This is a genomic window from Burkholderia sp. BCC0322, from assembly GCF_902833045.1.
Lineage (GTDB): Bacteria > Pseudomonadota > Gammaproteobacteria > Burkholderiales > Burkholderiaceae > Burkholderia.
Genome location: NZ_CADFDU010000018.1, coordinates 57,672 through 113,506 on the forward strand (window position 1 = coordinate 57,672; position 55,835 = coordinate 113,506).

The following is a 55,835-nucleotide window of genomic DNA, read 5'->3' on the forward strand; positions in this document are numbered from 1 at the left end:
CCGCGGCGCACCGCGAGCGGCCCGAGCGTCGTGCCGACGAACTTCGCGATCGAGCCATCCGGACCGAACACCTGCGCGATTTCACCGGCGCCGGCCTCGACCTTCGCGCTCGCCGCGAACGGGTACTTCGTCGCGAGCGAGTTCTGGAACGGCTGGTAGACCTGCGCGTTCCACACCTTGTTGACTTCGGCGCTGGCCGGCTGGATCACGACCGCGAACGCCTGCATCAGCGGCCGCACGAGCAGCGGACGCAGCGACTTGCGTTGCGAATCGGTGAGGCCCGTCAGCATCTGCTCGTCGACGAGCTTCAGCGAATCGGCAAGTTCCGAACCGTTGCCGTCGAGCGTCTGCTGCATCAGCTGGCGCGCGCCCGGGCCCGGGTCGCCCTGGTTCTTGATCACGTTGAAGCGCGTGCGGACCTTCGACAGCGAATCCATGTAGCTCTTGAGCATCGACGTGCCGTCGTGCGTCGCGACGATCCGCGCGAGCCCGATGAACTCCTGGCCGATCGGACCCATCGGCACCTCGGCCGGATTGCCGTTGATGTCGATGTTGGCGGCCGCCACCTGGCCGGCCTGCGAGCGCGAGAACAGTTGCTTGACCCAGTTCACGACGCCCGTCTGCGCCTTCTTGATCGTCACGTTCGCGAGCGACGGGTTGTCCCACGACGTCTGGTCGTACGCGGTCTCGAGGATCTTGCGGATCGGCGAATCCTGCGGGTCGCCGAGGCGGTTCATCCCGTCGACGGCCTGGCCGAAGCTGCTGAAGCCCTGCACCGCGATGCCCTGCATGAACTTCTGCCAGTGCTGCGCGTACTCGGTCTTGTACATGCCGACGAGCGTCTTCTGGATCTGCTCGGGGCTGCCCTCGAGCGTCAGGTCGTCCTGCGTCGACGTGTTCAGCACCCAGTCCTTCGCCTGCAGTTCCTTGGTCGCCGCGTCGCGGATCGCCGGCTGCACGTAGTCGAACCATGCTTCGCGCGTGAACGTGCCCGGAATCGCGTAGCTGCCTGCCACGAGGCCCTGGTTGCCGTCGCCGACGATGCGCGCGATGGTCATCGGTGCGAAGCGGGTCGATGCGCGCGCCTTGATTTCCTCGTACACGCGCTGGCGGGCCGGCATGCCGCGCACCACGCGGCGCAGGTTCTCGCGGGTCTGGTCGACGAGCGCGAGGTTCGCGTCGATCATCGGCCAGTCGTCGTCATTCACGCGCGACAGGTAGAACGAGATCATGCGTTCCGCGCTCTTGATCATCTCGTCACGCGGCATGTTGCCGCGATTCGTCTCGAGCCAGCCGCGCCAGAAGCGGGCGAGCTGGTCGGTCAGGTGCGCCTGCTCGACGTGACGCTTGTCGGACAGCATCAGGTACGTCTTGAGCGCGTTGTACGCGTCCTGCACGTTGGTCGGCGACGCGTCGCTGTAGAGGCCGCCCTGCGGTGCGGCCGGCGGTTGCGCGGCTGCGGCCGGCGCGGTGCCGGATGCGGCCAGGGCGGCGCCGGCCTGCGGCGCGGCGCCTGCCGCGTTCGTCGAAACCGGAATCGTGCCCCCCTGCACGGCGCCCGATTCGGGCGGGCGCGTCATCGGCACGAGCTGCTCGGGGTGCGCGTTCACGTCCTTCATGAACGACGCGAGGTTCTGCGATACCGGGGCCAGCAGGATCTGGCGCACGCCGTTGTAATACTCGGTCAACAGGTGCTGCTCGAGACGGTCGCCCTGGTACAGGCCGAGCGACACCGAAACCGGCTTGTCGCGGCGGAACTGTTCGAGCTGCTCGATCCGGTCCTCGAGGATGTCCATCGCCTGCAGGCGCGATTGCAGGTCGTTGCGGCCCTGCTGCAGCCGCGTGACGTTGTCGAGGTCGGCCTGCACGTTCGCGACGAGCTGCTGGTTGCCGATCGTCGACCAGGTCCAGCCGCCGAGCGCGAGCGCGAGCGCCGCGACGAAGCCGAAGAAGGTCGCGTAGCGCAGCCGCGTCTTGGTCGGGCTCGCGAACTGCCGCACCGTCTGGCGGTCCGCGAAGATCACCTTCGAGAACAGGTCGCGCAGGAAGAAGCCGTTCTTCGAGAACGCGCTGTGCGGTTTCGGCAGCGCGGTGCCGTCGAGGCCGAAGCGATGCGCGATGCGCTGCGCGGCCGCGCTGTTGGTTTCGCCTTCCTGCAGCGCGCTGGTGAAGTAGAAGCCGCGGAAGATCGGCTTGTACTGGAACGGGTTGTTCTCGAACAGCGTCGCGAGGAACGCGCGCAGCGACGGCTTGATCGTCGAGAATTCGAGCGGGAAGCTCAACTGGCCCGGCGACAGCTGGTTGCCGCGCGACAGCGACAGCTGCGCGACGCTGATTTCCTTCAGCCCTTCGTAGAGTTCCTCGAAGTGCGTGTCGAACTGCGCGACGACGTCGCGCTTGTCGTCGGGCTCGTAGGGCAGGGTGGCGCCCCACACGCGGTCGTACTCGTGCTTGTCGCTGCTGCTGAAGAATTCGGTGAAGCCGGTGATCAGGTCGGCCTTCGTGAACATCACGTAGACCGGCGCGAACACTTCGAGCTTCTCGGTCAGCTCCTGAACGCGCTGACGGAGGTTCTTCGCGAGGTTGATCGCGAATTCGGGGCGGTTGCCGGTGAGTTCGGCGATGCTGGCCGTGACGATGATGCCGTTGATCGGCGCCTTCGGGCGATAGCGCTTGAGCAGTCCGAGGAAGCCGAGCCATTCGCTGCGATCTTCCTCGTGCACCGAATAGCGGCCGGCCGTGTCGAGCAGGATCCCCTCGGTCGTGAAGAACCAGTCGCAGTTACGCGTACCGCCGATGCCGTGGATCACCGCGCTGTTCTTGTCGGCGAACGGGAACTGCAGGCCGGAATTGAGCACGGCGCTGCTCTTGCCCGCGGCCGGGTTGCCGATGACGATGTACCACGGCAGTTCGTACAGCGCGGAGCCGCCCGACACCTGGCCGATCTTCGACGTCTTGATCGTCTTCACCGCGTCCGACAGGCGCGTGCGCAGCACGTCGAGGTCGGCCGTCTTCGCGTCGGGGGCGAGCGCGGCGGCGGCGGGCGCGGCGATCTTGCCGGTTTCCGCCTGCTCTTCCAGCACCTGCCCGAGCTGCTGGTTCGCGCGCTTCACGCGCCAGCGGCGCCACAGCGCGACGACGAGCCACAGCGCGAGGATCGCCGCGAACGCGATCGCCGCCCACAGGAGCGGCAGCTGCAGCATGTCGGCGACGATGAAGAGAATGGCCGCTAGCGCGACGATCCCGACGATCGAGAGCGTACGCGGATGAGTCAGCACGTTGAGGATGCGTTGCATAGGACGTTCAGGTTCCGGTGCGATTCGGTGAGGCGACGCAGGCGCGCCGAGCGGTAAGGGTGGCGCCGCGATGTGTCGCCATGCTGTCAAGCGGGATGAAGGGGGCTGGCATCAATGCGCCCGCGGCATCGGAGAGGGCGCGCGCATTAACGAAAGGACGCTGTGAGATTTAAAACGGAAGCGGCGGCCGGAAAAAATCGCGCACCGGAATGCATGATTTTTTGCGCCGCCCATATCGTTTCCTGCCGGGATATTAAAAAGCCCCATGCCGCCCTCATTATTTCCTGTCCGGCAGCCCTGGCTAGCTGCCGCGTCCCAGTTTAAAACCGGGTTTATGGTATTCCACGTGCCCAAGATCCATCATTTTCCAGCGGCCCCCCCAGGTCAGGCCAACCTGTTCGGCGACCTGGCCATACAACTGGTAGCCGCGCATCGCCCACGGATCTTTCTCGGAAATGACCAGCTTGCCGTCGCGCAGGAATGCATTGTCGGCCGCCAGCCCGAATTGGTGATAACTCTGGAAGGCTGCCGCGTTGGTCACGCTACCGCCCATCTGTGCCAGCCGGTTCTGCCGTTCCGGGCTCCGGTAACCTTCCAGCAACGCCATTTCATAACCATATTGTTCGTGCATGATCTTGTAGACCAGCAGCAAACGCGTACGGAAATCCGGGTCCAGCAGGTTCCAGTCGCGGCTCGCATCCTTCAGCGCCGGGCGGACCTGTTCGACTTCCTTGGTGGCGAAGACTTCCGGCGGCAGCGGCGGGGGCGGCACGAGCTGTTCGCCCTGCAGCAGCGCGGCGATCTTCTCGTCGGGCACGCGCGCCGTGTCGTCGTACTGGAACAATTGCCGGCCGCGTAACGCAATGGCGACCAATGGCGGCGTCGCAAGAATACCTGCCGATACCGCAATCATCAAGCGTCGCCGAATCAGTAAATTTTGCACATCGTTTAAAGCACCGCGCGTAGCGCTTGCCGATTTAACAATCTGACTTCGCGTACGTGCGGCGCGATCGTTCGCACGGCGCGTTAGACGGCCGTGAAACTGCGTGACGGATTCGAAAACGGTCGCGCGGATACCCGGTAAAAGCAACAGTGCCGCAACGGCTACGGCAAGGGCGAAATAGGCGACGAGTGCGACGGCAATCAAAGAAATCCCCGGAAATTGGAATTGATTGTGTTTTGCAATGCTTGCTCTTAGAATCAGGCTGCTTCGAGAGGCTGGGCTATATTATCGCGGTGAATTAAACCAGGATTCAATGAGACGCTGAATGAGTGCGCCGGAAAATTCAAATTCGAAATCTCCGCCCAGCCTGCTGTCCGATACCAAACCGGCAGGCGACGGAGCTCAGCAGTCGCGCATTCTCGCGAATCTGGAAGGACGTGTCACGCCGCCGGCCGAACCGCCGCGCCGTTCGCTGAAGGCGCCGATCGCCGCCGTCGTGGCCCTGGTGGTTGCCGTCGGTGGCTGGGGCGCGTGGCGCATGCAGCATTCGGGCGGGCAGGCCGCCGCCGTCACGGCCGAGGCTGCGCCTGCCGCACCGGCGAAGGCCGCGGCGGCCAGCGACGCCGCCGTGCAGGTCGCGCAGAATGCCGCGTCCGCCGCACCCGCCGTGCAACCGGCCACGATCGTCAACGACGACGCAGCTTCCCGAACCGTTGCATCCGCATCGTCCGCATCAGCCGCGGACAACAGCCGCCTGTCGCGTGCGCTCGCCAATGGCGCCGACGACGCATCGGGCGCGGCCACGGCCGGTGCAGCCGCCGCTGCGGCAGCCGCGACGACCAAGACCGCGAAGGCCGACGCCGCGAAGGGCGCGAAGGTCGCCGCGCATGGCAAGGCCGACACGAAGGCCGATGCGAAGGCCGAGGCCCGCAAGCATCACAAGGAACAGCAGGCCGAGCTCGCGCAGGCGAAGAAGCATCGCGATGCGACGCCGACCCGTACCGCGAAGGCGGGCGGGAAGGACGATCCGGATGCGGATCTGCTCGCGGCGCTCGTCGCGCGCACGAAGCCGGCCGACAAGAAACTCGCCGCGCAGAAGGCGCAGGCGGTGCCGACCAAGACGGCCGCGACGACCGGCTCGCTGGCGTCGCGCGTGAAGGAGTGTTCGGAGCGCGGTTTCTTCGAGGACCAACTGTGCCGCTGGCGCGTCTGCGAGGGTCACTGGGGCAAGGATCCCGCGTGCCCGAGCGCCGCGCAGTCGGAGACGCGGCAGTAACGCGTCTCGCGCGTGTCGACCCGCCGCACCTGCGCCGCCCGTCGGGCGGCGCTTTGCATTCGGGGCACGGAATCGGCCGGTATGATGCGGCGTGACGCTGTCACCGGCGCGTCATGCCCGTCGGGCATACGTTTCCTTTCCTTTCCTTTTCCGGCGCGGGCGCGCGGCCTGCTTTGCGCGGCGCGCCGTGCGCCGCACGACCTTCGACACGATGGACCTGATCGTACAGACTTACGGCGCCGATACGTCCGGCATGGTGTGCGGATTCCGCTTCGTTCCGGGCGGATCCGGCGCGACGCTCGATGCGGACGCGGCTGCCGCGTGGCTGCGCGCGTGCCGCGAGCACGATGTCGCGTCGGACGATTTCGTCTGGCTGCACTTCAATCTCGCGCACGGCGCGAGCGAGCGCTGGATGCGCACGCATCTCGGGCTGCCCGACAGCTTCTTCGAATTCCTCCACGAAGGCTCGCGCTCGACGCGCATCGAGCAGGAAGACGGCGCGTTGCGCGCGATCGTCAACGACGTGATGTTCAACCTCGAACTGACGCCGTCGGAGATCGCGACGCTGTTCGTCCACGTCGAGCGGCGCATCATGGTCACCGCGCGGCTCAAGCCGCTGCGCTCGGTCGATACGCTGCGCGCGTGCGTGCGCGACGGCGAGCAGTTCAGGTCGCCCGCCGAGCTGCTCGTGCACCTGCTGCGCGACCAGGCCGACCTGCTGATCCAGATCATGCGGCGCACGAGCATCGACGTGGACCGCATCGAGGATCGCTTCCTGTCGCAGCGGCTCACGTCGAACCGCATCGAACTCGGCGCGATGCGCCGCACGCTGACGCGCCTGCAGCGCATGCTCGCGCCCGAGCCCGGGTCGATCTTCCGGTTGCTCGCGAAACCGCCTGCGTGGCTGCATCTGGAAGACGTGCAGGAGCTGCGCGAATCGACCGAAGAGTTCTCGCTGGTGCTGGCCGATCTGGCGGGGCTCAACGAGCGGATCAAGCTGCTGCAGGAAGAGATCGGTTCGCGTCTCGACGAGCAGAACAACCGGACGCTGTTCACGCTGACGCTCGTGACCGTGATCGCGCTGCCGATCAATATCGTTGCCGGCTTCTTCGGGATGAACGTCGGCGGCGTGCCGTTCTCGGAGAACAAGCACGGCTTCTGGCTGATGGTGCTGCTCGTCGCGGGTTTCACGGGGCTCGCCGCGTGGTGGGCGTTCCGCCGGCGCGACGATCGTTAGGACAGCCGGCGCCGGATCGACTCGTCAGCGCAGCAGCGCGATCGCGCGTTCGCCGATCACCATCCCGAGCAGGCCCGCGAGCGCGACGAGCGGCGGGGCCGGTGAGCGCACGTGCAGCAGCGCGTACAGCACGCCGACGCCGAGGCCCACCGCGAGCGAAATCACGTAATCCATCATGGCAGTCTCCCGTGTGGTCCGGTGTCAGGGCTTGAGAATGACGCGCTCGCGTGCACCGGCCAGCACCGCGCGATACGCGTCGTGTGCGCGCTCGAGCGGGTAGACGTAGTCGTCGCCGATCGGGAACGGGCGCAGCGTGCCGTTGCCGAAGCCGGGCGCGAGCGTGTCGAGGATCTGCGCGACCGTGGACCCGCCGAGCTGTAGCGAATCGACGCCCACGAACGTGTGCTGGCCGCGATAGAACGCGAAGATGTCGAACGGCACGCTGCGGTCGATCGTCGAGATGAAGATCTGCCGCGCACCGATCGCCATCGATGCGTTCGCCGCTTCGAAGTACGGGCTGCCGACCGTGTTGTAGACGATGTCCGCGCCGTGGCCGCCGGTTGCCGCGCGCACGGCGTCTGCCACCGATTCCTTCGACGCATCGATCATGTGCACGTCGCCCGATGCGTGGCCGCGATAACCGCCGGCGCTGCGCTCGACCCCGATCACGGTCGCGCCGTGCGCGGTCGCGAGCTGGATCGCGGCCTGGCCGACCTTCCCGTTCGCGCCGAACACGAGCACGACGTCGCCGGCCGTCGGCATGCCGGCGCGGCGCAAGCCCTCATATGCGGTGACGAACGGCACGCCGACGCCGGCCGCTTCGTCGAGCGTCAGCACGGCGGGCTTGCGGCGCACCAGGGCCGCGTCGAGCACGAGCCACTCCGCGTGCGAGCCGTCGCGATGCACGCCGAGATCGCCACCCGAGCCCCACACCGGCGAGCCGATCCAGCCGTCCGGGCCGCTGCGCACGATGCCGGCCCAGTCGCGCCCGGGCGTGCGCGGCCACACCGCGTGCGGCATGCGGCCGAGCGCGGCCTTCACGTCGCTCGGGTTGACGCCGGCCGCGCGCACCTCGATCAGCATCTGGCCGTCGGCCGGGACCGGCGTGTCGATTTCCCTGACCCGCGCGTCGAGCGACTCGATGTCGGCGGCGGGGGCGTCGAAGCGGATGCTGCGCATGATGATCTCCGTGGCGGATGGCTGTCGCGCGGCCCGGCGGGGGGGCGTGCAGCGGGTGAAAAGGATGAATGCAGTCTAGTCGTCCCGGTTTGACGCGGAAACGTGCAAAGGCGGATGATTGTTTTGCGATAGACGCATAGCCAAATAGGAAGGCACTGAATGGACGACTTTCTTTTCCCGCATCTGGCGCTGTTCGTCGACGTGGTCGACCAGCAGAGCTTCTCGGCGGCCGCACGCCGGCTGGGCGTCGCCGCGTCGTCAGTCACGCGGCGCATCGACCGGCTCGAGACGCAGCTCGGCATCCGTCTCCTGCATCGCACCACGCATGCGCTGAGGCCGACCGAGGCCGGACAGCTGCTGTACGGGCGCGCGACGCGGATGCTGGCCGAGCTGCGCGGCCTGCAGGAAGACCTGCACAGCCAGCATGACGAGCCGAGCGGGCTGCTGCGCGTCGACTGCCCGGCGCCGTTCGGCCGCCGCCACCTGATGGCCGCGCTGGCTGCGTTCATGCAGCGTCATCCGGCGCTGCAGGTCGACCTGGTGCTGACCGACTCCATGGTCGACCTGCAGGGCGCGCGGCTCGGCTCCGACGTCGATCTCGCGGTGCGCATCGGCCCGCTCGAGGACACGCGCTTCGTCGCGACCGTGCTGGCGCCGCAGCGGCGCGTGCTGTGCGCGAGCGCGGCGTACCTCGCGCGGCGCGGCGAGCCCGAGTCGCCCGACGCGCTCGCCGGCCACGACTGCCTGGCATGGCACGGTGCGCCGCCGCCGGGCGCGTGGCGCTTCGGCGAGCGCCGCCACGTGCCGGCGCAGCCGCGGTTTCGCAGCAATCACTCGGAAGCGTTGCTCGAAGCCGCGATCGACGGGCTCGGTCTCGCGCACCTGCCGACCTGGCTCGCGGCAGACGCGTTGCGCGACGGACGCTTGCGCGCGGTGCTGCCGCAGTTCGCGGCGGCGCCCGAGCCGGCGACGATCCACGTGTTGCGCCAGCCCGCGCGCGGCACCGCACGCGCGTCGCGGCTCGTCGCGTTCCTCGCGACCTGGTTCGCGCAGCCGGCGTGGGATGCCGCGTGGGCCTGACGGCGACGGCGGGCGGCACGCCGCGCGGCCGGCCGAATGCCGGACATCAACGCGCCGGGCATGAAAAAGGGCCTCGCATGCGAGGCCCGTCAAAGGTCGGAGAAGCCGGTACGCCGGCCGGCAGCCGCAGGCTGAGCGGCACCGGCCGGATGCGCACCGTTACTGCGTCACTACCTTGCGCGGCTTGAAGATGCCCTGGTATTGCAGTGCCGGGCGTTCCTTCGTCACCGGCTCGATGCCGCCGAAGGTCGGCGTCTGGCGCAGCTTCATCGCGGCCGGCGAGGCGACCGAGCCGATCGACGTCGAGCGCGACGCGGGCGCGAGGTTGTTCGCGACGAGCAGCGCGGCTTCGCTCTTCAGGTTCGCGAGCAGGACCGGATCGGTCGAGCCGTTGACCTGCGTGAGCAGCCCGCTCCAGGCCGCGTCGCTGTAGTTCACGACGTAGTAGTCGAGCCCGCTCGGGTCGGCGACCACGCCCGAGCAGCCGTCGATCCGCGTTTGCGTCTGCGTATCCTTCAGCGCGAGCGTCGTGCGTTTCGCGAGACCCTGGCCGTACGCGAGCGTGATCGGTACCGTCCACTGCAGGCCCGGATACGCGTTCTTGTTCGGGAACGGCTGCTGTTTCAGCGTGACGACGGTCTGGTTCTTCGTCAGGTCGCACTGCGTGTCGAGCGAGATCAGCGGCACGCCGGTCTGGCGGACGTAGCTGTCGCCGATCGCGCCGATCGCCTGGCCGCTTTCCTTCGACAGCGCATCCCACAGGCGCTTCGGCGTGCCGTTGCCGAACGAGTAGTCGACCAGGTACTGCTGCAGACCGCGCCGCAACGTCTGTTCGCCGAGATAGTTCTCGAGCGTCTTCAGCACGTGGCCGCCCTTGTCGTACGTGAACGCGCTGGCGCTCAGCACGAAGTCGTTCGACGCCCAGCCGTTGAAGTTCGGCGCGACCGGGAACGCGTTCGGGCCGATGTCACGATTGATCACGCGGTACTTGTTCTTCACCTGGTCGAGCCAGCTGAACTCGTCGGGGAAGAACTGGATCGTCGTCTTCGTCTCGAAGAACGTCGCGAACGACTCGTTGAGCCACACGTTGTCCCACCAGTCGGTCGTGACGAGATCGCCGAACCACTGGTGCGCGACTTCGTGCGTCAGCACCTCGTTGCCGTAGTGCGACATCGGCTGGCCCGGCTGCGGCAGGATGTCGTCGGCGAATTCGAGGATCGACCCCCAGTTCTCCATCCCGCCGAAGTTCAGGTCCTTCTGCTCCTTGAACGCGTCGTTCGCGGCCACCGTGTCGAACTTCGTGAGCGGCAGGGCAATGCCCGTGTAGCGATAGTAGAAGTCGAGCGCCTGCTTGGTGCGGTCCATCGCCGGCTTCGCCCAGTCGCTCATGCCCGGCGGCGTGAACACGCGCAGGTGCAGGCCGCCCTTGCCGCCCGGCAGCGGGCTCGTGAAGTCGTCCTCGTAGGTGTCGAACAGGCCGCCGCCGAAGAACAGCAGGTACGACGGCATCGGCGGGGTCTTCTCGAACTGCACGAGCTTGTAGCCGCCGCCGACGTTGGTCGACGGCTTCTCGGCCGCGTTCGACACGACCCGCCAGCTCTGCGGCACTTCGGCCGTCACTTCATAGGTCGGGCGGAACGCCGGCTCGTCCCAGCCGGGGAACCACTGGCGCGACAGGTTAGTTTCGCCTTGCGTGAGGATCGCGCCGCTCGTCTTGCCGTCGGTGCCCTTCAGGTCGACGCGGAAGATGCCTTCCGCGGCCGAGCAGCCCGGATACGGATCGTTACCGCAGCTGCCGCCGGTCCTCGCGACCGGATCGTCATACGACTTGAAGTTGATGATGCCCGACCATTCCATGTGCAGCGAATAGTTGCCCGGCGAGATCGTGCCGCTCACGGGGCGCAGCTGATAGAAGTCACCCTTGTCCTGCGGTGTCGCGATCAGCTGGATGTTGCCCGGCTGCAGCGTGATGCGGCCGTTCGTGAACTTGATCCGGTGGCCGGCGATCACGATGTTGTTGACCGGCTTAAGCACCTTGATTTCGACGTCGGCGCGGCCGTCGAACGCGTTCAGCGCGTCGTTCGGGCGGAACCAGAGCCGATAGTTCACGGGTACCACGGTATCCGGCAACTCGACAGGCGATACGCTCTTGTCGACGTTGGATGCGCTTGGCGGCGCGGTGACGGTGGGCGACGAGCCCGAGTGCGGCGCGCCGGCGGAGCTGAGCGCGGAAGCCGAGCCCGCGCCGCCGTCGTCGCCGCCGCACCCGGCGAGCGCGAGTGCGGCGACGATCGGCAGATAACGCATCTTGCGAATGTTGATCGACATGACTGAAACCTCGATTGTTGAAAGAATCGTTCAGTGCTGCGAAAACGCCGGCAAAAGCAATCCCCTCGCCGCTAATCAACAGCGATGAAAATGCCAATGACGGATTATTCGAAAAAGACGGCGGCCGACTACGTGAAGGTAATCATGGTTTACTGCCCCCTCTGGATTTCCGGATGTCGGTTAACTTGCCGGTTCAAAATGGCCGGGCGCGTGTTGTACTGAATTGATTTCGCGCGCACGACACGGAACCGCACGCCCTGCGCGGGCGCGCCATCCCCTTGAACAGACGACCTACGGGGCCGGCCGGGCCTGGTCGCAGGATGGCAGGAAGGCGTGTCGCCGTTCCGTAAAATCACCGTCATGCGGCTTCAAGGTTTGTCGGCTTGCTCGAAGGATGCGTAAATATACTTGATGGTTTTAGGTAAAGGAAACGAAAAATTTAGAAATTGCATCTATTGAATTCGCTGTGCTTCATTGAATGCTGAAAAGCATTAATGTGCTTTCCGCTCAGGTGGTATTTCCGTAGTTTTAATCTATTAACGATCTCGCGCGACTGCGAAAACTACGAAATCCGGCGTGCGCGGGCGTGCTCGGTACAATGCAGCGACGATCCGCTCACCGATTGCCGCGAGGAGGCCTTCCCATGACCCGAGCCCTGTTCCGTATCGCGCCGCTGCGCGCCGTGCTGCTGCTGTTTGCCGCCGTGCTCCTGCTCGGCGGTTGCGCGGGGCTGACGCGCGACCCGGTACGTGTGTCGGTCGCCGGGCTCGACCCGCTCGTCGGGCAGGGCCTCGAGATGCGCTTCAGCCTGAAGCTGCGCGTGCAGAACCCGAACGACGCGCCGATCGAATACGACGGCATCTCGGTCGCACTCGACCTGAACGGCACGCCGTTCGCGAGCGGCGTCAGCGATCGCTCGGGCACCGTGCCGCGTTTCGGCGAGGCCGTGCTCGACGTGCCGGTTTCCGTGTCGGCCTTCGCCGCCGCGCGGCAGGCGTGGAACCTGCCCGGCGCGGCCGCGAACGGCGAGCTGCCGTATGCGCTGCGCGGCCGGCTCGCGGGCGGCGTGCTCGGCACCGTGCACTTCAACGATGCCGGCACGCTGCGTCTGCCCGCGATGCCGGGGTGGGGCGGATGAACCGCGCGAGCGCGGCGGCGCGGCGCGGGCGGGCTCCCGCGCTTTGCCGCGCGGGCAAAGCGCGGTAAGGTGTGAGCCGCGCGGCGCCCGCAATCCGGTCGCGCCGCCCGTTGAAGCCAACCGTAACCGAGTTCGCGTGACCGATTTCCCTGTTTTCCACTGGACCGACGCCGATGGCGCCGATCATGCCGTGCGCTGGCGCTCCGAAGCCGGCGTGCAACCGCCGAAGCGCGCGGTGCCCGCCGACGACCGCCTCACCGCCGACGCGGCCTACCGCCTTGCATGCGAGGGCACCGCGCTCGTCTGGCAGGGCGACTTCCAGAATGCGCGCCAGCTCGTGCAGGCGATGGCGCGCCGTGTCGAGCGCAAGCCGAAGAAGGCAAAGGTCGCGGCCGGCGTCGAGGCATTCAACCTGCATCGTCTCGCGCAGTCGCAGCGCGCCCGCACGCTCGGCATGCTGCTGATCCCGCTCGACGCCGACTACACGATCCCGCTGCGCCGCGCGCCCGACGTGCGCGCCGCATGCGAAGAGGCGTACGGGCCCGGCGGCGTGCCGTCGGTCGTGTCGTTGCGCGAACTGCTCGGCCTCGTCGGCGCGCATGAATGGCGCAAGAAGGGCGTGCCGATCCCGGCGCTCGGCGGCGCGCCGATCCACCCGCACTACGGCGTGTTCTCGCCGGTGCGTGGTGAATACGTCGAACTCGTCGCGCGCGCGACGCTGCCGGCGACGTCGCTCGCGTTCGACATCGGCACGGGCACCGGCGTGTTGGCGGCCGTGCTTGCGTCGCGCGGCGTCGAGCGTGTCGTTGCGACCGATCAGGACACACGGGCGCTCGCCTGTGCGCGCGAGAACGTCGATCGGCTTGGCCACGCGAGTCGTGTCGAGGTCGTCGAGGCGGATCTGTTTCCGGCCGGCCGTGCGCCGCTCGTGGTCTGCAACCCGCCGTGGGTGCCGGCCCGGCCGAGCGCACCGATCGAATATGCGGTCTACGATCCGGACAGCCGCATGCTGCGCGGTTTCCTCGCGGGGCTCGCCGCGCACCTCGAGCCGGGCGGCGAAGGCTGGCTGATCCTGTCCGATTTCGCCGAGCATCTCGGCCTGAGGCCGCGCGACACGCTGCTGCAATGGATCGACGAAGCGGGCCTCGTCGTGCTCGGCCGCGACGACATCCGCCCCGCGCACCCGAAGTCGATGGATGCCGACGATCCGCTGCACGCGGCCCGCCAGGCCGAGGTCACGTCGCTCTGGCGGCTCGGCGCACGAGCCTGACCGCGCATTTTCGGTAAACTACCGCCATTCCTCACGAATTCCCGCCGCCGGGCCGTGGTCGACCGACCGTGGCCCGGCGTCGCTTCACGATGTCGAACAAGACCCACGAAATCCGCCCGGAGCAGTCCGTCGAGCTGCTGAAGGAACTGCACATCCTCACCCGCGACGGGAAGCTGAACCAGGACAGCCGCCGCAAGCTGAAGCAGGTCTATCACCTGTTCCAGTTCATCGAGCCGCTGCTCGCCGGCGTGCAGGCCGAGCGCGGCAGCGTGACGCTCGTCGATCACGGCGCCGGCAAGTCGTATCTCGGCTTCATCCTGTACGACCTGTTCTTCAAGCAGCAGCCGGGGCACGGCACGCCGGCGTTCGCGTCGCACGTGTACGGGATCGAGACCCGCGAGGAGCTGGTCACGCGCTCGGCCGAGCTTGCCGCGCGGCTCGGGTTCGGCGGCATGTCGTTCCTGAACCTGTCGGTTGCCGATTCGATCACGTCGCCGAAATTGCCTGAGACGGTCGACGTCGTCACCGCGCTGCATGCGTGCGACACGGCGACCGACGACGCGATCCGCTTCGCGCTCGCGAAGCGCGCACAGCACATCGTGCTCGTGCCGTGCTGCCAGGCAGAGGTTGCGGGCGTGCTGCGCAAGAACAAGGGCAAGTCGCTCGCGAACGCGCTGACGGAAGTGTGGCGGCATCCGCTGCATACGCGCGAATTCGGCAGCCAGATCACCAATGTGCTGCGCTGCCTGCAGCTCGAAGCGCACGGCTACCAGGTGAGCGTGACCGAACTGGTCGGCTGGGAGCATTCGATGAAGAACGAGCTGATCATCGCGCAGTACAAGAACCTGCCGCGCCGGCGGCCCGGCGAGCGGTTGAACGAGATCCTCGGGATGTTCGGGCTGGCCGAGCTGAACGAACGCTTCTTCGTGCCGGAAGCCGCGGCGTCGGGCGGCGACGCCGTCGAACCGGCCGCCAGCTGACCTGCGCGCGGGAGGGCGCGTCGCACCCGGCGCGGCGCACGCTGCCCGCCGCGTCAGACGTCGTCGCCCGGCCGGCGCATCCATTCGCGCCAGCCGTCGTGGCCGAGGCGGCGCAGCGTTTCCTGATTCCGTTCGTAGATCGCGGATGCATCCGGGAACGCATCGACCGCACGCGCGATGCTGTCCTCGCGCAGCAGGTGCAGGATCGGATACGGCGCGCGGTTCGTATAGTTCTCGATGTCGTCGGGCTCGCTGCCTTCGAACCGGTAGTCCGGATGGAAGCTCGCGATCTGCAGCACGCCGTCGAGCCGCAGTTGCCGCACCAGCCGGTCGGCAAAGAACAGCGCATCGTTGTAGTCGATGAAGTCGGCGAATGCATGCGGGAAGATCACGAGCGTCGTGTCGACCTGCTGCGGGTCCGCCGCGTCGAGCGCGCGCAGCTCCGTTTCGAGTTCGGCGAGCGCGTCTTCCAGCGTCGTCGCTTCGCTGATCGCGTAGCGCACCTGTTCCTTGACATAGACGCTTTTCGCGAACGGGCACAGATTGAGCCCGATCACCGCGCGCGCGAGCCAGTGCCGCGTGGCGGCGAGGATGTCGTCGTGCGATTCGGGGCGGGTGTCGGTCATCGTGAAACCAGTCGGGCGGAAGGGCGGCGAGGGCCGCATTGTAGCGGGCGCGCCGTCACGCGCAGGCGGCTTCGATCAACTGCGTGACGAGCGCGGGAGCGACGCCGATCGGCGTTTCACCGTGCCGGTAGGTCTGGCTTGCCGCGTAGATGCCTTCGATGACCAGCGCGAGCGAGTCGGCGAGCGCTTGCGGCTGCCGCGCGCCGGCGTCTTCGCTCAGTGCGACGAGCCGCTTCATCAGCTGCTCCTTGTTCCGCGCGACGCGCTCGCGGGCCGGGTGCGACACATCCGGGAATTCGGCCGCGACGTTGACGAACGGGCAGCCGCGGTAATCCTTCTGCGTCGCGCGCTCGGCGAGATCGACGAAATACTGGATCAGCTGCGCTTTCGGCTGACCCGGGTGCTTCGCGACGCTCGTGTTGAAGCGGTCGAAGAAGCACGCATCCATCCGCTCCAGGTACGCGAGGATCAGCTCGTCCTTCGACGAGAACTGGCGGTACAGGCTCATCTTGTTGACGCCCGCACGCTCCACGACCGCCTCGACGCCCACCGTCCGAACGCCCTCCTTGTAAAACAGCTCCTCGGCGGCGCGTAGCAGGTGCTCCTGCGCGGTGGCGCCGTCGATCGGCCGGCGCGTGCGGCGCGCCAGCGGTTTGGCGATCTCGATGCCCGACATGATGACCCTCGACTGCATAGTGGACTGCTTGACATGTTACCGATTGGTCACTACGATCGCAACACGATTGTGACCGATCGGTAACAATGCCGGTCGGATCGACAGACAAATGCCAAGCGTCGGCCCGGGTCAGCCGATGCAGCGTGCGGCGGAGGTGGCCTGGCAGGGCGGGCGGCGTGGTGCGCAGGCACGGGAGCCGCCAACTGGAGAACGCGAAGATGAACTGGGCGGTGACACGAATCGGCGGGCGCTTCCACTACGGATGGCTCGCGGCGGCGGTGGTATTCCTGATCCTGCTGGCCGCGGCCGGCACGCGCGCGACGCCGAGCGTGCTGATGGTGCCGCTCGAACGCGAGCTCGGCTGGAGTCGCGCGGCGATTTCGCTGGCGATCTCGGTGAATATCGCGCTGTACGGACTGACGGGCCCGTTCGCGGCTGCCGCGATGCAGCGCTTCGGGCTGCGCCCGACCATTCTCACCGCGCTCGTGACGATGAGCGCGGGCGTCGCGCTGTCGTCGATGATGACGCAGAGCTGGCAGATGGTGATGATCTGGGGCGTGATGGTCGGCTGCTCGACGGGCGTCGTTGCGCTGACGCTGTCCGCGACCTTCGTCACGCGCTGGTTCCACGCGCGGCGCGGCCTCGTGATGGGCGTCCTGACCGCGAGCACGGCCACCGGCCAGCTCGTGTTCCTGCCGATGCTCGCGGCAATCGCGCAACGCCATGGCTGGCGGCCGGTCGTGCTGGTCGTTGCAGTCGCAGCCGCGATCGTGATTCCGCTGGTGGCGTTCCTGTTGCCCGAACGGCCGGCCGACGTGCAGTTGCGCCCGTACGGCGAGCCGGCCGATGCGCCGCCCGTGCCCGAAACGACGAAGGAGAACCCGCTCACGGTCGCGTTCCGTACGCTGCTGACCGCGAGCCGTTCGCGCGATTTCTGGCTGCTGTTCTTCAGCTTCTTCATCTGCGGCGCAAGCACCAACGGTTACGTCGGCACGCACCTGATCGCGATGTGCAGCGACTACGGGATGACCGAAGTGCAGGGCGCGTCGCTGCTCGCGGCGATGGGCGTGTTCGACCTGTTCGGCACGACGCTGTCGGGCTGGCTGTCCGACCGCTACGACAATCGCGTGCTGCTGTTCTGGTACTACGGCCTGCGCGGTCTGTCGCTGATCTACCTGCCGCACGCGTTCGGGATCGATTTCTTCGGGTTGCCGCTGTTCGCGATGTTCTACGGGCTCGACTGGATCGCGACCGTGCCGCCGACCGTGCGGCTCGCAACCGACGTGTTCGGCAAGGCCGCGGCGCCGGTCGTGTTCGGCTGGATCGTCGCGGGCCACCAGCTCGGCGCGGCGTTCGCGGCGCTCGGCGCCGGGCTGTTGCGCGCAAGCCTTGGAACCTACACGATCGCATCGATGATCTCGGGCGGGCTGTGCATCATCGGTGCGCTGATCGTGCTGCGGATCAACCGCGGCCCGTCGCGCGCAGCCGCGCAGCCGGCCTGAGCGCGGCAATTCGATGGCCCGGCCGGTCGCGCGGCGGATGGCCGGGCAATGCACGCGCGGAGATTTGCATAGCGCGGGAGGATCAGGCGCGCATCGGCTCAAGCGGGTATGCTTGCGGTTCGCAAGGCGTTCGCGCCCCTTCATCGATGTCAGCGAGGAACCGCATGTCCGTCAAACCTGCTCCCACCACTGTTTCGATTCACGACCTGATCGCGGGCCGCTGGAGCCCGCGCGCGTATTCGGACGAACCCGTCAGCGCCAGTGACCTGCACGCCGTGCTCGAAGCCGCCCGTTGGGCGCCGTCCGCCTACAACGCGCAGCCGTGGCGCTTCATCGTATTCGACCGCACGCAGGACGAAGACGCATTCAAACGCGCGTTTGCGACGCTGGTGCCGTTCAACCAGGGCTGGAATGCCCCCGCGCCGGTGCTGATCGCGGTCACCGCGCACACGCTCACGCCGAAGGGTGAGCCGGCTCCCACCGCGCTGTACGACGCGGGCGCCGCCGCGATGTCGCTGGTGCTGCAGGCGCACGCGCTGGGCCTGGCCGCCCACCAGATGAGCGGCTTCGACGCGAAGGCGTTCCGCGATGCGTTCGCGATTCCGGCCGACGTCGCGATTCCGTCGATCATCTCGCTCGGTCACTACGGCAACGTCGACAAGCTCGATCCGGTGCTGCGCGATCGCGAGAAGGCGCCGCGCACGCGCCATGCGATCGGCGAGGTCGTCTATGCGGGTGCGTGGAAGAAAGGTTTCGACGCGGCCGCGTGACCCGTCAGGCGGGCGGGTTGCATCGCGCATCCCGCCCGCAGGTTTCCCCCGCGCGCCAGGGTGCGCGCCGTTGCCACCGAGGCCCGCTGCGCGGCCCTGGTGGCTGGCCCCGGTTGTGATCCCGCGGGCTTCATGTTAAAAAGCCCGTCCTTTCCGTTTTCGCGCCGGCCCTGCTGCGGCAACTTCCCATGACTTACTGCGCGATCGATTTCGGCACGTCCAATTCCGCCGTGGCGCTGCCCGACGGCGATGGCATGCGCCTCGCGCCCGTCGAGGGCGACCACCTGACGCTGCCCACCGCGATCTTCTTCAACAACGACGAAGAGACGGTCGAATACGGCCGTGCGGCGCTGGCTTCCTACATCGACGGTTTCGACGGCCGGCTGATGCGCTCGATGAAGAGCATCCTCGGCTCGCCGCTCGCGGAAACGACGACCGATCTCGGCGACGGCAGCGCGATCGCGTACACCGAAATCATCGCGCGCTTCCTGACGCACCTGAAGCGCAAGGCCGAAGCCCGCGCGGGTGCGCCGATCGGCCGTGCGGTGCTTGGCCGGCCGGTGTTCTTCGTCGACGACGATCCGCGTGCCGACCGCCTCGCCCAGGATCAACTCGAGGCCGCTGCACGATCGGTCGGCTTCATGGACGTGCAATTCCAGTACGAACCGATCGCGGCCGCGTTCGACTACGAGTCGCGCCAGCAGGCGGAGCGCCTCGTGCTCGTCGCCGACATCGGCGGCGGCACGTCCGACTTCTCGCTGGTGCGCGTCGGGCCCGAACGGATGGTGCGGCTCGAGCGCAAGGATGACGTGCTGGCCCACCACGGCGTGCACGTCGCGGGCACCGACTACGACCGGCGTGTCGAACTGGCGGCGATCCTGCCCGCATTCGGCTACCGTTCGCTCGACCCCGAAGGGCGCGAGCTGCCGAACAAGATCTACTTCGATCTCGCGACCTGGCACCTGATCAACACCGTCTACACGCCAAAGCGGCTCGGCGAGTTGAAGCTGATGAAGCACCTGTACCGGGAGGTACAGCAGTACGACCGGCTCACGAGCGTGGTCGAGCAGCGGCTCGGGCATGCGCTGATGGCGCGTGCGGAAGAAGCGAAGATCGGCGTCGCGGCGGGCGGGGAGACGATGATCGACCTGAACGACGTGGAAGAGGATCTGCAGATCGCGTTCGATGCCGACCGGCTCGTCGATGCGAGCCGCGACGACACCGCACGCATAGTCGACGCCGCGCGCGAGACGGTGCGGCTTGCGGGCGTTGCGCCACGCGATGTCGGCGCGCTGTATTTCACCGGTGGCTCGACGGGGCTCGCGTTCCTGTCGGGCGCGCTGGCGGGTGCGTTCCCGGATGCGCAACCGGTGTTCGGCGACCGCCTCGCGAGTGTCGCGACGGGCCTCGGCATTCACGCGCAGCGATTGTTCGGTTGAATGCGGGCGGCTGAGCGGCCGCCATGCCGGGCAACCGGCGCCGAAAAACAAAAAGCCCCGCCGAAGCGGGGCTTTTTTTCACGAATTATCGCGCCAAGCTTAGACCGGACGGATGTTCGCAGCTTGCAGACCCTTCGGGCCCGTCTTCACTTCGAATTCAACCTTCTGGTTTTCTTGCAGCGTCTTGAAGCCTTCGACGCGGATTTCCGAGAAGTGCGCGAACAGATCGTCGCCGCCGCCTTCCGGGGTGATGAAGCCGAAGCCCTTTGCGTCATTGAACCACTTGACGGTACCGGTTGCCATGTTACTTGTTCCTAAAAAGATAAAACGGGGCCGAAGCCCATGGGGTGCGGAAAATCAAGGAAGGGGTAATAGGACCAACCGGAGTACCGTTGATGGGCGAACTACGAAAGAACCAATTCACTCGCCACTTGAAATCCTGCGAAGTTCTTTATACGGCTTATTAATCGCGTGGTCAACCGTATTTCCATGGACTCAGGGTTATTGCGGATATCAGGTTTACAAAGCTTGCAAACGACGCGAATTTTTTGTAGGGGTCGAACAATTTTGGCGCCACGTTTCAGGTGCAACCGTTAAACTACGCGCCGCGCGGCCGGGTTGCCCTGATCGGGTGGCTCGCCCCCCCAAAATTGCGTGCGCGTTGCTGTCCGAGCCGATCCCGGACAGCGAGCCGACCATGCTTTTTGAGACATAGGAGAGGATGTGAAGAGTTCTATTCAACGGAACATCGGCCCGTTTGCATTGATGCTGACGGGGCTGGGTTCGATTATCGGCTCGGGCTGGCTGTTCGGCGCCTGGAAGGCCGCAAAGATTGCCGGTCCGGCGGCGATCTGCGCGTGGATCATCGGCGCTGTCGTGATTCTCGCCATTGCACTGACGTATGCGGAGCTGGGTGCGATGTTCCCCGAGTCGGGCGGCATGGTGCGCTACGCACGCTACTCGCACGGTTCGCTGGTCGGTTTTATCAGTGCGTGGGCGAACTGGATCGCGATCGTATCCGTGATTCCGATCGAAGCCGAAGCGTCGATCCAGTACATGAGCACGTGGCCGTATCCGTGGGCGCATGCGCTGTTCGTGAACGGAGAGCTGACGACACCCGGCCTGCTGCTGTCGGCCGTGCTGGTCGTCATCTACTTCATGCTGAACTACTGGGGCGTGAAGGCGTTTGCCCGTGCGAACACCGCGATCACGATCTTCAAGTTCCTGATCCCCGGCCTCACGATCCTCGGCCTGATGCTGACGAGCTACCATCCGGAAAACCTCGGCACCGCGTCGAATGCAAGCTTTGCACCGTACGGCTGGTCGGCCGTGCTGACCGCGGTCGCGACGAGCGGTATCGTGTTCGCGTTCAACGGCTTCCAGAGTCCGGTGAACCTTGCGGGCGAAGCGCGCAACCCGTCGCGCAGCGTGCCGTTCGCGGTGATCACGTCGATCCTGATCGCGCTCGTGATCTACGTGCTGCTGCAGATGGCGTACATCGGCTCGGTGAATCCGGCCGACGTCGCGCAGGGCTGGTCGCACTTCAACTTCAAGTCGCCGTTCGCCGAACTGGCGATCGCGCTGAACCTGAACTGGCTCGCGATCCTGCTGTACGTCGACGCATTCGTCAGCCCGAGCGGCACCGGTACGACGTACATGGCAACGACCACCCGCATGATCTATGCGATGGAGCGCAACAACACGATGCCGAAGATGTTCGGCAACGTGCACCCGCTCTACGGCGTGCCGCGCCAGGCGATGTGGTTCAACCTGCTGGTCTCGTTCATCTTCCTGTTCTTCTTCCGCGGCTGGAGCTCGCTCGCGGCGGTGATTTCGGTGGCGACGGTGATTTCGTACCTGACCGGCCCGATCAGCCTGATGGCGCTGCGCCGTGCGGCGACCGACATCGAGCGTCCGCTGTCGATTCCGCTGATGAAGCTGATCGCCCCGTTCGCATTCGTCTGCGCGTCGCTGATCCTGTACTGGGCGAAGTGGCCGCTGACGGGCGAGATCATCCTGCTGATGATCGTCGCGCTGCCGGTGTACTTCTACTTCCAGGCGAAGTCGGGCTGGACCGGCTGGGGTGACGACCTGAAGGCCGCATGGTGGCTGGTCGCTTACCTGCCGACGATGGCCGTGCTGTCGCTGATCGGCAGCAAGGAGTTCGGCGGCCACGGCGTGCTGCCGTACGGCTGGGACATGCTGATCGTCGCAGGCATTTCGCTGGTGTTCTACTTCTGGGGTGTGAATACCGGCTACCGGACCAAGTATCTCGACGAGCGTGAATCGCACGACGAGATCCTCGAAGGGGTCGGTGCCTGACGCGTGACCTGCCGCCGGATTCGGCGGCGGCAGCAAGCAGCGGAAAAAAGCCCGCCCGAGCGATGCTCGGGCGGGCTTTTTGTTGGGCGGTCGGCGCTTGCCGTGCGCCGCTCAGGCGGCCGTGCTGGCGAACACGTAGTTCGTCATCGCGAGCACCCGCTGGTAAGTGCCGAGCGACTGGATGCCGAGCTGGTAGTCGTCGTCCGCCGCGCCGAGCGCCGCGAACACCGGCAGCAGATGCTCGTCGGTCGGATGCATCAACGCTGCATGCGGTGCCTGCCGGCGGTAGTCGAGCAGCGCGTCGACATCGCGCGCGGCCAGTTTCGCCTCGAACCAGTCGGTGAATGCCGTGACGCGCGGGTCCGCATCCTCGGGGGCCGCACTGAAATCGGCGGCGCGCAGGTTGTGCGTGATCTGGCCCGAGCCGATCACCATCACGCCTTCGTCGCGCAGCGGTCGCAGCGCGCGGCCGAGCGCAAAGTGGTGGGCGGCATCCGCGCGCGGCTGGATCGACAACTGCGCCACCGGCACGTCGGCTTCCGGGAAGATCAGCAGCATCGGCACCCACGCACCGTGGTCGAGGCCGTGCTCGGTCGTCGCGGTCTCGATGCCGGCCGCATTCAGCAGCTCGGCCGCGCGCTTGGCGACGTCGGGCGCGCCGGGCGCCGGGTAGCGGATGTCGTACAGCGCCTGCGGAAAGCCGTAGAAATCGTGGATCGTTTCCGGATGCGCGGCGATGCTGGCGACGGGGCGCTGCGTGCCCCAGTGCGCGGACAGCATCAGCACCGCGCGCGGGCGTGGCAATTCGGCCGCAAGGTGCGTGAATGCGCCGGACGGCAGCGTCGGGTCGATCGGCAGCGTCGGGGCGCCGTGGGACAGGTAGAGCGAAGGCAAGCGGTTCATGGTGGTGGCCTGCAAAGGGATTTGCCTGTGACTATAGGCGTGCACCGGGTATTGATAAATCCGCGATCTGGAATTTGATTGGCGCTTGATTGTTGATAATGCGGGCGACGTCGTGCGTTCCACGGCAGGTGGGCGCCGTATTCGTGAAATCGGGTGATTTTCCGTTGAAATCGGCGAGGATGCGCGAAGATCGGATCTGTGGGGTGCGCGCTTACTGAGCGTGCCGGATGCCGGCCCACGGCGTCGTCAGCGGTGCGCTGAGCGCGAACAGGTCGAGCACGCGCGTGACGGTCTGGTCGACGAGTTCCTCGATCGTCTTCGGCATCGCGTAGAACGCGGGCAGCGGCGGGAAGACGATGCCGCCCATTTCGGTGACGGCCGTCATGTTGCGCAGATGCGCGAGGTTGAACGGCGTTTCACGCACCATCAGCACGAGGCGGCGGCGTTCCTTCAACGTGACGTCGGCGGCGCGCGTGATCAGGTTGTCGGATAGTCCGTGCGCGACGCTCGCGAGCGTCTTCATCGAGCAGGGCGCGATCACCATTCCGTCGGTCGCGAACGACCCCGATGCGATCGTCGCGCCGACGTCGCGCACCGAATGCACGACGTCCGCACGGCTTTCGACATCGGCCTTCGACAGCTTCAGTTCGTGCTGGATGTTGAGCCAGCCGGCGTTCGAAATCAGCAGGTGCGTTTCGACGCCGCCGGCGGCGCGCAGCAGCTCGAGCAGCCGTACGCCGTAGACCGCGCCGGTGGCGCCGGTGATCGCGACGATCAGCCGGCGTGGCGGCGCGCTGGGAGATGCCATCGAAAGGGGGGGGGCGACGCGTATTACGCGGCGGCGAACAGTTGCTGCAGCTCGCCCGACTGGTACATCTCCATCATGATGTCCGAACCGCCGATGAATTCGCCCTTCACGTAGAGCTGCGGGATGGTCGGCCAGTTCGAGAAGGCCTTGATGCCTTGGCGGATCTCGTCGTCTTCGAGGACGTTGACCGTCTTGAACTGGTCGACGCCGCAGGCCTTCAGCACCTGGACGGCGCGGCCCGAAAAGCCGCACATCGGGAATTGCGCGTTGCCCTTCATGAAGAGCACGACCTGGTTTTCGTCGACGATTTGCTTGATACGTTGTTGGGTGTCCATGACTGACCTTGCTTTAGCGGGGCGGTAGATCGAAATGATAGCGGATTTCAACCGGGCGGGCCGGGCATCAGCCCGGCAGGCGGCCGCCTGTCGTGCGTTCGATGGCGGCCAGATCGGCGAGCGATTCGACTGCGACGAAGCCGTGCGCTGCGAGCACCGCGCGCACGGCCTCGGCCTGGTCGTAGCCATGCTCGATCCAGAGCGTGCCGCCCGGCTTCAGGTGGGGGCTGGCGCCGGCGACGATCGTGCGGATCGCGCTGAGACCGTCGGCATCGTCGGTGAGTGCGCCGCGCGGCTCGAAACGCAGGTCGCCTTGCTCGAGATGCGGATCGTGCTGCGCGATGTACGGCGGGTTGCTGACGATCGTGTCGAATGCGAGCGCCGGATCGAGCGCCGCGTACCAGTCGCTCTCCAGCCAGTGCAGCGGGCCGCCGGGACGGTGCGCGTCGAGCAGCTTGCCGGCGTTGCGTTGCGCGACCGCGAGTGCAGCCGGCGAACGGTCGAGCGCCCACACGCGCGCATCGGGGCGCTCGGCGGCGATCGATACGGCGATCGCGCCGCTGCCCGTGCCGAGATCGAGCACGGCCGGATGCGACAGCCCGTCGATCGCATCGAGTGCGGCTTCGACGAGCAGTTCGGTTTCAGGGCGCGGGATCAGCACGTCGGGCGTCACGTCGAACGCCCGGCCGAAGAATTCGCGCATCCCGACGAGCTGCGCGACGGGCTCGCCGGCCACGCGGCGTACCTCGAGCGCGCGGTAGCGTTCGACCGCGGCCGAGTCGAGCGGCGCGTCGTCGCGCGTGATCAGTTGCGTGCGCGTCCAGCCGAGCGCGTGCGCGAGCAGCACGCGCGCATCGACCGCATCGAGCGGCGACGCGCGCAGCAGTTCGCGGACGGTGGTGTCGGGCATCGCGGCCTCAGTCGGCATCGCCGAGCGACGCGAGCAGTTCGGCCTGGTGTTCGCTCACCAGTGCGCTGATCAGTTCGTCGAGGTCGCCGTCCATGAGTGCTTCGAGCCGGTACAGCGTCAGGTTGATCCGGTGGTCGGTCATCCGGCCCTGCGGGAAGTTGTACGTGCGAATCCGTTCCGAGCGGTCACCGGAGCCGATCAGGCTCTTGCGCGTCGCGGCTTCCTTCGCGTGCTGCTCGTGATACTGCTTGTCCTTGATGCGCGCGGCGAGCACCTTCAGCGCGCGATCCTTGTTCTTGTGCTGCGAGCGGTCGTCCTGGCACTCCACGACGATCCCGGTCGGGATGTGCGTGACGCGCACCGCCGAATCGGTCTTGTTGATGTGCTGGCCGCCCGCGCCGGACGCGCGGAACGTGTCGATCCGCAGGTCGGCCGGATTGATCTCGACCTCGCCGATTTCGTCGGCTTCCGGCATGACCGCGACCGTGCACGCGGACGTATGGATGCGCCCCTGCGTCTCGGTGGCGGGCACGCGCTGCACGCGATGGCCGCCCGATTCGAACTTCAGGCGCGAATACGCGCCCTGGCCCGCGATCCGTACGATCACTTCCTTGTAGCCGCCGAGATCCGACGCGCTCTCCGACATCATTTCGACCTGCCAGCGCTGGCGCTCCGCGAAGCGCAGGTACATGCGCAGCAGGTCGCCCGCGAACAGCGCCGATTCGTCGCCGCCCGTGCCCGCACGGATTTCGAGGAAGATGTTGCGGTCGTCGTTAGGATCCTTCGGCAGCAGCATCTTCTGCAGCTCGGTCTCGAGGCGGGTCATGCGCTCGCGCGCGTGGCGGATTTCGTCTTCCGCGAAGTCGCGCATCGACGGATCGCCGAGCAGCTCCTGCGCGGCCGTCTCGTCGCTGCGCGACTGGCGCCACAGCGCATACTGTTCGACCACCGGGCCGAGTTCAGCATGTTCGCGCGTCAGCTTGCGGTACTGGTCGAGGTCGGCCGTGACGTTTTCGCGGCTCAGCAGGTCGTTCAGTTCGGCCAGCCGTGTGGACAGCTGGTCGAGCTTGCGTTGCATGCTCGTCTTCATGGTGTGGAGCGGCGCTCCCTGGCAAGGGGTATTCGGAAAGGATAGGCCGGCGCGCGGCCGGCGGCAGGGCGATCGGCCGGCGCTAGTGGCCGGACTGGTCGTTCGAGCGCGGTGCGTGCTGGTAGAAGCCGCGCATCAGGTCGATCAGCGAATCGCGATCGGCACCGTTCACGCGGTTGAGCGCGCTCGTCGGGCCGTGGATCAGCTTGTTGGTCAGCGCTTGCGACAGCGCTTCGAGCACGGCGGCCGGATCGTCGCCGCGTGCGAGCAGCTTCTGCGCCTTGTCGACTTCGGCGCGGCGCAGCGCGTCGGCCTGCGTATGCATGTGACGGATCACCGGCACGACGCTGCGCGTGTCGAGCCATTGCATGAAATTCTGCACGCGCGTCTCTATGATCGCTTCGGCCTGCGCGACTGCCGCCTGGCGCGACGCGTTGCCTTCGCGCACGATCGCGCCGAGATCGTCGACGGTGTAGAGGAACACGTCCTTCAGCTTGCCGACCTCGGGCTCGATGTCGCGCGGCACCGCGAGGTCGACCATGAAGATCGGGCGGTGGCGGCGCGCCTTCACCGCGCGCTCGACTGCGCCGAGGCCGATGATCGGCAGCGTGGACGCCGTGCACGACACGATGATGTCGAATTCGTGCATGCGGGCAGGCAGATCCGCGAGCGGTATCGCACGGCCGTTGAAGCGCTCGGCGAGCCGCTGGCCGCGTTCGGCCGTGCGGTTCGCAACCACGAGTTCGCGCGGGCCTTGCGCGGCGAAGTGCGTCGCGCACAACTCGATCATTTCGCCGGCGCCGATGAACAGCACGCGCTGATCGGACACTTTTTCGAAGATCCGTTGCGCGAGGCGCACCGCGGCGGCGGCCATCGACACCGACTGCGTGCCGATTTCAGTCGTGCCGCGTACTTCCTTCGCCACCGCGAACGTGCGCTGGAACAGCTGGTTCAGATAGGTGCCGAGCGCGCCGGCTTCCGTCGCGGTGCGGACGGCGTCCTTCATCTGGCCCAGAATCTGGGTTTCGCCGAGCACCATCGAATCGAGGCCGGATGCGACGCGAAATGCGTGCCGGACCGCTTCCGACTGAGGCAGCGCATAGACGTGCGGCGCGAGCTCGTCGACCGGAATCCGGTGATACTCCGACAGCCAGCGGACCGCGCCTTCGCGTGCCGCGCGATCGTCTGTCGCGCAATACAGTTCGGTGCGGTTGCAGGTGGAGAGGATCGCCGCTTCGGGCGTATTGGGTGCCTGGGGGCCGAGAAACACGTTCTTGAACGTGACGAGAGCCGGCTTGATCTGCTCGAGCGGAAACGCCACGCGTTCGCGCAGGGCGACAGGCGCAGTGTGGTGATTGATTCCGATCGTGAGGAGTTGCATATCGAGGGCTATCGTTTAGCCCCATATTATAGCGTTTCAGCGATTTCCTCACTCGTCGCATACCGGGCATCAGCGTGCCGTGGCCGGGAATTTGGGGGCTCGATCGGCACGCGGTCGAGTTGATAGCCGTAGCCGTAGAGCGGCAGCAGCCGGTAGCCGCGCTCCGGAAGCAGTTGCAGTTTGCTGCGCAGCCGGGACGCGTGGGTATCGAGCGTGCGCGACTTCATGTCGCGGCGGCGCGCCCACACTGTTTCGAGGATATGGGCGCGCGACACCGGCCGCGACAGGTTCGTGAACAGCAACTGCGCGAAACGAAACTCCTTCGGCGTGAGTGAAACGATTGCGCCGCCAAAGCGAACGAGGGAGTGCGTGGCGTCGAAAGCGTAATCGCCATACATTTCGCGCGACCGGGTGGGGGCCCGGCGCACGCCGGCGCGCCGGCTCAGCGCGTTGACGCGCGCGAGCATTTCGGGCCCGCTCACGGGGCGTATGAGGCAATCGTCGGCGCCCGCGTGCAGGCACGATACGATTTCGCTTTCGCGCGGCAACAGCATCACGACGATGGCGGGCAGCCCGGGCAGGATGGCCTGCGCGCGCGGAATGACTTCCTCGGCCGGCTGGTCGCCGGCCCACTGGCAGGTGATCAGCATGTCGCAGGTGCCGGCGGCGAGCCACTCGAAGAACGCCGCACTGGACGGAAACGCGTGGCACACATGACCGCCTGCGAAGAGCAGGCGGTTCAGGAGCGCGGCATGCCGCGCGTCCGGATCGATCAGAGCGATTCGCATGAGAATTTCTTCAATACGGCAGCCGGCGCGCGCTTGCCATAACGCCGAGTCGGCCCCTACACTCGAACGTTGGCGGCACCCGGCTGGTCTCGGGTTCGATGGATGAATCGATGCTAGCCGCTGGCAACGTTCACGCCTATGGGACGAATCTGAATTTATAGAAGGCGTCGAATGAACTGGTTTGGAATGCTTGTCCTGGGAGCGGCCGTCGGGCTGTTCGGCCGATGGCTGCACCCGATGCGGCGCACGGGCCGGCCGGCATGGTGGATCGCGGTGCTCGCCGGCATCGTCGGCGCGGGTGCGGCCCGCATGGCCGGCAATCTCTCTGGATTGTTTTACGATGGCGAGACGCTCGAATGGCCGGTCTGCACCGGTGTCGCGTTCCTCGTCGTAGCCGTGACGGTTGCGCTGTCGGCCCGTCGCTGAATGTTCTCAGGTGAAATCATGAATGCCCGTCTTCCCGAAGTCTCGCCGGTGCCGGCCCGCCTCGCGCTGCTGCGCGACGCCATGGCCCGCGAGGACCTGGCCGCCTATCTCGTGCCGTCCGCCGATCCCCATCTGTCAGAGTACCTGCCGGAGCGCTGGCAGGCGCGCCGCTGGCTGTCCGGCTTCACCGGCTCGGTCGGCACACTGGTCGTGACCGCGGATTTCGCGGGGTTGTGGGTCGACAGCCGCTACTGGGTGCAGGCCGATGCCGAACTGGCCGGCACGGGCGTGCAACTGATGAAGATGACGGGCGGGCAGCAGAGCGCGCCGCACGTCGACTGGCTCGCGCAGAACGTGGCAGCGGGTGCGACGGTCGGCGTCGACGGCGCCGTGCTCGGCGTCGCGGCCGCACGCGGGCTGACGGGCGCGCTGAACGCGCGCGGCATCGCGCTGCGCACCGATCTCGACCTGCTCGACGCGATCTGGCCCGAGCGGCCGGGGCTGCCCGGCGACGCGGTGTTCGAGCACGCGGCGCCACAGGCCGACACGACACGCGCGAGCAAGCTGGCCGAAGTGCGCCGCGCGATGCGCGCGCAGGGCGCGCAATGGCATTTCGTCTCGACGCTCGACGACCTCGCATGGCTGTTCAACCTGCGCGGCGCCGACGTCAACTTCAATCCCGTATTCGTTGCGCACGCAATGATCGGCGCCGATCGCGCGACGCTGTTCGTCGCCGACGGCAAGGTGTCGCCGGCGTTGGCCGCATCGCTCGCGAAGGACGGTGTCGACGTTCGCGCCTACGACGCCGCGCGCGCCGCGCTTGCGTCGCTGCCTGACGGCGCGACGCTGCTGATCGACCCGCGCCGCGTGACGTTCGGCACGCTCGAGGCGGTGCCGGCCGGCGTGAAGCTAGTCGAGGCCGTGAATCCGTCGACGTTCGCGAAGTCGCGCAAGACGTCCGCCGAGATCGAGCACGTGCGCGTGACGATGGAACACGACGGCGCCGCACTCGCGGAATTCTTCACGTGGTTCGAGCAGGCCGTGAACCGCGAGACGATCACCGAGTTGACGATCGACGAAAAACTCACGGCCGCGCGTGCGCGTCGCCCCGGCTATGTGTCGGCGAGCTTCGCGACGATCGCGGGTTTCAATGCGAACGGCGCGATGCCGCACTACCACGCGACGCCTGAGTCGCACGCGACGATCGCCGGCGACGGCCTGCTGCTGATCGATTCGGGCGGCCAGTACGTGACCGGCACGACCGACATCACGCGCGTCGTGCCGGTCGGCACCGTCAGCGACCTGCAGCGGCGCGATTTCACGATCGTGCTGAAGTCGATGATGGCGCTGTCGCGCGCCCGCTTCCCGCGCGGCATCCGCTCGCCGATGCTCGACGCGATCGCGCGCGCGCCGATGTGGGCGGCCGGGCTCGACTACGGCCACGGCACGGGGCATGGCGTCGGCTACTTCCTGAACGTGCACGAAGGCCCGCAGGTGATCTCGCACTACGCGCCGGCCGAGCCGTACACGGCGATGGAAGAAGGCATGATCACGTCGATCGAGCCGGGCGTGTACCGTCCCGGCCAGTGGGGCATCCGGATCGAGAACCTGGTCGTGAACCGCGCGGCCGGGCAGACGGAATTCGGCGATTTCCTCGCCTTCGAGACGCTGACGCTGTGCCCGATCGACACGCGCTGCGTGCTGATCGAAATGCTGCATGACGAGGAACGCGCGTGGCTGAACGCATATCACGCGACGGTGCGCGAGCGTGTCGGCCGGCACCTGAGCGGCGATGCCAAGGCGTGGCTCGACGCGCGTACGCAGCCGATCTGACACAGCAAGCGATAACGGCCTGACCACGGCCGAACGACACAACCGAGGGCAAGCAATGGCGGACACCGCAGTGATCGTGGTCGACATGCAGCGCGGGCTGGTGGAGCGGGCGCGGCCCGCTTACCGGCTCGATGACGTGGTATCGGGCATCAACCGGCTGACGGCGGCGGCGCGCGCGGCGAACGCGCCCGTGTGCTTCGTGCAGCACGACGGCGATGCGGACGACGACATCGTGCCCGGCACGCCGGGCTGGGAGCTGCATGCGGGGCTGGTCGTCGGGAACGACGACTGGCACGTGCGCAAGCAGGTGAGCGACGCGTTTCACGACACGCCGCTCGCGGCGCAGCTCGACCGCCACGGCATTCGTTCGGTGCTGATCTGCGGCTATGCGACCGAGTTCTGCGTCGATTCGGCCGCGCGCCGCGCGGCGCTGCTCGGCTACCGGACGATCGTCGTGTCCGACCTGCACACGACGAACGAGCGTACGCACCTGTCGGCCGCGCAGATCGTCGCGCACCATCACTTCGTATGGCAGAACAATACGCTGTCGGGCAACCCGGTGACGCCGCGCCCGCTCGCGGATGTTCTTGCGACGGAGTTCGCATGACGATCAAGGCCGTGGTGTTCGATTTCGGCGGCGTGCTGATCGACTGGAGCCCCGACTATCTTTACCGGCAACTGATTCCCGACGAGGCCGAGCGTCGCTGGTTTCTCACGCACGTGTGCGCGATGGACTGGGTGATCCGCCAGGACGGCGGGCAGACGATCGAGGAGGGCACGGCCGAGCGCGTCGCGAAGTTTCCGGAGCACGAGGCGCTGATCCGCGCGTTCTACGCGCGCTGGCACGAGATGATCGGCGGCGTGCTCGATGAAGGCGCCGCACTCGTCGATCGACTCGACGTGCAGGGGATGCCGCTGTTCGGGCTGACGAACTGGTCCGCGCAGACGTTTCCGTATGCGTGGGACAACTTCCCGGTGCTGCGGCGTTTCAAGGAGATCGTCGTGTCGGGCCGCGTGAAGCTCGTGAAGCCCGATCCGGCGATCTACCGCGAGATGCATGCGCGGATCGAACCGCACTTGCCGGGCATCGCGCCGCACGAACTCGTGTTCATCGACGACAACGCGAAGAATGCCGCGGCCGCGACAGCGCTCGGCTGGCACGGCATTCATCACACGAGTGCGGCGGCGACCGAGGCGCGGCTGCGCGAATTGGGCGCGTTCGCGTAAGCGGCCGGCGAGCAGCCCGCCATCAGATGAACAAAGCGGGCCAGCGGCCCGCTTTTTTGTTGTGCCGCGTCCCGATGCGGCTGCCCGCGGTGCCTGGCCTCGCGTTGCCGCGGTGCCGGGCACCCGGGCCGTGCCGGTCAGCGGCTGATCGGCTTGTAGCGCAGACGCTTCGGCTTGGCGGCTTCCTCGCCCAGGCGCGCACGCTTGTCGGCTTCGTACTCCTGGTAGTTGCCGTCGAAGAACGTGACCTGCGAATCGCCTTCGAACGCGAGGATGTGCGTCGCGATGCGGTCGAGGAACCAGCGATCGTGCGAGATCACCATCACCGAGCCCGCGAATTCGAGCAGCGCGTCTTCCAGCGCGCGCAGCGTTTCGACGTCGAGGTCGTTCGACGGTTCGTCGAGCAGCAGCACGTTGCCGCCCGAGATCAGCGTCTTCGCGAGGTGCAGGCGGCCGCGCTCACCGCCGGACAGGTTGCCGACGATCTTCTGCTGGTCGCCGCCCTTGAAGTTGAAGCGGCCGATGTACGCGCGCGACGGCGTTTCGTACTTGCCCACCGTCAGCACGTCGGCGCCGCCCGAGATTTCCTCGAATACCGTCTTCGTGCCGTCGAGCGCGTCGCGGCTCTGGTCGACGTACGCGAGCTTCACGGTCGGCCCCATCACGACTTCGCCCGAATCCGGCTGTTCCTTGCCCGTCAGCATCTTGAACAGCGTCGACTTGCCGGCGCCGTTCGGGCCGATGATGCCGACGATCGCGCCGGCCGGGATCTTGAAGCTCAGGTTGTCGATCAGCAGGCGGTCGCCGAACGACTTGCTGACGTTCTTGAACTCGATCACTTCATTGCCCAGGCGTTCGCCGGCCGGGATGAAGATTTCCTGCGTCTCGTTGCGCTTCTGGTATTCCTGGCTGCTCAGTTCCTCGAAGCGCGCGATACGCGCCTTCGACTTCGCCTGGCGGCCCTTCGGGTTCTGGCGCACCCACTCCAGTTCCTTCTTGATCGCCTTCTGGCGCGCCGATTCCGACGCTTCTTCCTGCTTCAGGCGCTCTTCCTTCTGGTCGAGCCAGCTGCTGTAGTTGCCCTTCCACGGAATGCCGTGGCCGCGGTCGAGCTCGAGAATCCACTCGGCCGCGTTGTCGAGGAAGTAGCGATCGTGGGTGACCGCGACGACGGTGCCCGGGAAGCGCACCAGGAACTGCTCGAGCCAGTCGACCGATTCCGCGTCGAGGTGGTTGGTCGGTTCGTCGAGCAGCAGCATGTCGGGTTTTTCGAGCAGCAGCTTGCACAGCGCGACGCGGCGCTTTTCACCACCCGACAGATGTTCGATCTTGGCGTCCCACGCCGGCAGGCGCAGGGCGTCGGCGGCCACTTCGAGCTGCTGCTCGGGGCTGCCGCCGTCGCTCGACGCGAGGATCGCTTCGTACTTCGCCTGCTCGGCCGCGAGCGCGTCGAAGTCGGCGTCCGGCTCCGCGTACGCCGCGTAGATTTCCTCGAGCTTCTTGTTGGCCTGGAACAGGTCGCCGAGGCCTTCCTCGACGGCTTCGCGCACCGTCTTCGTCGGGTCGAGCTGAGGCTCCTGCGGCAGGTAGCCGATGTTCAGGTTGGGCATCGGCGTCGCTTCGCCTTCGATGTCCTTGTCGACGCCCGCCATGATGCGGATCAGCGTCGACTTGCCCGAGCCGTTCAGGCCGAGCACGCCGATCTTCGCGCCGGGAAAGAACGACAGCGAGATGTCCTTCAGGATCTGGCGCTTGGGCGGCACGATCTTGCCGACCCGGTTCATCGTGAAAACGTATTGGGCCATTTCGGTGTGAAATTCAGAAGTGGTTGAGACTGCCGCGCAGCGCGCACGTGGCGGCGTCGGGTGATTCGGTACGGAGCGTGCCGCGCGCGGCGCGGCGGCGGCGCCGCGTGTCGGCGGCGCGAGCGGCTATTGTACTTCGCCGCCGAGTGTCGCTGACAGCGGCGGGTGGCCGCTCGGTTCCGGATTGGCCGATCGCCCGAGGCTACAGCCACGCGGCGACGCCGCCGTGCCCCGAGCACGTGCCGCGCCGGTGACGGCTGAAGCTGTACGTGCCGTCGCGGCAGCGCGCGCTCGCGCCATCGGGCACGCGGCCCGATTTCGAATGCGCGGGGGCGTGCACGGTTTCGCCGTCGCGGTTGCGATATGTGTCGTGTCGGTCGAGATCGGCTTCGTTGCCGTAGCCGGGCGATGCGCGGTAGGCATGCGCGGACGGCGGTAATGCGGCACACGCGACGAAGAGCGCGGCGGACAAGGTCGCGATGCGGGTCGCGCAGCGGAGCAGGGCAGGCATGGTCTCTCTCGGTCTGTTGTTATCGGTTTCGGGCCGAATGTTAGCCGATCGGCCGAGGAACCGCGCCGTGAGGGGGCGTGACGCTACGCCGCGCCGGACATCGATGCCGCGCCGTCGGCCTGTGCCGCGTCGAGGATCCATCGGCGGAATGCCGCGACCTTTGGCCGTTCCGCGTGATGCGGCGGATAGACGAGGTAGTACGCGAAATCGTCGAGCCACGCGACGTCGGCGAGCTGCACGAGCCGGCCGCTTGCCAGTTCGCCTCGCACCATCGCGGCCGGCAGCAGCCCGGCGCCCTGGCCGGCGACGATCGCCTGCAGCAACAGGCCCGAATCGTCGAACGCGGGGCCGCGCGGCGGGCCGAAATCGTCGATCCGCTGCGCGCCGAACCAGATGTGCCAGCCCTTGCGCTCGGCGTCGTGCAACTGCGGCCAGCCGACGAGGTCGGCTGGCGTCGCCGGCATGCCGAGCCGCGCGACGAGTTCGGGCGACGCGAGCGCGACGATCTCCACCGTCAGCAGGCGCTCGCTGCACAGCCCGATGTAGCGCCCGAGGCCATGACGGATCGCGACGTCGACGCCGTCTCGCGAGAAATCCGCGAGCGCGTGGCTGGTGACGACCTGCAGGTCGACGTCCGGGCAAGCGTCCCGGAACTGCGCGAGGCGCGGGACGAGCCACGCGGATGCGAAGAACGGCGTGACGCTCACCGTCAGCACGCCGCTGTCGGCGGCGCCCGACACGCGCTGCGACGCATCGGCGATCTGCCTGAATGCGTTGCGCACCGGCGGCAGGTAGTCGCGGCCGGCGGCCGTGAGCAGGATGCCGCGGTTGACGCGCTCGAACAGTTGCACGCCGAGATGCGTCTCGAGCGTGCGGATCATCTGGCTCACCGCGCCGGGCGTGACCGACAGCTCCTCGGCGGCGGCCTTCACCGACAGGTGGCGGGCCGCCGCTTCGAATGCGCGAAGCGCGTTGAGCGGCGGCAAGCGGGAACGATTCATTCAGTTTTTCTAAATCGAAAGTCCGACGAAATATCGTTTGAGACGACGCGTACGCACGAGTAACGTTGGCGCATTCGATCGTATGCCTTGCGACTGCCGGTCGGCGGCCGATCCGATCAACATAGTTCAACTATATCCATGAGGCAATCCGGACGCCGCCTGGCGGCCGGCGAAACCTGAGAGGAGCATCGTCATGAACCGCCCGGGCGCGTCGCGCCTTTTCTACGGCTGGTACGTGGTTGCGGCCGCGTTTGCCGTCACGTTCGTCGGTTTCGGCAGCGCATATACGTTCAGCGCGTTCGTCGAGTCGCTGCAGCGGGATTTCGCCGCGTCGCGCGGACAGATCTCGCTCGTGTTCTCGCTGGCCGGCTTCCTGTATTTCGGTTTCGGCATCGTCAGCGGGCCGCTGGCCGACCGCTTCGGCTCGCGGCGCCTTGCCGTCACCGGGATGCTTCTGACGAGCATCGGGCTCGCGGCTGCCGGGGCCGCGCATACGCTGATGCAGGTCTATGTCGCGTACGGGCTCGGTGTCGGTCTCGGCGTCGGCTGTGCGTACGTGCCGGCCGTCGGCGCCGTGCAGCGCTGGTTCGTGCGCCGGCGCGGCTTCGCGTCGGGGCTCGCGGTCGCCGGGATCGGCGTCGGCACGCTGGTGATGCCGCCGCTCGCATCCGCGCTGATCGCGCATGTCGGCTGGCGCGGCGCCTATTTCACGCTGGCCGTGATCGCGCTCGTGATCGGCGCGGGGATGTCGTTGCTGATCGAGAACGATCCACGCGGGCGGGGGCTGCTGCCGGACGGGGAGGCCGCGCATGAGCCCGTCGAAGGCAGCGGCGCGAAAGTCGCCGGATGCGAGGCGGGAGCTTCGGTGTCCGGTGCGGCGGCGAGTCGCAAGCCGGACGCTGCTTCGGCGTCGGCCGGCGCGACGGTGCGTGAAGCCGTCACGTCGCGTCCGTTCGCGAGCCTCTACGCAGCATGCCTCATCTGCTCGTTCGGCGTGTTCGTCCCGTTCGTTCACCTCGTGCCGTACGCGCTCGATCACGGCGTCTCGTCATCGACGGCCGTGCCGCTGCTCGGCGCGATCGGCGTCGGCAGCACGGCCGGCCGTTTCTTCCTCGGCGGCCTTGCCGATCGCTTCGGCCGCCGCACATCGCTGCTCGCAATGTTCGCGGGCATGGCCGTCGCGCTCGTCGCGTGGGCGGGCGCGGGCACCGTCGCGACACTTGCCGCGTTCGCACTCGTGTTCGGCGTGTTCTACGGCGGCTGGGTCGCGGTGCTGCCGGCGGTCGTGATGGACCATTTCGGCGGCCGCAACGTGAGCGGGATCATCGGCGTGCTTTATACGAGCGTCGCATTCGGCACGCTGATCGGGCCGACCGCGGCCGGCTTCATCTACGACGCGGGCGGCGGCTATCTCGTGCCGATCCTGGCCAGCGCCGCCGCGAACGCGATCGCGTTCGCAATCGTCGCGACGACGGGGCGCGCGTCGACGGCCGCACGTGCGGCACGCGGATAGGCGCGCTTCGGCCGGCGGACCATCGCGAATTCCAGTAGGGTGGCAGGATCGCGAACCGAAGGCATCCAGCCGGGAGGCCCCATGACATTCGACGACGTCCGGCAGATCGCGCTGGCGTGGCGCGGCGTCGAGGAAGGCATGTCGTACGGCACGCCCGCACTCAGGGTGAAGGGCAAGATGCTCGCGCGGCGGCGCGAGGACGGCGACACGCTCGTCGTGAAAGGCGTCGGCCCCGACGAGCGCGCGTGGCTGATCGAATCGGAACCCGACGTGTATGACGTGACGGATCACTACGTCGGCTGGCCGATCGTGCTGGTGCGGCTGTCGGCGGCCCATCCTGACGCCGTGAAAAACCTGCTTCTGCGAGAATGGCAGGCCGTCGTCCCCGCCAAATGGCGCGGCGAGATGGCGAGCGGCACGCGCTGACGCGTCGGTTGCGTCCGGCCGGCCACGTGTGGCCGGGGGCTTTCGGCGCGCTCGCGAGCCGCCGCGAACGGGTACAAGCGTTGCATCGATCGACGTCGATGCAACAAGTGGTTCCATCGAAATTCTTCAATTGGTTCTTAGTGAAGAACCGTTTGATGCTTACACTCCTTCGCTTCGAAGGCAGCTGACGAAAGCCGACGGAAAGGGCGCACGCGATGCGCCGGCGCCCTGCGTGCCGCATCGCACCCGCAGCTTCGCAGACTGCATCGCGCACCGTTCCGGAACGGCCCCCGATCCGGCTCCGCGCCTGCATCCCGTGCAGGCGCCGCATCCGGCCCGGCTCAAGAACCACAATTCCCCGTGCTGCCTTCACGCGATACCCGGCCATACCGGAACCGATTTTTGGAGAGAGACAGATGAGTGGAAGCAACACAGGCCTCGGTACGGGCCTGAAGCAGCGGCACGTGACGATGATGTCGATTGCCGGCGTGATCGGCGCGGGCCTGTTCGTCGGCTCCGGCCACGCCATCGCGGAAGCCGGCCCGGCGTCGATCCTTGCGTATGCGATCGCGGGAGTGCTGGTCGTGCTGGTGATGCGCATGCTCGGCGAGATGGCCGTCGCGCATCCGGACAGCGGTTCGTTCTCCACCTACGCCGATCGAGCGATCGGCCACTGGGCCGGGTTCTCGATCGGCTGGCTGTACTGGTGGTTCTGGGTGCTCGTGATCCCGATCGAGGCGACCGCCGCCGCGACCATCCTCAATGCATGGTTCCCGGGCGTCGCGACCTGGGTATTCGCGCTCGGCATCACGCTGGTGCTGACGGTGACCAACCTCTTCTCGGTCAAGAATTACGGCGAATTCGAATTCTGGTTTGCGCTGATCAAGGTCGTCGCAATCGTCGTGTTTCTGTGCATCGGCGGCGCGGCGATCGTCGGCATCATCCCGGCGCCGGCCGTGTCGGGCGTGTCGAACCTGTTCGTGCATGACGGCTTCATGCCGCACGGCGCCGGCGCGGTGCTCGCGGCGATGCTGACGACGATGTTCTCGTTCCTCGGCACCGAGATCGTGACGATCGCGGCCGCCGAGTCGGACAACCCGCAACGCCAGATCGTGCGCGCAACCAATTCGGTGATCTGGCGCATCACGCTGTTTTATCTCGGCTCGATTCTCGTCGTCGCGGCCATCGTGCCGTGGAACGACCCGCTGCTGCCGAAGCACGGCTCGTATCAGCGCGCGATGGAGCTGATCGGCATCCCGAACGCGAAGGCGATCATCGACGTGATCGTGCTCGTGTCGGTCGCGAGCTGCCTGAATTCGGCGCTGTACACCGCGTCGCGGATGCTGTTCTCGCTGTCCAAGCGCAAGGACGCACCGGCGTTCCTGCACCGCACCGATTCGACCGGCACGCCGCGTGCGGCCGTGCTCGCATCGACCGCGTTCGGCTTCCTGACCGTGATCGCGAACTACCTGATGCCGGAACAGGTGTTCGGCTTCCTGCTGGCGACGTCGGGCGCGATCGCGCTGCTCGTGTATCTCGTGATCGCGATCTCGCAGCTGCGGATGCGCAAGACGCTCGAATCGAGCGGCGCGGACCTGACGTTGCGGATGTGGTTGTTCCCGTGGCTCACGTGGGCCGTGATCCTGTTCATCTGCGGCACGCTGACCGTGATGTTCGTGAGCGAGGATCACCGGATGGAAGTGGGTGCGACGGCCGTGCTGGCGTTGATCGTGCTGCTGGCGTCGTGGCTGAACAAGCGTGGTCGCGATGCGCAGGCGAGTGCGGGGCGGCGGGTGTCGGCGATGTGATGCCGGGAGTGACGGTATCGCGGTGAGCCGCCTGTCATGAAAATGGCCCGATCTGCGTTAGCCGGTCGGGCCATTTGTTTTGTCGGGGTAAGCGAATGCACTTACCCGCGGCAACCCAGGGCGTTCGGCAATAGGGTGCCTCGTTGAAATTTGGAGTCACAAAAATCGAACTTTTCTGATTTCATCGACGACGGCAACTTCCTGCATTGATCACTTCGACAACCGAAGCAAATGATGCAATTGACGCGCGATAAGCGGTCGTGCCGGGAGGGTGCCAGATGGCGAATGAGAACCTGCGGCCGAGTGAAGCGGGTTGGGCCGAACTGCGTCTGCGGCAGCGGCAATCTGCGCAACGGCGGCTACGAAGGAAATGACGAAAAGAGTGTCGGCGAGCGCTTCCCGAAAACTTTCAAGAGTCGCTCCGGAATAAGGAAAGGCCCGCTACTCGCGGGCCTTTCGGGGTGACTGTGACGCTGCACGAAACAGCGTCGTTTGACGCGTCAGACGTTGAACAGGAAGTTCATCACGTCGCCGTCGTGCACGACGTATTCCTTCCCTTCCGCGCGCATCTTGCCGGCTTCCTTCGCGCCTTGTTCACCCTTGTAGGTGATGAAGTCGTCGAACGCGATCGTCTGCGCGCGGATGAAGCCGCGCTCGAAGTCGGTGTGGATCACGCCCGCTGCCTGCGGTGCCGTGTCGCCGATATGGATCGTCCACGCTCGCACTTCCTTCACACCCGCGGTGAAGTAGGTCTGCAGGCCGAGCAGCTTGAAGCCCGCACGGATCACGCGGTCGAGGCCCGGCTCCTCCATGCCCATGTCGGCGAGGAACGCTTCCTTGTCCGCGTCGTCGAGATCGGCGATTTCCGCCTCGATTGCCGCGCATACGGCCACGACCGGCGCGTTCTCGCTTTCCGCGTACTTGCGGACCGCGTCGAGGTGCGGATTGTTCTCGAACCCGTCGTCCTTCACGTTGGCAACGTACATCGCCGGCTTCGCGGTGATCAGGCAGAACGGCTTGAGCAGCGCCTCTTCGTCATCCGACAGCGCGAGGCCGCGCACGGCCTTGCCCTGGTCGAGCTGCGCGCGCACCTTCTCGAGCACCGCGACGAGCTTCGCCGCTTCCTTGTCGTTGCCCGACTTCGCAGCCTTCGAATAGCGCGTGAGCGCCTTTTCGACGGTGCCGAGGTCGGCGAGCGCGAGTTCGGTGTTGATCACTTCGATGTCGTCGATCGGGCTGACCTTGCCGGCGACGTGAATGACGTTCTCGTCCTCGAAGCAGCGCACGACGTGCGTGATCGCGTCGGTTTCGCGGATGTTCGCGAGGAACTGGTTGCCGAGGCCTTCACCCTTGCTCGCGCCCGCGACGAGGCCCGCGATGTCGACGAATTCGACGACGGCCGGCACGACACGCTCCGGCTTGACGATCTCGGAGAGCGCCTTCAGGCGCGTATCGGGCACTTCGACGATGCCGACGTTCGGCTCGATCGTGCAGAACGGGTAGTTCTCGGCGGCGATGCCGGCCTTGGTCAGCGCATTGAACAGGGTGGACTTGCCGACGTTGGGCAAGCCGACGATGCCGCATTTGAGACTCATGGAATCCTTCGGACGGTAAGGCGGCGCGGCCGGACAGTGCACGGCCGCGCGGGAAAAAAGGGCGGCTGGCGCTTGGCGCGCGGCGGGCCGACGGTCAAAGACGCTATTGTACCGTGCCGACGCCCCGGATTCCGGGCTGGCGCCGAACGGCCGATGCGGCGGGCCGCCGCGCTGCCGCATCGGCCTGCGATTCTGATGATTTCCCGCAAAGTCCGGCCGCGTAAGGGTTTGGCCCCGCGGCTATAATGCCCGCCATGACTGCCCACCACACCTTCGACGTCGCCGTGGTCGGCGGCGGGCTCGTCGGCAAGACGGCCGCGCTCGCGCTGACCCAGTCCGGCTACAAGACAGCCTTGCTCGCCCAGCCGGCCACGCGGCGCCCCGCCGATCTCGCATTCGACACGCGCGTCTACGCGCTGTCCTCCAGTTCGCAGGCGCTGCTCGAGCGGCTGCGGGTCTGGCAGGCGCTGGATCACAGCCGGCTCGCACCGGTCTATGACATGCGCGTGTACGGCGATGCGCACGCGGAACTGCATTTCTCCGCGTACCAGGCTTCCGTGCCGCAGCTCGCGTGGATCGCCGAATCGTCGCTGGTCGAGGCGTCGCTCGATGCCGCGCTGCGGTTCCAGCCGAACCTCAAGTGGTTCGATGCGCGCGCACAGGGCTTCGACGTGCGCGACGACGCGGCCGTGCTCACGCTGTCGTCGGGGCAGGTGCTGGAAGCGGACCTCATCGTCGGCGCCGATGGCGCGCATTCGTGGGTGCGCTCGCAAATGGGGGCCAAAATCGAGCGGCGCGACTACCGGCAAACCGGCGTTGTCGCGAACTTCAAGGCGTCGCTGCCGCATCGCGAGACGGCCTACCAGTGGTTCCACGAAGGCGAGATCGTCGCGCTGCTGCCGCTGCCGGACGGCCATGTGTCGCTCGTCTGGTCCGCGCACACCGCGCATGCGGACCAACTGCTCGCACTCGATCCGGCGCAGCTCGCGGCCGAGGTCGAGCGCGTGTCGCACGGCCAGGTCGGCACGCTCGACTGCGTGACGCCGGCCGCCGGCTTCCCGCTGGCGCTGCAGACGGTCGACAAGCTGATCGCGCCCCGCGTCGCGCTCGTCGGCGACGCCGCGCACCTGATCCACCCGCTCGCGGGGCAGGGGATGAACCTCGGGCTGCGCGACGTCGCGGCGCTCGCCGATGCGATCGCCGGCAAGGAGAGCTTCCGCAATCTCGGCGATACGGTGCTGCTGCGCCGCTACGAGCGTTCGCGCCGCGAGGACATCCGCGCGCTGATGGTCGCGACCGACGGGCTGCAGCGGCTGTTCGCGGCGCCGGGCTCCGTCGCGAAGGCCGTGCGCAACGCGGGCATGGCCTTCGTCGGCGCGCAGCCGCTCGTGAAGCGCTGGCTCGTGTCGGCCGCGCTCGGCTGATCGAACCTTCGGCCGCTTCGCCGGTCGGACACGGTTCCGTTACGGCGTACACTGTGCCGTGCACACCGATTGAGCTGAAGGAAGATTTCGATGAAAAAAACGATCCGCATCGCGTCGCTGGCGCTGGCCGTCACGATGGCGACGCTTGGCTGCACCGCGCAGGCCGACCAGACCACCGACAAGCTGAAAGCGACGCTGCAGGCCCGCCTCGGCAACGACGCGCCGATCAAGAGCGTGTCGAAATCGCCGGTCGCGGGCCTTTACGAAGTGAACCTCGGCTCGCAGATCATCTATAGCGACGCGGCCGGCGACTACGTGCTGCTCGGCGATCTCGTCGACGCCAAGACGCACAAGAACCTGACCGACGCACGCCTGTCCGAAATCAACAAGATCGACTTCGCGAGCCTGCCGTTCGCGAATGCGATCAAGGTCGTCAAGGGCAACGGCGCCCGCAAGATCGCGGTGTTCTCCGATCCGAACTGCCCTTACTGCAAGAAGCTCGAGACGACGCTGCAATCGGTCGACAACGTGACCGTCTACACGTTCCTGTACCCGGTGCTGTCGCCGGATTCGACCGCGAAGTCGAAGTCGATCTGGTGTGCGACCGACCGCGCGAAAACGTGGCAGAGCTGGATGCTCGACCATCGCGCACCGTCCGGCGCCGGTACCTGCGATACCACCGCGCTCGACAAGAACCTCGCGCTCGGCCGCGGGATGAATGTCACGGGCACGCCGACGATCTTCCTGCCGGACGGTCGCCGCCTGCCGGGCGCCGTGTCGGCCGACCAGCTCAACCAGGCACTCGCCTCGAGCAAGTAACCGACCACACGCCGGGCCGCATGGCCCGGCCAGCGAGGGGCGCCCGCATCTGCCGGCGCCTCTCTTCGTTTTCGCCGCTGTATTCGACCGATTGCCACGATGACCCAGCCGATCCGCTATTCGATTGTCCCGAAAGATCTTGCCGCGCACCTGTTCGAAGTGTCGGTGACGGTCACCGATCCCGATCCCGAAGGCCAGCGCTTCTCGCTGCCGGTGTGGATTCCGGGCAGCTATCTCGTGCGCGAGTTCGCGCGCAACATCGTGACGCTCGGCGCGTTCAACGACGCGGGCCGCAAGGTGCGGATCGCGAAGACCGACAAGCACACGTGGCAGGCCGCACCCGTGAACGGCACGCTGACGCTGCGCTACGACGTGTATGCGTGGGACCTGTCGGTACGCTCCGCGTATCTCGACGAATCGGGCGGCTTCTTCAATGCGACGGCCGTGTTCCTGAGCGTCGCCGGCCGCGAGCACGCGCCGTGTGAAGTCGACATCGCGAAGCCGGCCGGCTCGGCGTTCCGCGCGTGGCGTGTCGGCACGTCGTTACCCGAGGCGCGCGGCACTAAGCGCTACGGGTTCGGCGCCTATCGCGCGTCGAACTACGACGAACTCTCCGACCATCCGGTGACGATCGGCGAATTCGCGCTCGCGACGTTCGACGCGCACGGCGTGCCGCACGACATCGTGATCGCGGGGCGCGTGACACAGCTCGACATGGAACGCCTGCGCACCGACCTGAAGCGCGTGTGCGAAGCGCAGATCGCGCTGTTCGAGCCGAAGTCGAAGAAGGCGCCGATGGACCGCTACGTGTTCATGACGCTGGCGGTCAGCGACGGCTACGGCGGCCTCGAGCATCGCGCGTCGACCGCGCTGATCTGCAACCGCACCGACCTGCCGGTGAAGGGGCGGCCCGAAACGACGGAAGGCTATCGCACGTATCTCGGTCTCTGCAGCCACGAGTACTTCCATACGTGGAACGTGAAGCGCATCAAGCCGGCGGCGTTCGTGCCGTACGACCTGACGAAGGAAAACTACACGTCGCTGCTGTGGCTGTTCGAAGGCTTCACGTCGTATTACGACGACCTGATGCTCGTGCGCAGCGGGCTGATGTCGCAGGACGACTATTTCGCGGCGCTCGGCCGTACGGTCGGCGGCGTGCTGCGCGGCACGGGGCGCCTGAAGCAGAGCGTCGCCGAAAGCTCGTTCGACGCGTGGATCAAGTACTACCGCCAGGACGAGAACGCGACCAACGCGATCGTCAGCTACTACACGAAGGGTTCGCTCGTCGCGCTCGCCTTCGATCTCGCGATCCGCGCGCAGACGCGCAACAAGAAGTCGCTCGACGACGTGATGCGCCTGCTGTGGCAACGCTACGGCCGCGATTTCTACCGCGGCAAGCAGGCGGGCGTCGAGGAAAACGAAGTTGAGGCGCTGATCGAAGAGGCGACGGGCGTTGCGCTCGGCCGCCTGTTCGCCGATGCCGTGCATGGCACGCGCGACCTGCCGCTCGCCGAACTGCTCGCACCGTTCGGCGTGTCGCTCGCGCCCGATGTTGCGAACGGCGCGACCGCGAAGCCGACGATCGGGGCGCGCCTGCGCGGCGGCGCGGACTGCACGTTTGCGGCCGTCTATGAAGGCGGCGCCGCACATCGCGCGGGGCTGTCGGCGGGCGACACGCTGATCGCGGTCGACGGGCTGCGCGTCACGGGCACCAACCTCGACGCGCTGCTCGCGCGCTACCGGCCGGGCGACAAGGTCGAGGTTCACGCGTTCCGGCGCGACGAGCTGCGCACCGCGAAACTGAAGCTCGACGGCCCGGAAGTCACGCGCTACCGGCTGACGGCGGCCGCGAAGCCGGCTGCGGCCTCGAAGGCCCGGGAGGCCTGGCTGAAGGGTTGAGCGTACCGAAGCGGGTATCGGGGCGCGATCAACGATTGTTCTGCTGCTGCAACAATCCGTCGCCCTGAACCCGCTTTTTCGTGGTCATGCGGCCACGCACAATGGCGTCACTCGCGCTACCAAAGCGCAACCCTACCGGAGCCTGACATGACGACCATTCTGCAAATCAATTCCGCCGCGCGTTCGCAAGGTGCGCAATCCACGCTGTTGGCCAACGAACTGACGGCAAAGCTGCAACAATCGAACCCCGGCGCGAAGGTCGTGGTTCGTGACCTGCTGGCCGATGCGCTGCCGCACCTCGACGAATCGGTGCTGGGCGCGTTCTTTACGCCGGCCGACAAGCGCACCGGGGAACAGAATGCGATCGTCGCGAAGAGCGATGCACTGATCGCCGAACTGCAAGCTGCCGACATCATCGTGATCGGCGCGCCGATGTACAACTTCGGCATCTCGTCGCAATTGAAGACGTACTTCGACTGGATCGCACGTGCAGGTGTCACGTTCCGCTACACCGAGAACGGTCCGGAAGGCCTGATCAAGGGCAAGAAGGTTCACGTGGTGACGGCCCGAGGCGGCAAGTACGCCGGCACGCCGAACGACAGCCAGACCCCGTACCTGCGCACGTTCCTCGGCTTCGTCGGCATGACCGACGTGAGCTTCATCTTCGCGGAAGGCCTGAACCTCGGCCCGGATGCGCAGAGCGCTGCACTGGCCGGCGCACGCGAAGCGATCGCCGCCGCGTAAGGTCGATGCGGGTGCGCCGCGCTCGCAGCGTCGCCCGATAAAAAACGCCGCGTCCCGAAAGGGGCGCGGCGTTTTTGCATGCCGGCCGGCGCGGCCGTTATGCGAGCGTTTCCGCCACTTCCGGCAGGCGCCAGTCGATCGGTTCGCGGCCCGCTTCGACCAGATAGTCGTTCGCGAGCGCGAAATGGCGGCAGCCGAGAAAGCCGCGGTGCGCAGATAGCGGTGACGGATGCGGCGCCTCGAGCACGCAGTGCGCGCTTGCGTCGAACAATGCGCGTTTCGCCTGCGCGTGTGCGCCCCACAGCATGAAGACGAGCCCGCGATGGCGGCCGGCGAGTTCGCGGATCAGCGTGTCCGTGCATTGCTCCCAGCCGCGCTTCGCATGGCTCGCGGCTGCGCCGCGCTCGACCGTCAGCACCGTGTTGAGCAGCAGCACGCCCTGGCGCGCCCAGGTGTCGAGGCAGCCGTGGCGCGGCGTGTCATGACCGAAGTTCGCGGCGATTTCCTTGAAGATGTTGCGCAGCGACGGCGGGGTGCGCACGGCCGGCGGCACCGAGAACGCGAGCCCGTGCGCCTGCGGCGTGCCGCGATCGTCGCCGTGGTACGGATCCTGGCCGAGGATCACGACTTTCACGTCGTCCGGGCTCGTCAGGCGCAGCGCGCGGAACACGTCGGTCGGGTAGACCGTCTTGCCGGCCGCACGCTCGTCATCGACGAAGCGGCACAGCGGCGCATAGGCGTCGCTGTCCGTGAAGGGTTTCAGCACGTCGCGCCAGACGGACGGCAGCGCGTCGAATTGCGCGGCGAGGTGCGGAACGTCGGCGGCCGCGGGTGGCGCGACCGTCGGGGCCGCAGCCGGTGCGGCTTTCTTTGCGGGCTTGCGTCCGGCCGCGGGCGCTTCGGGCGCCTGGGACGGAATATCGGCCGGTGCCGTTTCCGGCACGGGATCGTCGAACAGCGACGCCTGTTGCGGCGCGCGGGAAGTCTTGCGGGTTGCCATGCGTGATGCGGGTTATTGCGCGCGCAGCCGGTAGCCGCGCTGCGCCTTGCTGATGTTGTCGGGAACGAGGCCCGGCAGCGCTTGCTGCAATTCGGCGGCGAGCGTTGCGAGCGCCGCTTCCGGGCCGTCGATCAGTTCGAGTTCGATTTCGCTGATCGGTTCGCGGCGCGTTTCGTGTTCCGCCTGGACGACGATCTCGCCGAGGTCCACCGCGGCTTCGACGGTTGCGCCGCCGATTGCGATGCGCCACAGCGTACGCGAAAAATCCGTGCGGAACAGCGCGTGCAGCGCGCCCGCCGCGTCATTCAGCGCGGCGGCGGCTTCCGGCACGTCGCAGGCCGCGACGAGCGCGTCGATCTCGAGCGCGTCGCCGGCGACCGGCAGCTCCCATTCGTGGCGGCGATGCAGGCCGCCTTCCGCGCTGCCGACCGTCTTGAACGTCTGCAGCCAGCCCTGGGGCGCGCGGCGCACGCGCACCGCGCTCTTCGAGCGGGCCAGCGCGAGATCGGGCGTGTCGTAATAGACGTTCGCGAGCGTGATGTCGTGACCGGGTTCGCCGGTCAGCGTCTCGAAGAAGCGTCGCGCGGCGTCGGCCTGGCCGGCCGGCAGCGCGAGCTTGATTTCCTTTTCGATCGCCATCAGAAGAACATCCGTGCGAGCTCTTCGCCCGGCTGGTCGGCGCGCATGAACGCTTCGCCGACGAGGAACGTGTTCACGTTCGCCGCACGCATCGTGTCGACGTCGGTGCGCGACAGGATGCCCGATTCGGTCACGACGATCCGGTCGGCCGGAATCATGTCGAGCATGTCGAGCGTCGTCTGGATCGACGTCTCGAACGTGCGCAGGTTGCGGTTGTTGATGCCGAGCAGAGGCGTCTTGAGCGTCAGCGCCTGTTCCATCTCGTTACGGTCGTGTACTTCGACCAGCACCGCGAGACCGAGCGAGTGCGCATACGCTTCGAGATCCTGCATCAGCGGAGTGTCGAGCGCGGCGGCGATCAGCAGGATCGCGTCGGCGCCCATCGCGCGTGCTTCGATGATCTGGTACGCGTCGACGATGAAGTCCTTGCGCAGCACCGGCAGCGTGCAGGCCGCGCGCGCTTCCTCGAGATAGCGGACGCTGCCCTGGAAGAACTGCTCGTCGGTCAGCACCGACAGGCACGCGGCGCCATGCTCCGCATACGAACGCGCGATGTCGGCCGGCACGAAATGCTCGCGCAGCACGCCTTTCGACGGGCTGGCCTTCTTGATTTCGGAAATCACGGCCGCGTGGCCGGCCGCGTGCTTTGCGCGCAGTGCGCCGACGAAGTCGCGCAGGTCGCGTGCGGATGCGTCCAGTTTCAGTGCCTCGAGTGGTGCGCTGCGCATGGCCGCCGCGACTTCTTCGCGCTTGACGGCGATGATTCGGTCGAGAATGTCGCTCATGTGGATTCCTGCTTGATTCGTAAGGGGAGTCAGCGCTTGAACTGCTGCGTGAAGCGCACGAGTTCGTCGACTTTCGCGCGGGCCTTGCCGCTTGCGATCGCTTCGCGGGCGAGCTGGATGCCGTCCGCGATCGACTCGGCGACGTTCGCCGCATAGAGCGCGGTGCCGGCGTTCAGCGTGACGATCTCGCGTGCGACACCCGGCTGGTTGTCCAGCGCGCCGAGCAGCATCGTGCGCGATTCGTCGGCATTTTCCACCTTCAGCGTGCGGTTCGACACCATCTGCAGGCCGAAGTCTTCCGGATGGATTTCGTATTCGTGCACCTTGCCGTCGCGCAGTTCGCCGACGAGCGTTGCCGCGCCGAGCGATACCTCGTCCATCCCGTCCTTGCCGTACACGACGAGCACGTGCTGCGCGCCCAGACGCTGCATCACGCGCACCTGGATGCCGACGAGGTCGGGGTGGAACACGCCCATCAGCTGGTTCGGCGCGCCGGCCGGATTGGTCAGCGGGCCGAGGATGTTGAAGATCGTGCGCACGCCGAGCTCGCGGCGCACGGCCGCGATGTTCTTCATCGCCGGGTGATGGTTCGGCGCGAACATGAAGCCCATGCCCGTTTCGGCGATCGACGCGGCAACCTGGTCGGACTGCAGGTCGATGTTCACGCCGAGCGCCTCGAGCACGTCGGCGCTGCCGGACTTGCTCGATACGCCGCGGTTGCCGTGCTTCGCAACCTTCGCGCCGGCCGCGGCCGTGACGAACATCGACGCGGTCGAGATGTTGAACGTGTGCGAGCCGTCGCCGCCGGTGCCGACGATGTCGACGAAGTTCGAGTTGTCCTGCACCTCGACGTGATTCGCGAATTCGCGCATCACGGTCGCGGCGGCGGCGATCTCGCCGATCGTCTCCTTCTTCACACGCAGCCCGGTGATGATCGCGGCCGCCATCACGGGCGACATGTCGCCGCGCATGATGAGCCGCATCAGGTGCAGCATTTCGTCGTGGAAGATTTCGCGGTGTTCGATCGTGCGCTGCAGCGCTTCCTGCGGGGTAATCGTCATCGTGAGTCTCCCGTCAGGCGGCCGCGGCCGCGGCGCGTGCCTGTTTCAGGAAATTCTCGAGCAGCGCGTGGCCATGCTCGGACAGGATCGATTCCGGGTGGAACTGCACGCCTTCGATCGGCAGCGTCTTGTGGCGCACGCCCATGATTTCGCCGTCGTCGGTCCAGGCGGACACTTCGAGGCAGTCGGGCAGCGATTCGTGCTCGATCGCGAGCGAGTGATAGCGCGTGACGTCGAAGTGCTTCGGCAGGTCGGCGAATACGCCGCGGCAGTCGGTTTCGATCTTGCTCACCTTGCCGTGCATGATGGTCTTCGCGCGCACGACGCGGCCGCCGAAGGCCTCGCCGATCGCCTGATGGCCGAGGCAGACGCCGAGGATCGGCTTCTTGCCCGCGAATTCCTTCAGTACGTCGAGCGTGATGCCCGCGTGCTGCGGGTTGCTCGGGCCGGGCGACAGGCAGATTGCGTCGGGATTCAGGCTCGCGATTTCGTCGAGCGTGATTTCGTCGTTGCGGTAGGTGCGCACGTCCTCGCCGAGTTCGCCGAAGTACTGGACCAGGTTGTAGGTAAACGAGTCGTAGTTGTCGATCATGAGCAGCATGGTCAGTCTCCGGTCAGAAGTCGCTATCGAGGCCGTCCTGGACCTGTTCGGCCGCGCGCAGCACCGCGCGCGCCTTGTTTTCGGTCTCTTGCCATTCGGATTCGGGCACCGAATCCGCGACGACGCCCGCCGCCGCTTGCACGTACAGGTTGCCGTTGTGGATCAGGCCCGTGCGGATCGCGATCGCGAGATCCATCTCGCCCGAGAACGACAGGTAGCCGACCGCGCCACCGTACAACCCGCGCTTGACCGGCTCGAGTTCGTCGATCAGTTCCATCGCACGTACCTTCGGCGCGCCGGACAGCGTGCCGGCCGGGAAGGTCGCGCGCAGCACGTCGTAGTTCGTCATGCAGGGCTTGAGCTTGCCTTCGACCGAGCTGACGATGTGCTGCACGTGCGAGTACTTCTCGATGACCATCTGGTCGGTCACGTGCACCGAGCCGATTTCCGCGATGCGGCCGACGTCGTTGCGCGCGAGGTCGATCAGCATCACGTGCTCGGCGATCTCCTTCGGATCGTTGAGCAGTTCGGTCGCGAGTTCCGCGTCGCGCTCGGGCGTGTTGCCGCGCGGGCGCGTGCCGGCGAGCGGGCGGATCGTGACGATCTGGTCGTCGCCGCGCTTTTCCTGGCGCACGAGGATTTCCGGCGATGCGCCGACCACGTGGAAATCGCCGAAGTTGTAGTAGTACATGTACGGCGACGGGTTCAGCGAACGCAGCGCGCGATACAGCGACAGCGGATTGTCGCGGTACGGTTTCGTCAAACGCTGGCCGACCTGGATCTGCATCAGCTCGCCGGCCGCGATGTATTCCTTCGCCTGGCGCACGGCGACCAGATAGTCGTCCTTCTTGAACTCGCGGAACGTCTCGGTGCGCACGCTCGCCGACGTGACGGGCGGCTGCACGGTCGTGCGCAGGCGCTGCTTCAGTTCGCGCAGGCGCTGTTTCGCCTTCGTATAGGCTTCGGCCTGGCTCGGGTCCGTGTAGATGATCAGGTACAGCTTGCCGGCGAGGTTGTCGATCACCGCGACTTCCTCGGTCAGCAGCAACTGGATGTCGGGCAGGCCGAGATCGTCGCGCGGCGCGGTGTTCGCGAGCTTCTTCTCGATGTAGCGCACCGCGTCGTAGCCGAAATAGCCGGCGAGACCGCCGCAGAAGCGCGGCAGGCCCGGGCGCTGCGCCACCTTGAAGCGCGCCTGGAACGATTCGATGAACTGGAACGGGTCGCCTTCATGCGTCTCGACGACCTGGCCGTCGCGCACGACTTCCGACACGCCGTTGCGGGTACGCACGAGTGTACGGGCGGGCAGGCCGATGAACGAATAGCGGCCGAAGCGTTCGCCGCCGACCACCGATTCGAGCAGGAACGAGTTGGCGCCCGAGCGTTCGGGCTGGGCCAGCTTCAGGTAGAGGGACAGCGGCGTTTCGAGATCGGCGAGGGCTTCCGCGATCAGCGGAATGCGGTTGTAGCCTTCGTTCGCGAGCGATTGAAATTCGAGTTCGGTCATGTTCCGGTCCTGTTCGGGACGAGCGGCGCGGGCGCCAGGGATCACTTGACGCTGCGCGGGTTGCCGTCGGCGAAAGGGCGGTCGATCGAGAAGTGCCTGTTGCCGGCCGGCACTCCGGGCGTGAACGTCGCGAGCCTGCGGCCGAGCCTGAACGCAAGCGTTCGGACGCGGTAGAACTCGAGGTGGTGCGACGATCGGCGCGCGGATGCGCAGCGAGATAAAAAACGGCGCTGAAGACGTACTTCAGCGTACCTCATCGAAGAGGTTAGCGCGACCAGCGACGCCAGGGCCAGGCTCCCCGGTCGATGCTGCTCAGACTCCGTTTTTTATTCAGAAACATGCAGATGGAAGAAATAATCAGAGGGTTGGCCGGCCGGCGTTGTGCGCGGAGATCGCGCGAGCTGCGACCAGCAACGAATCGACTATACCATCCGAATTTATCGTTTGTATAGCTTTGCCATGGTTGTAGCCGTACGGCACCGTCAGCGTCGCCATCCCGGCCGCGCGGCCTGCCAGCGCATCGTTTTCCGAGTCGCCGATCGCGACTGCCGCATCCGGTGCGACGCCGAGCGCGTTGCAGGCCGTCAGCATCGGCAGCGGATCGGGTTTCTTGCGCGCGACGCTGTCGCCACCGAGCACGATGCCGAAGCAATCGGCCAGCCCGTACTGCTCGAGCAGCTCGACCGCGAAGCGGTGCGGCTTGTTCGTCACGCATGCGAGCCGGATGCCGGCCGCGCGCAGCGCGTCGAGACCGGCGGCCACGTCCGGATAGAGACGCGTGTGGCGGCCGTTGATCTTCGCGTACTCGGTCTGGTAGATCGCCAGCGCGTCGTCGAAGCGCGCGTGCGCTTCGTCGGCCGGCAAGCGCGGTTTCAGCACGCTCTGGATCAGGTGTTCGGAGCCCTTGCCGACATAGCCGATCACCTCGTCGCGCGACGTGGCCGGTGCGCCGAGCCGCGCGAGCATCCCGTTCAGGCCGGCCGTGAAATCGTCGGCCGTATCGACCATGGTGCCGTCGAGATCGATCAGCGCCGCATCGATGCGCGGCGCGGCGAAGCGGATCGGGGCAGCTTCCGTTGCGGCCCGGGCCGGCGCATGGCCGGCGAGCGACGATTCGGCCACGGCGTCAGCTCCGCTCGACGGTAGCGAGCGCGGCGCGCATCTCGTCGATCACCTTGCGGTAGTCCGGCTTGCCGAAGATCGCCGAACCCGCGACGAACGTGTCGGCACCAGCCGCCGCGATTTCCGCGATGTTGTCGGTCTTCACGCCGCCGTCGACTTCGAGCAGGATCTCGCGGCCGGTGCGCTCGGTGTACGCGTCGATGCGTGCGCGTGCTTCGCGCAGCTTGTTCAGCGTTTCAGGAATGAACGACTGGCCGCCGAAGCCCGGGTTGACGGACATCAGCAGCACGAAGTCGAGGCGATCCATCACGTGGTCGAGGTAATTCAGCGGCGTGGCCGGGTTGAACACGAGGCCGGCCTTGCAGCCGTGGTCGCGGATCAGCGACAGCGTGCGGTCGATGTGATCGGAGCCTTCCGGGTGGAAGCTGATCAGGTTTGCACCGGCTTTCGCAAAATCGGGCACGATCCGGTCGACCGGGCGCACCATCAGGTGCACGTCGATCGGTACCTGTACGTGCGGGCGGATCGCTTCGCACACGAGCGGGCCGATGGTCAGGTTCGGCACGTAATGGTTGTCCATCACGTCGAAGTGGATCCAGTCGGCGCCGGCGGCGACCACGTTGCGGACTTCTTCGCCGAGCCGTGCGAAATCGGCCGACAGGATGCTGGGAGCGATGCGGAATTGGGTCATGGCAGGGGAGCGGGGACGTTGCGGCGCAAAACCGTCATTCTACCGTCCGGCGACCCGGTGCGCGGCGGCGGGCCGTGCGGTCGAGGCCCGATTGCGCATAGAATGCCGAACCAATGCGGCGCGCCCGCGGCCCCGTTGCCCATGCAGGCGCGGGCAGTCATCTTCCAGCGGAAACACCATGAGTCAGTATCAGTTCACCGTTTCGGTGAAAACCAGCTACTTGCCGGAACAATCCGACCCCGATCGCCGTCAATACGCATTCGCGTACACGCTGACGATCCGCAACACGGGGCAGGTCGCGGCGCAGTTGATCGCACGGCACTGGATCATCACGGACAGCGAGAACCACGTGCAGGAAGTGAAGGGGCTTGGTGTCGTCGGGCACCAGCCGCTGCTGCAGCCGGGCGAACACTTCGAGTACACGAGCTGGGCCGTGATCGCGACGCCGGTCGGCACGATGCGGGGCGCGTACTTCTGCGTGGCGGAGGACGGCGAGCGTTTCGAGGCGCCGGTCGACGAGTTCGCGCTGCACATGCCGCGCACGCTGCATTGAGCGTGCCGGGCGCGTCAGTGCGTCAGCGCGGCTGGCGGTCGTTGTTGCGGGCGTGCTTCTTTCTGCCCGACGACGTCCACACGACGATGAAGATCAGCAGGGCAAGCGCTACGAAGGCTTCGAGCGCGAAGATGAGCATCGGATATTGGTCGAGAAAATCTGACATGGCGGTTTCCATCAAGAACGGACATTGTATTGGGTTTGGGCCTCGGGTGGCCGGGTGGGTGGCGGCTGCTGCGGCGGCGGCGCTGCTTGCGGCGTGCGGTGGCGCGCCGACGCGGACTTCATCGCTGAAGCCACCGACCGGCGCGGCGGTCGTGCCGGGTCAGGTCGCCGCGAAGCGGCTCACGCCGGTCGCGTGGCAGCAGGTGCCGGGCTGGCAGGACGATTCGCTGATCGGCGCGACGGCCGCGCTGCGGCAGAACTGCGTTCGGCTCGCGCGCCAGCCGGCCTGGCAGCGTGCTTGCGCGGCTGCCGACCGGCTCGACGAGCTCGACGTCAGCAGCGCACGTACGTTCTTCGAAACGTATTTCACGCCGTTCCAGCTTGCGAATACCGACGGGACGCTCGACGGGCTCGTGACCGGCTACTACGAGCCGCTGCTGCACGGTTCGCGTGTGCGTCGCGGCCCGTATCAGTACGCGCTCTATCGCTGGCCAGCTGGTTATCGGGCGGGCGCCGCGCTGCCGGCACGTGCGCAACTCGAACGCGCAGGCATCCTGAACGGCAACGAACTCGTGTGGGTCGACGACCCGATCGAAGCGTTCTTCCTGCAGGTGCAGGGCTCGGGGCGCGTGCTGCTCGACGACGGTTCGGTGATGCGGGTCGGCTTCGGCGGCACCAACAACCAGCCATATCGCTCGATCGGCAAGTGGCTGCTCGATCGCGGCGAGCTGACGCCCGCTCAGGCGACGATGCAGGGCATCAAGGCGTGGGCGAAGGCGAATCCGAACCGGGTTGACGCGTTGCTCGACACGAATCCGCGGTTCGTGTTCTTCCGCGACATGCCGACCAAGGAAGATGCACCGCACGGCGGCGCGGACGGCCCGATCGGCGCGCTGGGCGTGCCGCTGACGCCGGAGCGCTCGATCGCCGTCGATCCGTCGTCGATCCCGCTCGGCACACCGGTGTTCCTGCAGACCACGCGCCCGCTGACGAATACGCCGATGAACCGGCTCGTGTTTGCGCAGGATACGGGCTCAGCAATCAAGGGGGGCGTGCGGGCCGACTATTTCTGGGGGCTCGGTGACGACGCAGGCGATCAGGCCGGGCGGATGAAGCAGGTCGGCCGGATGTGGCTGCTGTTCCCGAATTCGTGATGTGAGGCGGCGCGGGTGGCCGGGTGCGCTCGGGTCGCCGCCGATACATTGGACGCGGCATTCGTGGGCGCGGCGGTGTGCGAGGGGCGCGTCGCCCTGATCGTGAGGGTGCCCGTGCGGTGTCAGTATTCGTGATGCGCGCGTGCGCGTGTTGCGTCGGCGGGTGCCCAACGGCGTCCCGGAATGAAACAGCCCGATCGGCCAACGCCGATCGGGCTGTTTCATTTGCAGCTACGGATTCACCGCGCGTAAATAACGCGCCGCGATTGCCGTCAGCCCTTGCGCTTGTCGACGACGCGTCGCGCCTTGCCGACCGACCGCTCGATCCCGTTCACGGGCAGCACGTTGATCACGGCCGTCACGCCGATCAGCGACTTGATATCGTATGCGAGCGCCTGTTTTGCCGCATGGATCGCCGCCGTATCGGGTGCGGTCTCGGGGCAAGGCTCGACATTGAGCGTCAGCACGTCGAGCGGTCCTTCCTTCGTCAGCACGATCTGATAGTGCGGTGCGAGCGCGCGCTGCTTGAGCAACTGTTCCTCGATCTGCGTCGGGAACACGTTGACGCCGCGCACGATCATCATGTCGTCCGAGCGCCCCGTGATCTTCTCCATCCGGCGCATCGTGCGGGCAGTGCCGGGCAACAGCCGCGTGAGGTCGCGGGTCCGGTAGCGGACGATTGGCAACGCCTCCTTCGTCAGCGACGTGAACACGAGCTCGCCGAGTTCGCCGTCCGGAAGCACTTCGCCGGTTTCAGGGTCGATGATTTCCGGATAGAAGTGGTCTTCCCAGATGGTCGGGCCGTCCTTGGTCTCGACGCATTCGGACGCGACGCCGGGGCCCATCACTTCGGACAGCCCGTAAATGTCGACCGCATCGATGCCCATCCGCTGCTCGATCGCGACGCGCATGTCATTGGTCCAGGGTTCCGCACCGAAGATGCCGATGCGCAGCGAACTCTGCACGGGATCGAGACCCTGGCGCTCGATTTCGTCGGCGATCGACAGCATGTAGCTTGGCGTCACCATGATGATGTCGGGCCGGAAATCCTGGATCAGCTGCACCTGCTTCTCGGTCTGGCCGCCACCGAACGGGATTACGGTCAGCCCTGCGCGTTCGGCGCCGTAGTGCGCGCCGAGCCCGCCCGTGAACAAGCCGTAGCCGTAGCTGACGTGCACCTTGTCGCCGCGGCGCGCGCCGGCGGCGCGGATCGAGCGGGCGACGAGATTCGCCCATGTGTCGATGTCGC

53 protein-coding genes (2 of these 53 cut by a window edge) are annotated in these 55,835 nt (G+C 66.8%); 24 read left to right on the top strand and 29 right to left on the bottom strand.

What is annotated here, in order from left to right; genetic code table 11:
- Both tssM and HWX39_RS32375 read right to left on the bottom strand, forming a co-directional pair.
- Positions 1 to 3,296 carry the 5' portion of a type VI secretion system membrane subunit TssM gene (tssM, locus tag HWX39_RS32370; protein WP_175971659.1) on the bottom strand. Its footprint begins 652 nt before the window's first position, so only the first 3,296 of its 3,948 coding nucleotides appear in the window; it begins with the start codon at positions 3,294 to 3,296; its stop codon lies off the left edge, out of view.
- Between the two features lie 301 nt (positions 3,297 to 3,597).
- Positions 3,598 to 4,443: a M15 family metallopeptidase gene (locus HWX39_RS32375; protein WP_175971660.1), complete on the bottom strand. Its 846-nt coding sequence runs from the start codon at positions 4,441 to 4,443 to the stop codon at positions 3,598 to 3,600.
- Between the two features lie 121 nt (positions 4,444 to 4,564).
- Between HWX39_RS32375 and HWX39_RS32380 the strand changes: the two genes are divergently transcribed.
- A complete protein-coding gene (locus HWX39_RS32380; protein WP_175971661.1) occupies positions 4,565 to 5,515 on the top strand; it encodes a phage tail protein in 951 nt (316 codons plus the stop codon).
- A gap of 211 nt (positions 5,516 to 5,726) precedes the next feature.
- Positions 5,727 to 6,752, top strand: coding sequence for a transporter (locus HWX39_RS32385; protein ID WP_175971662.1), 1,026 nt, complete (start codon positions 5,727 to 5,729; stop codon positions 6,750 to 6,752).
- 24 nt (positions 6,753 to 6,776) lie between these two features.
- On the opposite strand, the gene HWX39_RS32390 is transcribed toward HWX39_RS32385, so the two are convergent.
- A complete protein-coding gene (locus HWX39_RS32390) occupies positions 6,777 to 6,929 on the bottom strand; it encodes a DUF1427 family protein (RefSeq protein WP_175971663.1) in 153 nt (50 codons plus the stop codon).
- A 24-nt stretch (positions 6,930 to 6,953) separates the two neighbouring features.
- On the bottom strand, positions 6,954 to 7,931 hold the full coding sequence (locus HWX39_RS32395; RefSeq protein ID WP_175971664.1) for a zinc-binding alcohol dehydrogenase family protein: 978 nt from the start codon (positions 7,929 to 7,931) through the stop codon (positions 6,954 to 6,956).
- A 159-nt stretch (positions 7,932 to 8,090) separates the two neighbouring features.
- Between HWX39_RS32395 and HWX39_RS32400 the strand changes: the two genes are divergently transcribed.
- Positions 8,091 to 9,011 (top strand): LysR family transcriptional regulator, encoded by a 921-nt coding sequence (locus HWX39_RS32400; protein ID WP_175971665.1) that lies wholly within the window; start codon positions 8,091 to 8,093, stop codon positions 9,009 to 9,011.
- Positions 9,012 to 9,170: 159 nt separating this feature from the next.
- Here HWX39_RS32400 and HWX39_RS32405 read toward each other — a convergent pair whose 3' ends face one another.
- A complete protein-coding gene (locus HWX39_RS32405) occupies positions 9,171 to 11,339 on the bottom strand; it encodes a M1 family metallopeptidase (protein ID WP_175971666.1) in 2,169 nt (722 codons plus the stop codon).
- Positions 11,340 to 11,356: 17 nt separating this feature from the next.
- On the opposite strand from HWX39_RS32405, the gene HWX39_RS32410 reads away from it, so the two are divergent.
- The 4 genes from HWX39_RS32410 to HWX39_RS32425 all read left to right on the top strand — a co-directional run bounded on the left by HWX39_RS32410 (position 11,357) and on the right by HWX39_RS32425 (position 14,727).
- Positions 11,357 to 11,566, top strand: coding sequence for a hypothetical protein (locus tag HWX39_RS32410; protein ID WP_165948084.1), 210 nt, complete (start codon positions 11,357 to 11,359; stop codon positions 11,564 to 11,566).
- A gap of 416 nt (positions 11,567 to 11,982) precedes the next feature.
- The gene (locus HWX39_RS32415) at positions 11,983 to 12,477 is read left to right on the top strand and encodes an LEA type 2 family protein (RefSeq protein WP_175957686.1); all 495 of its coding nucleotides are present in this window, start codon (positions 11,983 to 11,985) and stop codon (positions 12,475 to 12,477) included.
- A gap of 136 nt (positions 12,478 to 12,613) precedes the next feature.
- Positions 12,614 to 13,747 carry a class I SAM-dependent methyltransferase gene (locus tag HWX39_RS32420; RefSeq protein ID WP_175971667.1) on the top strand — a complete coding sequence of 378 codons (1,134 nt, stop codon included), beginning with the start codon at positions 12,614 to 12,616 and terminating at the stop codon, positions 13,745 to 13,747.
- Positions 13,748 to 13,836: 89 nt separating this feature from the next.
- Positions 13,837 to 14,727: an SAM-dependent methyltransferase gene (locus HWX39_RS32425; protein ID WP_175971668.1), complete on the top strand. Its 891-nt coding sequence runs from the start codon at positions 13,837 to 13,839 to the stop codon at positions 14,725 to 14,727.
- Between the two features lie 53 nt (positions 14,728 to 14,780).
- On the opposite strand, the gene HWX39_RS32430 is transcribed toward HWX39_RS32425, so the two are convergent.
- Together HWX39_RS32430 and HWX39_RS32435 are read right to left on the bottom strand one after the other, a co-directional pair.
- A complete protein-coding gene (locus tag HWX39_RS32430; protein ID WP_174999111.1) occupies positions 14,781 to 15,353 on the bottom strand; it encodes a DUF1415 domain-containing protein in 573 nt (190 codons plus the stop codon).
- Positions 15,354 to 15,408: 55 nt separating this feature from the next.
- Positions 15,409 to 16,029, bottom strand: a complete 621-nt coding sequence (locus HWX39_RS32435; RefSeq protein ID WP_175971707.1) for a TetR/AcrR family transcriptional regulator — start codon at positions 16,027 to 16,029, stop codon at positions 15,409 to 15,411.
- A gap of 218 nt (positions 16,030 to 16,247) precedes the next feature.
- Between HWX39_RS32435 and HWX39_RS32440 the strand changes: the two genes are divergently transcribed.
- The 3 genes from HWX39_RS32440 to HWX39_RS32450 all read left to right on the top strand — a co-directional run bounded on the left by HWX39_RS32440 (position 16,248) and on the right by HWX39_RS32450 (position 19,740).
- Positions 16,248 to 17,531, top strand: coding sequence for an MFS transporter (locus tag HWX39_RS32440; protein ID WP_175971669.1), 1,284 nt, complete (start codon positions 16,248 to 16,250; stop codon positions 17,529 to 17,531).
- Between the two features lie 164 nt (positions 17,532 to 17,695).
- On the top strand, positions 17,696 to 18,301 hold the full coding sequence (locus HWX39_RS32445) for a nitroreductase family protein (RefSeq protein ID WP_175971670.1): 606 nt from the start codon (positions 17,696 to 17,698) through the stop codon (positions 18,299 to 18,301).
- A gap of 188 nt (positions 18,302 to 18,489) precedes the next feature.
- Positions 18,490 to 19,740: an Hsp70 family protein gene (locus tag HWX39_RS32450; RefSeq protein ID WP_175971671.1), complete on the top strand. Its 1,251-nt coding sequence runs from the start codon at positions 18,490 to 18,492 to the stop codon at positions 19,738 to 19,740.
- A gap of 99 nt (positions 19,741 to 19,839) precedes the next feature.
- Here the strand turns inward: HWX39_RS32450 and HWX39_RS32455 are convergent, their stop codons facing one another.
- On the bottom strand, positions 19,840 to 20,043 hold the full coding sequence (locus tag HWX39_RS32455; protein ID WP_006477070.1) for a cold-shock protein: 204 nt from the start codon (positions 20,041 to 20,043) through the stop codon (positions 19,840 to 19,842).
- Between the two features lie 420 nt (positions 20,044 to 20,463).
- On the opposite strand from HWX39_RS32455, the gene HWX39_RS32460 reads away from it, so the two are divergent.
- On the top strand, positions 20,464 to 22,062 hold the full coding sequence (locus tag HWX39_RS32460; protein ID WP_175971672.1) for an APC family permease: 1,599 nt from the start codon (positions 20,464 to 20,466) through the stop codon (positions 22,060 to 22,062).
- A 111-nt stretch (positions 22,063 to 22,173) separates the two neighbouring features.
- Here the strand turns inward: HWX39_RS32460 and HWX39_RS32465 are convergent, their stop codons facing one another.
- The 7 genes from HWX39_RS32465 to HWX39_RS32495 form a co-directional block, all read right to left on the bottom strand.
- Positions 22,174 to 22,965 (bottom strand): class III extradiol ring-cleavage dioxygenase, encoded by a 792-nt coding sequence (locus HWX39_RS32465; protein WP_175971673.1) that lies wholly within the window; start codon positions 22,963 to 22,965, stop codon positions 22,174 to 22,176.
- Between the two features lie 211 nt (positions 22,966 to 23,176).
- Complete coding sequence (locus HWX39_RS32470; RefSeq protein ID WP_175971674.1) at positions 23,177 to 23,773, bottom strand: UbiX family flavin prenyltransferase; 597 nt, start codon at positions 23,771 to 23,773, stop codon at positions 23,177 to 23,179.
- A 23-nt stretch (positions 23,774 to 23,796) separates the two neighbouring features.
- Positions 23,797 to 24,108, bottom strand: a complete 312-nt coding sequence (gene grxD / locus HWX39_RS32475) for a Grx4 family monothiol glutaredoxin (protein ID WP_006477066.1) — start codon at positions 24,106 to 24,108, stop codon at positions 23,797 to 23,799.
- Positions 24,109 to 24,175: 67 nt separating this feature from the next.
- Positions 24,176 to 25,018, bottom strand: coding sequence for a peptide chain release factor N(5)-glutamine methyltransferase (gene prmC / locus HWX39_RS32480; protein ID WP_175971675.1), 843 nt, complete (start codon positions 25,016 to 25,018; stop codon positions 24,176 to 24,178).
- A 7-nt stretch (positions 25,019 to 25,025) separates the two neighbouring features.
- Entirely contained in the window at positions 25,026 to 26,108 is a 1,083-nt protein-coding gene (gene prfA / locus HWX39_RS32485; protein ID WP_175971676.1) for a peptide chain release factor 1, read from the bottom strand.
- Positions 26,109 to 26,190: 82 nt separating this feature from the next.
- Positions 26,191 to 27,489, bottom strand: coding sequence for a glutamyl-tRNA reductase (gene hemA, locus HWX39_RS32490; RefSeq protein WP_175957699.1), 1,299 nt, complete (start codon positions 27,487 to 27,489; stop codon positions 26,191 to 26,193).
- Between the two features lie 26 nt (positions 27,490 to 27,515).
- Complete coding sequence (locus tag HWX39_RS32495; protein ID WP_244135138.1) at positions 27,516 to 28,139, bottom strand: response regulator transcription factor; 624 nt, start codon at positions 28,137 to 28,139, stop codon at positions 27,516 to 27,518.
- Between the two features lie 309 nt (positions 28,140 to 28,448).
- Between HWX39_RS32495 and HWX39_RS32500 the strand changes: the two genes are divergently transcribed.
- From HWX39_RS32500 to HWX39_RS32515, 4 genes are read left to right on the top strand one after another with little or no spacing between them, the layout of a single operon-like run.
- Positions 28,449 to 28,703 (top strand): hypothetical protein, encoded by a 255-nt coding sequence (locus tag HWX39_RS32500; RefSeq protein ID WP_175971678.1) that lies wholly within the window; start codon positions 28,449 to 28,451, stop codon positions 28,701 to 28,703.
- An 18-nt stretch (positions 28,704 to 28,721) separates the two neighbouring features.
- Positions 28,722 to 30,536 carry an aminopeptidase P family protein gene (locus HWX39_RS32505; RefSeq protein ID WP_175971679.1) on the top strand — a complete coding sequence of 605 codons (1,815 nt, stop codon included), beginning with the start codon at positions 28,722 to 28,724 and terminating at the stop codon, positions 30,534 to 30,536.
- Positions 30,537 to 30,591: 55 nt separating this feature from the next.
- Positions 30,592 to 31,143 (top strand): cysteine hydrolase family protein, encoded by a 552-nt coding sequence (locus HWX39_RS32510; protein ID WP_175971680.1) that lies wholly within the window; start codon positions 30,592 to 30,594, stop codon positions 31,141 to 31,143.
- On the top strand, positions 31,140 to 31,763 hold the full coding sequence (locus tag HWX39_RS32515) for an HAD-IA family hydrolase (RefSeq protein WP_175971681.1): 624 nt from the start codon (positions 31,140 to 31,142) through the stop codon (positions 31,761 to 31,763). Before HWX39_RS32510 ends, HWX39_RS32515 begins: the two co-directional genes overlap by 4 nt.
- 137 nt (positions 31,764 to 31,900) lie before the next feature.
- On the opposite strand, the gene ettA is transcribed toward HWX39_RS32515, so the two are convergent.
- From ettA to gcvA, 3 genes are all read right to left on the bottom strand, one after another.
- A complete protein-coding gene (gene ettA, locus HWX39_RS32520) occupies positions 31,901 to 33,568 on the bottom strand; it encodes an energy-dependent translational throttle protein EttA (RefSeq protein ID WP_175957705.1) in 1,668 nt (555 codons plus the stop codon).
- A gap of 202 nt (positions 33,569 to 33,770) precedes the next feature.
- The gene (locus tag HWX39_RS32525) at positions 33,771 to 34,079 is read right to left on the bottom strand and encodes a DUF3761 domain-containing protein (RefSeq protein WP_175971682.1); all 309 of its coding nucleotides are present in this window, start codon (positions 34,077 to 34,079) and stop codon (positions 33,771 to 33,773) included.
- A gap of 83 nt (positions 34,080 to 34,162) precedes the next feature.
- On the bottom strand, positions 34,163 to 35,080 hold the full coding sequence (gene gcvA / locus HWX39_RS32530; RefSeq protein WP_175971683.1) for a transcriptional regulator GcvA: 918 nt from the start codon (positions 35,078 to 35,080) through the stop codon (positions 34,163 to 34,165).
- A 193-nt stretch (positions 35,081 to 35,273) separates the two neighbouring features.
- Here gcvA and HWX39_RS32535 point away from each other — a divergent pair, with 193 nt between their 5' ends.
- From HWX39_RS32535 to gabP, 3 genes are all read left to right on the top strand, one after another.
- Positions 35,274 to 36,593: an MFS transporter gene (locus HWX39_RS32535; RefSeq protein ID WP_175971684.1), complete on the top strand. Its 1,320-nt coding sequence runs from the start codon at positions 35,274 to 35,276 to the stop codon at positions 36,591 to 36,593.
- A gap of 81 nt (positions 36,594 to 36,674) precedes the next feature.
- The gene (locus HWX39_RS32540) at positions 36,675 to 37,019 is read left to right on the top strand and encodes an MmcQ/YjbR family DNA-binding protein (RefSeq protein WP_175971685.1); all 345 of its coding nucleotides are present in this window, start codon (positions 36,675 to 36,677) and stop codon (positions 37,017 to 37,019) included.
- Between the two features lie 416 nt (positions 37,020 to 37,435).
- Positions 37,436 to 38,827 (top strand): GABA permease, encoded by a 1,392-nt coding sequence (gene gabP, locus HWX39_RS32545; protein WP_175971686.1) that lies wholly within the window; start codon positions 37,436 to 37,438, stop codon positions 38,825 to 38,827.
- A 500-nt stretch (positions 38,828 to 39,327) separates the two neighbouring features.
- Here the strand turns inward: gabP and ychF are convergent, their stop codons facing one another.
- Entirely contained in the window at positions 39,328 to 40,422 is a 1,095-nt protein-coding gene (gene ychF, locus HWX39_RS32550; RefSeq protein ID WP_027788479.1) for a redox-regulated ATPase YchF, read from the bottom strand.
- 245 nt (positions 40,423 to 40,667) lie between these two features.
- Here ychF and HWX39_RS32555 point away from each other — a divergent pair, with 245 nt between their 5' ends.
- From HWX39_RS32555 to HWX39_RS32570, 4 genes are all read left to right on the top strand, one after another.
- Positions 40,668 to 41,846 carry a UbiH/UbiF family hydroxylase gene (locus tag HWX39_RS32555; protein ID WP_175971687.1) on the top strand — a complete coding sequence of 393 codons (1,179 nt, stop codon included), beginning with the start codon at positions 40,668 to 40,670 and terminating at the stop codon, positions 41,844 to 41,846.
- Positions 41,847 to 41,936: 90 nt separating this feature from the next.
- A complete protein-coding gene (locus HWX39_RS32560) occupies positions 41,937 to 42,665 on the top strand; it encodes a DsbC family protein (RefSeq protein WP_175971688.1) in 729 nt (242 codons plus the stop codon).
- Positions 42,666 to 42,764: 99 nt separating this feature from the next.
- Positions 42,765 to 44,564 (top strand): PDZ domain-containing protein, encoded by a 1,800-nt coding sequence (locus HWX39_RS32565; protein ID WP_175971689.1) that lies wholly within the window; start codon positions 42,765 to 42,767, stop codon positions 44,562 to 44,564.
- Between the two features lie 147 nt (positions 44,565 to 44,711).
- Complete coding sequence (locus HWX39_RS32570; protein WP_175971690.1) at positions 44,712 to 45,308, top strand: NAD(P)H-dependent oxidoreductase; 597 nt, start codon at positions 44,712 to 44,714, stop codon at positions 45,306 to 45,308.
- Positions 45,309 to 45,405: 97 nt separating this feature from the next.
- Here the strand turns inward: HWX39_RS32570 and HWX39_RS32575 are convergent, their stop codons facing one another.
- The 8 genes from HWX39_RS32575 to rpe all read right to left on the bottom strand — a co-directional run bounded on the left by HWX39_RS32575 (position 45,406) and on the right by rpe (position 52,714).
- A complete protein-coding gene (locus tag HWX39_RS32575; protein WP_175971691.1) occupies positions 45,406 to 46,308 on the bottom strand; it encodes a uracil-DNA glycosylase in 903 nt (300 codons plus the stop codon).
- A gap of 12 nt (positions 46,309 to 46,320) precedes the next feature.
- Positions 46,321 to 46,947 (bottom strand): CYTH domain-containing protein, encoded by a 627-nt coding sequence (locus tag HWX39_RS32580; protein ID WP_175957716.1) that lies wholly within the window; start codon positions 46,945 to 46,947, stop codon positions 46,321 to 46,323.
- Positions 46,947 to 47,732: an indole-3-glycerol phosphate synthase TrpC gene (gene trpC, locus HWX39_RS32585; RefSeq protein ID WP_175971692.1), complete on the bottom strand. Its 786-nt coding sequence runs from the start codon at positions 47,730 to 47,732 to the stop codon at positions 46,947 to 46,949. The genes HWX39_RS32580 and trpC overlap by 1 nt, the downstream gene beginning before the upstream one ends.
- 29 nt (positions 47,733 to 47,761) lie before the next feature.
- Entirely contained in the window at positions 47,762 to 48,793 is a 1,032-nt protein-coding gene (gene trpD, locus HWX39_RS32590) for an anthranilate phosphoribosyltransferase (RefSeq protein WP_043191545.1), read from the bottom strand.
- Positions 48,794 to 48,806: 13 nt separating this feature from the next.
- Positions 48,807 to 49,394 carry an aminodeoxychorismate/anthranilate synthase component II gene (locus tag HWX39_RS32595; protein ID WP_175971693.1) on the bottom strand — a complete coding sequence of 196 codons (588 nt, stop codon included), beginning with the start codon at positions 49,392 to 49,394 and terminating at the stop codon, positions 48,807 to 48,809.
- A 13-nt stretch (positions 49,395 to 49,407) separates the two neighbouring features.
- A complete protein-coding gene (trpE, locus tag HWX39_RS32600) occupies positions 49,408 to 50,901 on the bottom strand; it encodes an anthranilate synthase component I (RefSeq protein ID WP_175971694.1) in 1,494 nt (497 codons plus the stop codon).
- Between the two features lie 357 nt (positions 50,902 to 51,258).
- Complete coding sequence (locus HWX39_RS32605; protein WP_175971695.1) at positions 51,259 to 52,023, bottom strand: phosphoglycolate phosphatase; 765 nt, start codon at positions 52,021 to 52,023, stop codon at positions 51,259 to 51,261.
- A gap of 4 nt (positions 52,024 to 52,027) precedes the next feature.
- Positions 52,028 to 52,714, bottom strand: a complete 687-nt coding sequence (rpe, locus tag HWX39_RS32610; protein WP_011883156.1) for a ribulose-phosphate 3-epimerase — start codon at positions 52,712 to 52,714, stop codon at positions 52,028 to 52,030.
- Positions 52,715 to 52,892: 178 nt separating this feature from the next.
- On the opposite strand from rpe, the gene apaG reads away from it, so the two are divergent.
- The gene (gene apaG / locus HWX39_RS32615; RefSeq protein WP_011350820.1) at positions 52,893 to 53,267 is read left to right on the top strand and encodes a Co2+/Mg2+ efflux protein ApaG; all 375 of its coding nucleotides are present in this window, start codon (positions 52,893 to 52,895) and stop codon (positions 53,265 to 53,267) included.
- A gap of 22 nt (positions 53,268 to 53,289) precedes the next feature.
- Here apaG and HWX39_RS36500 read toward each other — a convergent pair whose 3' ends face one another.
- Positions 53,290 to 53,433, bottom strand: coding sequence for a hypothetical protein (locus tag HWX39_RS36500; RefSeq protein WP_014898203.1), 144 nt, complete (start codon positions 53,431 to 53,433; stop codon positions 53,290 to 53,292).
- Between HWX39_RS36500 and HWX39_RS32620 the strand changes: the two genes are divergently transcribed.
- Positions 53,432 to 54,586 (top strand): MltA domain-containing protein, encoded by a 1,155-nt coding sequence (locus HWX39_RS32620; protein WP_244135139.1) that lies wholly within the window; start codon positions 53,432 to 53,434, stop codon positions 54,584 to 54,586. The genes HWX39_RS36500 and HWX39_RS32620 overlap by 2 nt on opposite strands.
- Before the next feature lie 272 nt (positions 54,587 to 54,858).
- Here HWX39_RS32620 and paaK read toward each other — a convergent pair whose 3' ends face one another.
- Positions 54,859 to 55,835, bottom strand: the 3' portion of a protein-coding gene (gene paaK, locus HWX39_RS32625) for a phenylacetate--CoA ligase PaaK (RefSeq protein ID WP_175031927.1). The gene runs 322 nt beyond the window's last position; only the last 977 of its 1,299 coding nucleotides appear in the window; its start codon lies beyond the right edge, outside the window; the stop codon is at positions 54,859 to 54,861.

Coding starts and splice junctions, on each gene's coding strand:
- HWX39_RS32445 (WP_175971670.1), top strand. CDS start 17,696: ATGTCCGTCAAACCTGCTCCCACCACTGTTTCGATTCACGACCTGATC.
- hemA (WP_175957699.1), bottom strand. CDS start 27,489: ATGCAACTCCTCACGATCGGAATCAATCACCACACTGCGCCTGTCGCC.
- HWX39_RS32505 (WP_175971679.1), top strand. CDS start 28,722: ATGAATGCCCGTCTTCCCGAAGTCTCGCCGGTGCCGGCCCGCCTCGCG.
- HWX39_RS32465 (WP_175971673.1), bottom strand. CDS start 22,965: ATGAACCGCTTGCCTTCGCTCTACCTGTCCCACGGCGCCCCGACGCTG.
- HWX39_RS32435 (WP_175971707.1), bottom strand. CDS start 16,029: ATGTCGGGCATCGAGATCGCCAAACCGCTGGCGCGCCGCACGCGCCGG.
- ettA (WP_175957705.1), bottom strand. CDS start 33,568: ATGGCCCAATACGTTTTCACGATGAACCGGGTCGGCAAGATCGTGCCG.
- HWX39_RS32395 (WP_175971664.1), bottom strand. CDS start 7,931: ATGCGCAGCATCCGCTTCGACGCCCCCGCCGCCGACATCGAGTCGCTC.
- HWX39_RS32565 (WP_175971689.1), top strand. CDS start 42,765: ATGACCCAGCCGATCCGCTATTCGATTGTCCCGAAAGATCTTGCCGCG.
- trpD (WP_043191545.1), bottom strand. CDS start 48,793: ATGACGATTACCCCGCAGGAAGCGCTGCAGCGCACGATCGAACACCGC.
- HWX39_RS32500 (WP_175971678.1), top strand. CDS start 28,449: ATGAACTGGTTTGGAATGCTTGTCCTGGGAGCGGCCGTCGGGCTGTTC.
- HWX39_RS32470 (WP_175971674.1), bottom strand. CDS start 23,773: ATGGCATCTCCCAGCGCGCCGCCACGCCGGCTGATCGTCGCGATCACC.
- gabP (WP_175971686.1), top strand. CDS start 37,436: ATGAGTGGAAGCAACACAGGCCTCGGTACGGGCCTGAAGCAGCGGCAC.
- HWX39_RS36500 (WP_014898203.1), bottom strand. CDS start 53,433: ATGTCAGATTTTCTCGACCAATATCCGATGCTCATCTTCGCGCTCGAA.
- HWX39_RS32595 (WP_175971693.1), bottom strand. CDS start 49,394: ATGCTGCTCATGATCGACAACTACGACTCGTTTACCTACAACCTGGTC.
- HWX39_RS32440 (WP_175971669.1), top strand. CDS start 16,248: ATGAACTGGGCGGTGACACGAATCGGCGGGCGCTTCCACTACGGATGG.
- HWX39_RS32620 (WP_244135139.1), top strand. CDS start 53,432: ATGGCGGTTTCCATCAAGAACGGACATTGTATTGGGTTTGGGCCTCGG.
- HWX39_RS32580 (WP_175957716.1), bottom strand. CDS start 46,947: ATGGCGATCGAAAAGGAAATCAAGCTCGCGCTGCCGGCCGGCCAGGCC.
- rpe (WP_011883156.1), bottom strand. CDS start 52,714: ATGACCCAATTCCGCATCGCTCCCAGCATCCTGTCGGCCGATTTCGCA.
- HWX39_RS32515 (WP_175971681.1), top strand. CDS start 31,140: ATGACGATCAAGGCCGTGGTGTTCGATTTCGGCGGCGTGCTGATCGAC.
- HWX39_RS32390 (WP_175971663.1), bottom strand. CDS start 6,929: ATGATGGATTACGTGATTTCGCTCGCGGTGGGCCTCGGCGTCGGCGTG.
- HWX39_RS32425 (WP_175971668.1), top strand. CDS start 13,837: ATGTCGAACAAGACCCACGAAATCCGCCCGGAGCAGTCCGTCGAGCTG.
- HWX39_RS32455 (WP_006477070.1), bottom strand. CDS start 20,043: ATGGCAACCGGTACCGTCAAGTGGTTCAATGACGCAAAGGGCTTCGGC.
- HWX39_RS32450 (WP_175971671.1), top strand. CDS start 18,490: ATGACTTACTGCGCGATCGATTTCGGCACGTCCAATTCCGCCGTGGCG.
- HWX39_RS32575 (WP_175971691.1), bottom strand. CDS start 46,308: ATGGCAACCCGCAAGACTTCCCGCGCGCCGCAACAGGCGTCGCTGTTC.
- HWX39_RS32570 (WP_175971690.1), top strand. CDS start 44,712: ATGACGACCATTCTGCAAATCAATTCCGCCGCGCGTTCGCAAGGTGCG.
- HWX39_RS32405 (WP_175971666.1), bottom strand. CDS start 11,339: ATGTCGATCAACATTCGCAAGATGCGTTATCTGCCGATCGTCGCCGCA.
- HWX39_RS32430 (WP_174999111.1), bottom strand. CDS start 15,353: ATGACCGACACCCGCCCCGAATCGCACGACGACATCCTCGCCGCCACG.
- prfA (WP_175971676.1), bottom strand. CDS start 26,108: ATGAAGACGAGCATGCAACGCAAGCTCGACCAGCTGTCCACACGGCTG.
- gcvA (WP_175971683.1), bottom strand. CDS start 35,080: ATGAATCGTTCCCGCTTGCCGCCGCTCAACGCGCTTCGCGCATTCGAA.
- HWX39_RS32540 (WP_175971685.1), top strand. CDS start 36,675: ATGACATTCGACGACGTCCGGCAGATCGCGCTGGCGTGGCGCGGCGTC.
- HWX39_RS32415 (WP_175957686.1), top strand. CDS start 11,983: ATGACCCGAGCCCTGTTCCGTATCGCGCCGCTGCGCGCCGTGCTGCTG.
- apaG (WP_011350820.1), top strand. CDS start 52,893: ATGAGTCAGTATCAGTTCACCGTTTCGGTGAAAACCAGCTACTTGCCG.
- ychF (WP_027788479.1), bottom strand. CDS start 40,422: ATGAGTCTCAAATGCGGCATCGTCGGCTTGCCCAACGTCGGCAAGTCC.
- HWX39_RS32525 (WP_175971682.1), bottom strand. CDS start 34,079: ATGCCTGCCCTGCTCCGCTGCGCGACCCGCATCGCGACCTTGTCCGCC.
- grxD (WP_006477066.1), bottom strand. CDS start 24,108: ATGGACACCCAACAACGTATCAAGCAAATCGTCGACGAAAACCAGGTC.
- HWX39_RS32495 (WP_244135138.1), bottom strand. CDS start 28,139: ATGCTGATCACCTGCCAGTGGGCCGGCGACCAGCCGGCCGAGGAAGTC.
- HWX39_RS32555 (WP_175971687.1), top strand. CDS start 40,668: ATGCCCGCCATGACTGCCCACCACACCTTCGACGTCGCCGTGGTCGGC.
- HWX39_RS32535 (WP_175971684.1), top strand. CDS start 35,274: ATGAACCGCCCGGGCGCGTCGCGCCTTTTCTACGGCTGGTACGTGGTT.
- trpC (WP_175971692.1), bottom strand. CDS start 47,732: ATGAGCGACATTCTCGACCGAATCATCGCCGTCAAGCGCGAAGAAGTC.
- HWX39_RS32380 (WP_175971661.1), top strand. CDS start 4,565: ATGAGTGCGCCGGAAAATTCAAATTCGAAATCTCCGCCCAGCCTGCTG.
- HWX39_RS32400 (WP_175971665.1), top strand. CDS start 8,091: ATGGACGACTTTCTTTTCCCGCATCTGGCGCTGTTCGTCGACGTGGTC.
- HWX39_RS32385 (WP_175971662.1), top strand. CDS start 5,727: ATGGACCTGATCGTACAGACTTACGGCGCCGATACGTCCGGCATGGTG.
- trpE (WP_175971694.1), bottom strand. CDS start 50,901: ATGACCGAACTCGAATTTCAATCGCTCGCGAACGAAGGCTACAACCGC.
- HWX39_RS32510 (WP_175971680.1), top strand. CDS start 30,592: ATGGCGGACACCGCAGTGATCGTGGTCGACATGCAGCGCGGGCTGGTG.
- prmC (WP_175971675.1), bottom strand. CDS start 25,018: ATGCCCGACACCACCGTCCGCGAACTGCTGCGCGCGTCGCCGCTCGAT.
- HWX39_RS32560 (WP_175971688.1), top strand. CDS start 41,937: ATGAAAAAAACGATCCGCATCGCGTCGCTGGCGCTGGCCGTCACGATG.